Genomic DNA, 56,714 nt, shown 5'->3' on the forward strand with positions numbered 1-56,714 from the left:
CGCGCACGACCAGGAAGAGCCGCGGTTCGACGCGTTCGTCCACGCCGTCCGGTCCGAGGGCCGTACGGCCGACCAGCGGATCGAGGTGTCGATCGTCGAACCGCCCGAGGACGTGGCGACCCGCCTCGCCCTCGCCGACGGCGCCCTGGCCGTGGTGCGCCGCCGTCTGCGGTTCGTCGACGCCCAGCCGTTCAACACGCTGGACTCGTACTTCCCCCTGGAGATCGTGGGGGGCTCCGAGATCGCCCGGCCGGGGGACATCACCCGCGGAGCCAACAGGGTGCTGGAGGAGCTCGGGCACCTGCAGACCCGCGTGGTCGACGACCTCTCGGCCCGCATGCCCACCTCCGACGAGTCGGCGCGGCTCCAGCTGGAGCCCGGCACCCCGGTCGTCGTCCACACCCGGGTCGGCTACGACGCCGACGACACCCCGGTCCGCGTCGCCGTGTCCGTGCTGCCCGCGGACAAACATCTGATCCGATACGAGCTGGAACGTCATTGACGAGGCCCCGGCGCCCGCTCCCCTGAGCGGGCGTCCCAGGCCGAGCCCTCCTCCGGGGGGCGCTCACCTCCTGTGCGCCGGCCCGTCCGGCCGCCGTGCCGATCACTACCGTGCCGGTTCCCGCCCCGATCGCTGTTCCGATCACCGTTCCGATCACCGTGCCGTCTCCCGGGGGCGCTCCCGCCGCTGGCCTCGCCGCACCCGCGCGCCCTAGCGAGGCCTCGCCGTCCCCGCGACGGACGCTGTACGGCGTCTCGCCGTCACTCTGAGTGATCAGATCATCCCCCTCGGCACGAAAGGAATCAGGCATGCCTGCGAACACCCTGGATCTTGTTACGGAACTCACGCTGCGTCGCGCCACCCCCGCCGACCTTCCGGGGGTCCTCGTCCTGCTGGCCCGCACCGCCGGCTGGCTGAACGGTCTCGGCGTACGGCAGTGGCCCGCCGCGGGCTTCCCCGCCGAGCGCATCGCCCCGCTGATCGGCGAGGGGGTCATGTACCTGCTCGACGCCGGAGAGGACGCGGAGACCGTCGAGGGCGCCGCCCGCGTGCCCGCCGCCACGATCGCGGTGGACGGTCACGCCGATGCGGAGTTCTGGACGCCGCGGGACCGGCCCGGCGACGCGCTGTACGTCCACAAACTGGCCGTGCACAGGTCCTTCTCGGGCCAGGGCCTGGGGGAGACGCTGCTCGACTGGGCCGGTCTGCGGGCCGCCGTCCAGGGCCGGCCGTACCTGCGCCTCGACTGCGCGAAGGACAACGCCCGGCTGCAGGCGTACTACCGCGGGGCGGGCTTCCGGCACGTCCGCACCGTCGACCTGCCGCACCGCGCCTCGGGGGCGCTGTTCGAGCGGGACGCCTGCGCCGTGCTCTCCGGCTGGGACCGTTCCGAGCACGCCGAACCGGCACGGCCGGGGCAGCGGCGGCGGCCGGAGCGCCGCGTTCCGCTGGTGCCGGCCCCGCGCGGGGGCCACGGGACGCAGCAGTTGCGCGTTCTTGACATCACGGCACACAACGAGTTGATCGAGTGCTGAACAGGGCGGATGCCGTGAGGCGCCGCAAAGGGACCCGATACTGTTCACATCATGACGGGATCCCTCCTTGAAGTGATCGCGCTCGATCTGCGTGACGCCGTGGCCGCCGAGGAGGGTGGGGCGGACCGCCTGGAGGTCGTGTCCGACATGGGCTCGGGCGGGCTCACCCCCTCGGCGGACCTCGTCGCGGCCATCGCCCGCGAGTGCGGACTGCCGCAGATGATCATGCTCCGCCGCGACGCCGGGTTCACGGTGAGCCCGGAGGAACTCGACCGGCTGCGCCGCGACGTGAAGGAACTGACCGAGGCCGGCGCGGCGGGGTTCGTCTTCGGATTCCTCTCCGAGGACGGGTCCGTGGACGTGGAGGCGACCCAGGCGCTCATCCACGCCGTCTCGCCGCTGCCCTGGACCTTCCACCGCGCGGTGGACCACGCCGCCGACGTGCGGGCCGCGTGGCGCGCCGTACGGCTGCTGCCGAACCTGGCGACCGTCCTCACGTCGGGGTCGCCCGAGGGAGTCGGCAGCGGCCTGCACGTCCTGCGGACCCGGGCGGAGGCGGGGGACGCCTCGCTCGTGCTCGCCGGCGGCGGCCTGCGCGAGGCGCACGTCCCGGCGCTGCTCGACTACGGCATCCGCGCCTTCCACGTGGGAGGCGCGGTGCGGGGCTCCTGGCAGGAGCCCGTCGACCCCAGCCGGGTCAGGCACTGGCGCCGCCTCGTGGACCGGCTCTGAACCCCGGCGCCGTCAGGCGCGGCGGCGCGCGACCAGGACGGCGTCCCGAATCGTGATCTCGTGCCCCTCCGGGTCCTTCGCCGTGCGCGGCCGCGCCTCGGCGGCCGTCACCTCCCAGGCGGCCGGGTCGAGCGAGGCCGCGATCTCCTCGGCGGTGAACATCGCCTGCGGGAAGTGCGGCCGGTGGGGCACGGTCAGCAGGTCGAGCGGGTGGTGCCCGACGATCAGCAGGGTGCCTCCCGGCGCAACGGCGGCGGCCAGCCGGGCGTACAGCGCCCGCCGGGTCTCGCCCGGCAGGTGCATGTAGTGCGCCGACACCAGGTCGTACGCCCCCTCGGGGAGCGGGTGGTCGCGCAGGTCCGCGTGGAGCCACTCGATCCGGGCCGCGACCTCGGGACCGGCGTCGGCGGCGTGGGCGGCGGCCCGCTTCAGCGCGGTGGCCGAGATGTCCGTCCCGGTCACCCGCCAGCCGCGTTCGGCGAGCCACACGGAGTCGGCGCCCTCACCGCTGCCGACGTCGAGGGCCCGCCCCGGGGGCAGATCGGCCGCCTCGGCGACGAGCTGCGGGTTCGGGCGGCCGCTCCAGACGGCCGGCCGGGACCGGTAGCGCTCCTCCCAGGCGGCCTCCTCGAACATCGTGCCCATCTGATGCCGGTAGGCGTCGACCTCCTCCGCGGTCTCCTCGGCGACGAGGTCCATGTTGATCGCCGCGCCGGCGGTCAGGCCCGCCGCGGCGGCCATGATCACCTGTGCCATCACGTCGGCCGTGTTGCCCGCCACCCAGACGCCGGGCACGGCGGTGGCCCCGGTAGGCTCCGCGGGGATCCGGCTGCCGACCACCTGACCGCGGACCTCCACCTCCACCGGCGTGAGCCCGAGTGACCGCGCCACCTCGGCGCGGGCGGTGAACAGCGGCGCGACGACGACCGCGTCGAGCGCGATCACGTCGCCCGAGGCCAGGCGCACTCCGCTGATCGCGTCGCCGGTGACCTCCACCGCCGTGACCGGCCCGTCCGCGACGGCGATCCGGCGCGCCGCGAGCCGCTCGGCGTCCTCCTCCGTCAGCGGCACGGCGTGATGGTTCAGGAAGACCACGTCGTCGGTCCACTGCCGCCACAGGCAGGCCTGATGGACGGCGTGCGGCCCGGTGGCCAGCACCCCGATCCGCCGGTCGCGGACCTCCCAGCCGTGGCAGTAGGGGCAGTGCAGCACGTCGCGGCCCCACCGTCCGGCCAGACCGGGCACGTCCGGAAGCTCGTCCGCGAGCCCCGTCGCGAGCAGCAGCCGTCGCGCCCGGAGCGCACGCCCGTCGTCGAGCGTCACGAGGAAACGGCCGTCGTCCTCCCGCGCCGCCCTCGCCACGCGGCCGTCGGTGACCTCACCGCCGTACGCCTCGACCTCCGCGCGCCCGGCCGCCAGCAACTCGCCGGGCGGCGTGCCCTCCCTGCCGAGGTAGTTGTGCACATGTGAGGCCGGCGCGTTGCGCGGCCGCCCGTCGTCGACCACCAGCACCGGCCGTCTCGCCCGCGCCAGCGCCAGGGCGCCGCTGAGCCCGGCCGCGCCGCCGCCGATCACGATCACGTCATATGTCCCGTCCACCCGAATCTCCTCTCGCATCGCTCCGGTCACGATGCGACATGATCGGCGGGACCGCCAAACAACGTTGCCGATATGGCAAAGACGGGCGCGGCTCAGCCGAGGGCCTGGTCGGCCCGGGCCAGCGCGGCGGCCAGCGTCCGGACGGTGGCGGGCTCGTCCAGCACCCCGCCCGCCGCGGCCCGCCGCTCCTCCCACGCGTGCACCCGGTCGGCGTACTTCTCGTAGCAGGCGAGATGGAACGCGTAGACGGTAGTGAAGCGGCTGACGAGATGGGAGGGATGCATGTCCCAGCCCTGGTGGAAGCCGTGGGACAGCGAGTGCGCCACCAGCGCCGAGTGCCTGCGGAGCAGGGCGTGCACGTCGGCGGCCGAGTCCGAGGCCGGCGCCGCGGCGAGGGAGCCGTCCGACAGCTCGACGCCCGTGCCGGCGAGCGCGGTCCGCATGACGTGCCTGGCGTGATCGCACGCGGGATGGTCGAGCCGCTGCTCGTCCGGGGGCAACCCGACCGCCGCGGTGTAGTCGAACACCCCGAAGTGCGCGGCCGCCAGCCGCCCGCCGAGCGACGGCACCAGGCCGGCCGACCGCTGCAGGAACAGCACGGTCTGCGGGGCCTCCACCTGCATCTCGAAGCGCAGCGTCCCGGAGGGCAGCGCCAGCGCGCGCTCCAGCGCCTCCAGGCAGCGGGCGAACTGCCGGAGGTAGTCCTCCATGAGGACCTTGGGGAACGTCACCGTGAACCCGTCCGGAAGCCGCCCGGCCCGCCGTACGACCTCGGTGAGGAAGCCGTCGAGCGTACGGACCGAGCGGTGCGGGTCGCCGTCGGCGAACGACTTCACCCGCAGTCCCCACCGGCGCGGCAGCGTGCCCGCGCGGTGCATCTCGGCCACCGCCGCGGCGGCGGACTCGGCGTGCCGGTCCTCCTCCTCCGGCGCGCGCACGCCGTACCCGTCCTCGAAGTCGATCCGCAGGTCCTCGATGGGCTCGTTGTGGAGCTTGCGGCGGACCCGCTCGTGCACCGGCCGGGCCAGTTCGAGGTCCAGCCCGAACAGCGCGGCCAGCTCGCCCGGCGTGAACAGCAGCCGGTTGAGCAGGTCGGCGGCGGCGTGCCGCCATTCGTGGACGACCTCCGCCGTGACCCGGTCCGCCGGCACGTACACGGTGTGCACCGGCTGCCACGCCGGCTCCTGCCCCGCGGGGTAACGGGCGAGCTGGTCGCGGTAGACGCGGTCGAAGCCGTCGAGCAGCCCGTCCAGGCCGGTCAGCGTCGTCTCCATGCGGACGATCCTCGCAGAGTCCCGGCACGGGCGACTTCATCACGCAACGTCGTCACGTGGCGACGGAGAGTTGGGTATCCTCTTACTCGAACAAGCGAGCGAAAAAAGAAACGGCCCCCTGCCGGGGGCCGTAGAGCCCGGGGACGTAGCCCCGGGCGCGGTGACTCCATGTTAGGGCGTGATGGCGATGCGCGACAACCCCGTTTCGCAACCCGTGCGTGTCGGTCTCTACGTCGACGGGTTCAACCTCTACTACGGGCTGCGTTCCCTCCGCGGCCGGCGCTACCTCTGGCTCGATCTGCACGCGCTGGCGAGCCGGTTGCTGAAGCCCGGCCAGACGCTCACCGCCATCCGTTATTTCACCGCTCCCGTACGGGGCGAGCCACGAGCGCTCGCCCGGCAGCAGACCTATCAGGCGGCCCTGGAGACCCTGGGGGTCGAGGTGGTGCTGGGACGGTTCCAGGAGCAGCGGGCCTCCTGCCGCATCTGCGGAGCCTCCTGGCGGACGTACGAGGAGAAGCAGTCCGACGCCGCCCTCGCCGCCGCGATCGTCGGCGACGTCGCGCTCGATCTCGTCGACGTCGTGCTGCTGCTGTCGGCCGACAGCGACCTGTGCGCGGCGATCGAGGCCGTGCGGTCGGTGGACGCCCGGCGGGGCGGCAAGACCCGGGTGGTCGCCGTGTTCCCGCCCGGACGCCGTTCTGACGGCCTGCGCCTGGCGAGCGACGCATGGTTCCCCCTCGGGGAAGCGATCATCCGTCGGTCGCAGCTGCCCGACCTCGTGCCCGGGCGCGACGGCGCCCGCTACCACCGGCCGGGGTACTGGAACTGACCTCGTCGGATCCACGCCGCCCGACGGGCGCTCAGGAGGGCGTTCCCCCGCGCGCGAGACGGCCGCAGGCGCCCAGCATGGCGTCCCTGCCCACCAGCTTCACCCGCTCGCCCCGCTTGAGGTTCTCCGCCAGCGCCGCCTCCGCGGCCTCGATCCCCAGCCAGTCCTCGTACGTCACCGGGCGCACGCCGCGCGCGGCGAGCAGGTCGTCCAGCCGGACCGTGGCGGTCCCCGGCGTCACCTCGGCGAGCAGGGTCCGCACGGTCTCCGCGGCGTCGGACTTGTTGGTCCCGATCACCCCGGTCGGTCCCCGCTTCAGCCAGCCCGCGACGTACTGCCGGTCGGTCACCTTCCCGGCGACGTTGGGCACCGTCATCGCTCGCGCGTCGAAGGGCACCCCGGGCAGCGCGACGCTCCGGTAGCCGACCGAGCGCATCACCATGTCCGCCGGGATCGTCTCGAACTCGCCGGTCCCGACGACCCGCCCGTCCTCCAGGCGGGTCCGCTCCAGCCGTACGCCCTCGACCCGGGAGACCCCGAGGATCTCCACCGGGCGCAGCCAGAAGCGCACCTCCAGACGGCGCGGCCGGTCGGCCGGCTCGCGCTCCGACCACGACCGCAGCACGTCCACGTTGCCCTTGACCTGCCGGGACAGGTCGGTCAGGTCGGCGGTCCCGATCTCGTGGGGGAAGGTCAGGACGTCGGCGTTCAGCAACTCGCCGAGCTCGCGCAGCTCCTTGAGGGTGAACTTGGCGTGCTCCGGGCCGCGCCGGCCGACCATGTGGATGCGCCTGACCCGCGAGGCGGCCAGCCGGTCGAGCACCTCCTCGGGCACGTCGGTGCCACGCAGTTCGTCGGCGGTCTTGGCCATGATCCGGACCACGTCCACGGCGACGTTGCCGACGCCGATGACGACGACGTCCTCGGTGTCCAGGGAGAAGGTGTCCGGCGGGACGTCGGGGTGGCCGCAGTACCAGTTGACGAAGTCGGTCGCGGCGACGCTGCCCGGCAGGTCCTCGCCCGGGATGCCGAGCTGCCTGTCGACCATCGCGCCGGTGCAGTAGACGACGGCGTCATAGCAGGACAGCAGGTCGTCGGCCGAGACGTCCGCGCCGAGTTCCACACCGCCGAGGAAGCGCACCCCGGGCGTCTCCAGGACGCGCCGGAGGTACCCGGCGATCGACTTGATCGACGTGTGGTCGGGCGCGACGCCGTACCGCACGAGCCCGTAGGGCGTCGGCAGGCGTTCGAGCACGTCCACCTCGACGGGGTCGTGCGACTGTTTGACCAGTGCCTCGGCCGTGTAGATCCCGGCCGGGCCCGACCCGACGATCGCGACGCGCAGTGTCACCATGGCCTCCCGGCAGCGGCGGCGTCTCTGTCTTTGATTCTTTATCATCGGCGGCGGCCGTGTCACCGGAACGCCATGCCGAGGCACCCGACTGTGATCCGTGTTGTGATGATTCGTGGGGTTGCGGCGACCCGGCGGCCGCGATCAGAGTGATGCCCGTGGGCTCTGGGGCTAAAAGACGGGGAAACCCGCGGACGAGACGGCCGGGCGGTGGGACCCTCCCTGACATGAGGGGACTGCGCGGGGGGCAGGACGAGCCCGGGGCCTCGCCGGCCACGGTCCGGGGGCCGCGGAACGATCCAGGCGACGGCCGCCGCTACGAGGCGCTGGGCCGGGTCATGGCCGCGCTGTCCGGCGAGGCGGAGACACTGGAGGCGTGCCGCGACCTCACCTGGTGGCGGACCACCGACCACTCCTGGCAGGTCGAGTGGCGCGACGGCCCGCAGGCGGCGGAGGTGGCGGCGCTGCTGGTCGAGCGGATCGGCGAGCCGGGCCCCGACGCCGCGCCGACCGCCCCGGCCGGTCCCGCGACCGCGTCGACCGCCGTGATCGACGTGATGGGGGTGACCTTCGTGCTGCGGGCGATCGACCCGTTCGGGATGGAACGGCTGCGGTCCAGGCCGGGCCTGTGGCGGCTGTCGGCGGTGCTGGACGGCCCGGCGGGCGCCGGGGAGCGGTCGCGCCAGCACTGGGAGGAACTTCTCGGCGGCTGAGCGGGGGCGCGCGTGGAGGGGAGGCGGCGGGTGCCCCGAGTCGATAGCCTTGGAGCACATCGTCTTCGTCTCCCACGCCGTCGCCGGGGGTCCGCGAGGAGATCCGCGCCGGGGTCTCCGGCCGCGGCGATCCGGAGGAGGCGTGGCGGGAGACCTCTCACGAGCAAGGAGTAGCCGTGCTGCTGCGTATGTCGACCCTGTTCCTGCGCACCCTGCGTGAGGATCCGGCGGACGCGGAAGTGCCGAGCCACAAGCTGCTCGTCCGCGCCGGCTACGTCCGCCGGGTCGCGCCCGGCATCTACTCCTGGCTGCCCCTCGGCAAGATCGTGCTGGAGAACGTCGCCCGGGTGGTCCGCGAGGAGATGGACCGGATGGGCGCGCAGGAGGTGCTGTTCCCCGCGCTGCTGCCCCGCGACTACTACGAGCCCACGGGCCGCTGGACCGAGTACGGCGACACGCTGTTCCGCCTGAAGGACCGCAAGGGCGCCGACTACCTCCTCGGGCCGACCCACGAGGAGATGTTCACCGACATGGTCAAGGGGGAGTACTCCTCCTACAAGGACTATCCGGTGACGCTGTACCAGATCCAGACCAAGTACCGCGACGAGGCGCGTCCCCGGGCCGGCATCCTGCGGGGCCGGGAGTTCGTGATGAAGGACTCCTACTCCTTCGACCTCGACGACGACGGCCTGAAGCGGTCCTACGAGATGCACCGCGACGCCTACATCCGCATCTTCGACCGCCTCGGCATCGACTACCGGATCTGCTTCGCCATGTCGGGCGCGATGGGCGGATCGGCCTCGGAGGAGTTCCTCGCGCCCTGCGCCACCGGTGAGGACACCTTCGTGGCCTGCCACAACTGCGGGTACGCGGCCAACGCCGAAGCCGTCGTCACGCCCGCACCGCCCGCGGTGACGGCCGAGCAGCCGGCCATGGAGGTCCTCGACACGCCCGGCACGCCGACGATCGAGTCGCTGGTGACGTACGTCAACGAGCGGTACGGCCTGGGCGTCACCGCTGCGGACACGCTGAAGAACCTCGTCGTCAAGGTCCGCACACCGGGCTCGGACGAGGTCAGGACCGTGGTCGTCGGCGTCCCCGGCGACCGCGAGGTGGACTTCAAGCGCCTGGAGGCCGCGCTCGCGCCCGGCGTGCCGGAGATCTTCGAGGCCGAGGACTTCGCCCGCCACCCGGGCCTGGTGCGCGGCTACATCGGCCCGCAGGTGCTCGCGGACCTCGGGATCACCTACCTGGTCGACCCCCGCGTCGTCGCCGGCTCGGCCTGGGTGACCGGCGCCAACGAGCCGGGCAAGCACGCCGCGCACGTGGTCGTGGGCCGTGACTTCCAGCCCGACGGCACGATCGAGGCCGCCGAGGTGCGTGCGGGCGACTCCTGCCCCCGCTGCGCGCACCCGCTGTCCATCGACCGCGGCATCGAGATCGGCCACATCTTCCAGCTCGGCCGCAAGTACGCCGACGCGGCCCACCTCGACGCGCTCGGGCCGGACGGCAAGCCCATCCGCATCACCATGGGCTCGTACGGCGTCGGCGTGTCCCGGGCGGTGGCGGTGCTGGCCGAGCAGCGGCACGACGAGCTGGGCCTGGTGTGGCCCAGGGAGGTGGCCCCCGCCGACGTGCACATCGTGGGCACCGGCAAGGAGAACCAGATCGAGGTGGCCAGCGAGCTCGCCGAGAGCCTGGAGGCGCGGGGACTGCGCGTGCTGGTGGACGACCGTCAGGGCGTGTCGCCGGGCGTCAAGTTCAAGGACTCCGAGCTGCTGGGCGTGCCCACCGTCCTGATCGTCGGCCGTGGGCTGGCCCAGGGTGTGGTGGAGCTGCGCGACCGGGTCGCCGGGACCAAGGAGGAGATCCCGCTGGACCAGGCCGTCGACCGCGTCCTCGCCGCCTGCCTCCCCGCCTCTCCCGCGTGATCTTCCGGTAGCCGGTAGGGCCGGGCCCCGGCCCTACCGGCGATCACGACCCGGAGGGAGTGGCGTCGGGGAGTTCTGCGTCGGGTTGTGCGGTGCCGCTTTGGGTGGTGTCGGTTTGGGTGGCGCCGGTCGGTTCGCTGTCGGGTGGCCCGGCTTGAGTGGGACCGGCGTCGCGGCCGGGCATGCCGGGGAAGGCGCCGATCTCCGGCTGCCAGCCGTACGCGCGCGTCGCGCTCTCCTGCGCCGCCAGCGCGGCGAGCCGCCGCAGGGCGGGATCGCGGTCGGCGGCGAGCTCCAGATAGGCGGTGACGACCCGCTGCTCCACGAGCACCGCCAGGCGCACCGCGTCGGACGGCGTGCGCACCTCGAACGGGAGGCCGTAGGAGGGTCCCGGCTCGGTGGGCGTGCCGCCGCGCTGGGTGATGAGGGTGCGCAACTGGTCGCGCCGCGCCCGATGGGCGTCGAAGGCCGCCGTCGCCCGGGCGCGCAGCCCGCCCTTCGTCCGCCCGCCGACGACTCCGTAGGCGTACACGGCGGCGTACTCGGCGGACAGGGCCCGGCCGAGGGCGGCGACGGAGGGCTCCGCGGCCGGGCTCACGACGGGCGGGGTCGCGGGTTCAGCCACGCAGCCTCCCCAGGGCGACGACATGGACGGCCTCGCAGGCGCCGATGCTGGCCAGAAGCTGGGCGAGGGCGGGCGAGGCCGTGGCGGTCTGCCCGGGACGCGCCGCCGCCGCGGTCCGTTCGGCGTCCCTCAGCGCTTCTACGGAGACCTCGGGCGAGCCGTCGGAGGGCGACCCGGACGGCGCCGCGGCCGGCGATCCGGAGGACGACGGGGCCGGGGTCGTCGGAGCGTTCCCGGCGGGCAGCAGCGCGCGCAGCGCCCGCGCGTGAGCCGCGTGCCGCTGCCGGAACGGCTCCAGCGCGGCGGCCCGGCCGGGCAGGGCGGCGACCGCGCGCCCGTACAGCGACACCAGCCGCTCCTTGTCCGCGATCAGCTCGCCGATCAGCACGGTCTGCGGGTCCGGAGGGGGTGGCGCGGCGGGCTTGCCCGGGCCGCTCGAACAGCCTCCCGCGGCGGCCAGGCCCGCCGCGGCGGCGACGCCCAGCAACGCGCGTCTGGTCACCCGTGCCCCGCCGCCGTCCTCCACGAGACAGCATCGTACGGCGCGCCGCCCACTGGTCCCCGCCCGTGACCGTGATGATCGTGTGCGTGTCGGATCGTCGCCCGGGTGTGGCGCAGTTTCCACCTCCCGGTGTCGATAGGCTGTTGGCACATCGGGCGAGTTACACGGTCATAGGGAGGTCGGCATGGGCAGCGATGCTCGACGCGGCCGCCTGGTCGAACTGCTCGGCCCGGTGGTCGCCGCCGAAGGGTTCGACCTGGAGGACGTGACGGTCACGCCGGCGGGCCGCCGGCGTCTGGTGCGCGTGGTGGTGGACCGGGACGGCGGCGTGAGCCTGGACGACGTGGCCGACGTGAGCCAGTCCGTCTCCAAGCGGCTCGACGAGGTTGATGTGCTCGGCGGCAGCGCGTACGTCCTGGAGGTCACCTCCCCCGGCGTGGACCGGCCGCTCACCGAGCCGCGCCACTGGCGCCGGGCGCAGGGGCGGCTGGTGCGGGCGGAGCTGCGTGACGGCACCTCGGTGGAGGGCCGCGTGACCGGCGCGGACGAGTCCGGTGTGGAGCTGGACGGCGCGCGCGACATCGCCTACGGCGAGCTGGTGCGCGGCCGTGTGCAGGTCGAGTTCAACCGGCGCGACGCCGGTCTCGAAGACGAACTCGACGACGAACTTGATGACGAACGTGACGAGGACCTCGATGTCGACGAGGACATCGCCGACGCCGCCGGCACCGGCGACGAGGGCTAGGGGGGAGCCTTGTGGACATTGACATGAGCGTCCTGCGCAGCCTGGAGCGGGAGAAGGACATCTCCTTCGACCTGGTCGTCAAGGCGATCGAGGACGCGCTGCTGATCGCGTACTTCAGGACCGAGGGCGCGGCGCAGAAGGCGCGCGCCGAGCTGGACCGCGACACGGGCCACGTGGTGATCTGGGCGGCCGAGCTGGGCGAGAACGGCGACGTCGTGCGCGAGTACGACGACACCCCGTCCAACTTCAGCCGGATCGCCGCCACCACGGCCAAGCAGGTGATCCTGCAGCAGCTCAGGGACGCCGAGGACGAGATCAACTTCGGTGAGTTCGCGAGCCGCGAGGGCGAGCTGGTGGCGGGCGTCATTCAGCAGGGCAAGGATCCGCGGGTGGTGCTGGTCGACCTCGGCAAGATCGAGGCGATCCTCCCGCACAACGAGCAGGTCCCCGGTGAGGAGTACGCGCACGGCGAGCGCATCCGCTGCTACGTCGTCCAGGTGAAGAAGGGCCCGAAGGGCCCGTCGGTCACCCTTTCGCGCACCCACCCCAACCTGGTGAAGAAGCTCTTCGCGCTGGAGGTCCCGGAGATCGCCGACGGCACGGTGGAGATCGCGGCCATCGCCCGGGAGGCGGGCCACCGCACCAAGATCGCCGTACGGTCGCGCAAGCCGGGCGTCAACGCCAAGGGCGCGTGCATCGGCCCGATGGGGTCGCGGGTGCGCAACGTGATGACGGAGCTGCACGGCGAGAAGATCGACATCATCGACTGGTCCGAGGATCCGGCCGAGTTCGTCGGGAATGCCCTGTCTCCCGCGCGTGTTTCCCGTGTCGAGGTGGTCGACGCCGATGGCCGCATGGCGCGCGTCATCGTGCCCGACTACCAGTTGTCCCTGGCCATCGGCAAGGAAGGGCAGAACGCCCGCCTCGCCAACCGGCTGACCGGCTGGCGGATCGACATCCGGCCGGACACCGAGCAGGCCCCTGCTGATCCCGCCGATGCGTCGGCGAGGTAAGCTGGAATACGGTTGCCGGGCAGTCCCGCTGAGAACGTGTGTGGGCTGCCGGGTTCGCACGGTAAAGTCCGAGTTGCTCCGCCTGGTCGTGGTCGAGGACGTCATCGTCCCCGACGTGCGAGGACGGCTCCCGGGACGTGGTGCCTCGATGCACCCGTCCCCACGCTGTCTGGAGCTCGCCGAGCGTCGGCGGGTGTTCCCTCGCGCGTTTCGCGCGCAGGGGCCGCTTGACACGTCGCTCTTGCGGGATCACCTGGAGGGGTTGACGCCGGGGCGGTCCGGGTGAATGGTTACCGCTGGTCCCCGGTATCGGCTCCGGGAATCAGGGCACGACGTAATTGTCATGTAGGACGCCGAGTTGATGGGCGGAGTCAGATTGCTATGAGCGCCTGATGAGCACGCGGCGATGAGTACGTACAGGTAGCGACGGTCCGGCGGCACTGCTAGCCTCCCGGGCCGAGTTAGGGAGTGCAGTGGCGAAGGTCCGGGTATACGAGCTCGCCAAGGAGTTCGGGGTAGAGAGCAAGGTCGTCATGGCCAAGCTCACCGAAATGGGCGAGTTCGTGAGGTCGGCGTCCTCGACGATAGAGGCGCCGGTCGTCCGCAAACTGACCGAGGCGTTCAAGGGTGACGCCTCCAGGGGCGGGGGTAGGCCCGCCCGTCCGGCGCAGCCGAAGCCTGCGCCCAGGCCGGCTTCAGAGAGCCAGGTCAACGGGGGCGCCCCGCAGGCGCCCGTTTCCCAGTCCGGCGACACGGTCGCGAGGCCGGGCCCGAAGCCGGGTCCGCGACCCGCTCCGCGTCCGGTTCCGATGCCGCACCCGCCGGTTTCCCAGCCGGAGGCGGCGCGCCCCGAGACGCGCCCCGAGGCGGCCCGTCCGCAGGGGCCCCGTCCGGACGTCTCGCGTCCCGCGGCCTCAGGCCCGGCCTCAGGTCAGAGGCCGGGTGGCGCCGGAGCGCCCAAGCCGGGCCCGAGGCCCGCGCCGGCGCCGCGCCCGGGTGGCGCGCCCGCCGGTTCCGGTGCGCCGAGCGGCGGCGCCCCGCGTCCGGGTGGGCCCAAGCCTGGCCCGCGCGGCCCGCGTCCGGGCAACAACCCGTTCTCCTCGACCGCCAGCGGCATGGGCCAGCGTCCCGCGCGGCCCGGCGGCCGCGACGGCGGACGTCCCGACCGAGGCGACCGTCCCGACCGTGGGGACGGCGCTCCTCGTGAGCCGCGCCGTGACGGCGGCCGTGACGGCGCCATGCCGCGTCCGCCCGCCGCGCGTTCCGGCGCTCCGGGCGCGGGTGGTCCGCGTCCCGGCCCCGGGGGTCCGCGTCCCGGTCCGGGCATGGGCGGTCCTCGCCCGGGTCCCGGCGCCGGCGGTCCGCGTCCCGGTGGTCCGCGTCCGAACCCGATGATGATGCCCCAGGGCCGTCCGGCCGGGCCGGGCGGCGGAGGCCCGCGTCCCGGTGGCGGCGGCGGTCGTCCCGGTCCCGGTGGCGGCGGTGGCCGTCCGGGTGGCGGCGGCGGTCGTCCGGGTGGCGGCGGCTTCGGCGGCCCGCGTCCCGGTGCCACGACCGGTCGTCCCGGCGGGCCGGGCGGTGGTCCCGGTGGCGGCGGTGGCGGCGGCGGCTTCGCCGGTCGTCCCGGCGGCGGCGGCGGCCGTGGCCGCGGCGGTGGCACGGCGGGCGCGTTCGGGCGTCCGGGAGGCCGTCCGACCCGTGGCCGCAAGTCCAAGCGCCAGAGGCGCCAGGAGTTCGACAACATGCAGGCCCCGGCGATCGGCGGCGTGCAGGTCACACGTGGCGGCGGGCAGACGATCCGCCTGCCGAGAGGTGCGTCCCTGGCGGACTTCGCCGACCGGATCGGTGCGAACCCGGCCTCGCTCGTGCAGATCATGCTGCACCTCGGCGAGATGGTGACCGCGACCCAGTCGGTCAGCGAGGAGACGCTCCAGCTTCTGGGCGCCGAGCTGGACTACGACGTCCAGGTCGTCAGCCCGGAGGAGGAGGACCGCGAGCTCCTCGAGTCCTTCAAGATCGAGTTCGGTGAGGACGAGGGTGACGAGGGCGACCTCGCGCCGCGCCCGCCGGTCGTGACCGTCATGGGTCATGTCGACCACGGTAAGACGAAGCTGCTCGACGCGATCCGCCACACCAACGTGGTGGCCCGCGAGGCCGGCGGCATCACGCAGCACATCGGCGCCTACCAGGTGGGTACCACCCACGAGGGCGAGCCGCGGAAGATCACCTTCATCGACACCCCGGGTCACGAGGCGTTCACCGCCATGCGTGCCCGTGGTGCGCAGGCCACCGACATCGCGGTGCTGGTGGTCGCGGCCGACGACGGTGTGAAGCCGCAGACGATCGAGGCGCTGAACCACGCCCAGGCGGCGGACGTGCCGATCGTGGTGGCGGTCAACAAGATCGACAAGGAGGGCGCGGACCCGACCAAGGTGCGGGCCCAGCTCACCGAGTACGGCCTGGTGGCCGAGGAGTTCGGTGGTTCCACGCTCTTCGTGGACATCTCCGCCAAGCAGGGCATCGGCATCGACGGCCTGCTGGAGGCCATCCTGCTGACCGCGGACGCCGAGCTCGACCTGCGGGCGAACCCGGACATGGACGCCCAGGGCCTGGCCATCGAGGCGCACCTCGACAAGGGCCGCGGCCCCGTGGCGACCGTGCTCGTGCAGCGCGGCACGCTGCGGGTGGGCGACTCGATCGTCTGTGGCGAGGCGTTCGGCCGCGTCCGGGCGATGCTGGACGACAACGGGGAGACGGTCGACGAGGCCGACCCCTCGCGTCCGGTCCTGGTCCTCGGTCTGACCGCCGTCCCGCGCGCGGGCGACAACTTCATCGTCGTCGGCGACGACCGGATGGCCCGTCAGATCGCCCAGCAGCGGGCGGCCCGGCAGCGCATCGCCGACATGGCCAGGTCCGGCCGCCGGCGTACTCTCGAGGAACTGTTCAAGGACCTCGAGAAGGGCCAGGTCGACGAGCTCAAGCTCATCATCAAGGGTGACGTCTCCGGTTCCGTCGAGGCCCTGGAGGACGCGCTGCTCAAGATCGACGTGGGCGAGGAGGTCAAGCTCCGCGTGCTGCACCGCGCCGTCGGTGCCATCACGGAGTACGACGTCAACCTCGCGATCGCCGACGACAACGCGGTAATCATCGGCTTCAACGTGCGGCCCGAGGTCCGGGCGCGCGACCTCGCCGAGCGCGAGGGCGTCGACATCCGGTACTACTCGGTCATCTACCAGGCGATCGAGGAGATCGAGGCGGCCCTCAAGGGCATGCTCAAGCCGGAGTTCGAAGAGGTCAGGACCGGCACGGCCGAGGTCCGCGAGGTCTTCAAGGTTCCGAAGATCGGCAACGTCGCCGGTTCGATCGTCCGTACGGGCGTGATCACCCGCAACAGCAAGGCACGGCTCATCCGCGACGGCGTCGTGGTGGCCGACAACCTCACCGTCTCGTCGCTGCGCCGCTTCAAGGACGACGCGACCGAGGTCCGCGAGGGCTTCGAGTGCGGTATCGGTGTCGGTTACAACGACATCAAGGTCGAGGACGTCATCGAGACGTTCGAGATGCAGGAGAAGCCGCGCGTCTGACGCACCGGGCCGCCGCCCCCGCACACGTGCGGGGGCGGCGGTCGGTCGTCTTCACCGTGGTGAGACACACATGTTCATCGGTGCACTTACTCTTGACGTCCTGCTCGGCGACGTCCGCTCGCTGAAGCAGAAGCGCTCCGTGGTCCGGCCGATCATCGCCGAGATCCGGCGGCGTTACCCCGCCGTCGCCGTGGCCGAGGCGGGGCATCTCGACCTGCACCGGCGCGCCGAGATCGGCGTGGCCGTGGTGTCGGAGTCGGCGGCCAACTGCGACGAGGTGCTGGACGCCTGTGAGCGGGTAGTCGCCTACCACCCCGAGATCGAGCTGCTGTCCGCGCGGCGGCGGCTCTTCAACGACCACGAGGAATAGACGGCCGGGCCCCCGCGTCAGCCGTACAGATACGAGGGAGCGTGAGCATGGACGCAGCGCGTGCCAGAAAGCTGGCCGACCGCATCCAGCAGGTGGTGGCGGAGATGCTGGAGCGGCGGATCAAGGATCCGCGGCTGGGTTTCGTGACGGTGACCGACACCCGGGTCACCGCGGACCTGAGCGACGCGACCGTCTTCTACACCGTCTTCGGTTCTGAGGCGGAGCGGGCCGATTCGGCCGCCGCGCTGGAGAGCGCCAAGGGCATCATCCGCTCCGAGGTCGGCCGGCAGACCGGGCTGCGGCACACCCCCACCCTCTCGTTCGTGCACGACCCGCTCCCCGACAACGCCCGCCACATGGACGACCTGTTCGCGCTGGCCAGGGCCAAGGACGCCGAGGTCGCCAAGCAGGCCGAGAGCGCGGAGTTCGCCGGGGAGGCCGACCCCTACCGCTTCGAGGACGACCTCGACGCCGAGCCGGACGAGGCGGTCGAGGAGGGCGAGGAGGAGCCCAGCGACCGCGCGGGACGCCCCGCCCGGTGACCGCGACCGAGCCCGCGATCGGCGAGCCGGACTGGCGGCGGGCGGCCGACCTCGTCGAAGGCGCCGGCACACTGGCGCTGGCCTGCCACGTCTCCCCGGACGGGGACGCCCTGGGCTCGATGCTGGGCCTCGGGCTGGCGCTGGCGCGGTCGGGGAAGAAGGTCGTGGCGTCCTTCGGCGACCGGGTGTTCGAGGTGCCCCGGCTGCTGCGGTTCCTGCCCGGCCAGGACCTGCTCGTGGAGCCCGCGGCCTACCCCGCCGAGCCGGAGCTGATGATCACTTTCGACGCGTCCACGATGGAGCGGCTGGGCCTGCTCGCGCCGCACGCGGGCAAGGCCGGGGAGCTGCTCGTGATCGACCACCACGTGTCGAACACCAGGTTCGGGACGGTCCACCTGGTGGATCCTTCGGCCGCCTCCACCACGATGGTGGCCGAGGAACTGATCCACCGGCTCGGGCTGCCGGTGGACCGATCCGTCGCCACCTGCCTGTACGCGGGACTGGTGACCGACACCGGCTCGTTCCGGCACTCCGTCACCACGCCGGCCGCCCACGCCATGGCGGGCCGGCTGCTGGAGACCGGGCTCCGCCCGGAGGAGCTCGCCAGGGAGCTGTGGGACCGGTCGCCGTACGCGTACCTGCCGGTGCTGGGCGCGGCGCTCGGACGGGCCACGCTGGAGCCGGATGCCGCGGGCGGCCACGGGCTGGTGTGGACCTACGTGACCCGCGCCGACCGCGCCGCCCAGGGCCTGCCGTACGACGAGGTGGAGGGCGTGATCGACGTCGTGCGCCGGGTCGACGAGGCGGAGGTCGCGGTCGTGCTCAAGGAGGACGACGCCGGCGGCTGGAACGTCTCGACGCGGTCCAAGGGCGTGGTCGACGTGGCCCGTGCCTGTGCCGCCCTCGGCGGCGGCGGGCACGCGCGGGCCGCGGGGTTCTCCTCGGCGCTGGCCGTGGCGGACACGATGGCCGCGCTGCGCCCCCTCCTCACCCCGCCCCCTCCTCACCCGCCCCCTCCTCACCCGCACAGGACCGAGCCGTGACAAGAAGGACCCCGCCGCCGAGCGGGCTGATCATCGTGGACAAGCCCGCGGACTGGACGTCCCACGACGTCGTGGGCAAGATGCGCGGCATCGCCGGCACCCGCAAGGTCGGCCACGCCGGCACGCTCGACCCGATGGCGACCGGCGTGCTGGTCATCGGCGTGGAGAAGGCGACCCGCCTCCTCGGGCACCTCGCGCTGACCGAGAAGGTGTACGAGGCGACGATCCGCCTCGGGGCCTCGACCAACACCGACGACGCCGAGGGCGAGGTGACCGCCACCACTCCCGCCGGCCATGTCACCGACGAGGACATCCGTGCGGGCGTCGCCGCGCTCACCGGCGAGATCATGCAGGTGCCGCCGCAGGTGAGCGCCATCAAGGTGGACGGGGAGCGGGCCTACAAGCGGGCCCGGGCGGGGGAGGAGGTCGCCCTGGCCGCCCGGCCGGTCACGGTGCGCGCCTTCGAGATCGGGGAGATCAGGCGGACCCCGGAGACGGTGGACCTGGACGCGGTCGTCACGTGTTCCAGCGGCACCTACATCCGGGCGCTGGCCCGCGACCTCGGCGCGTCGCTCGGCGTCGGCGGCCATCTCACCCGGCTGCGCCGCACCCGGGTCGGCCCGTACGGCATCGAGTCGGCCCGCACGATCGAGGACCTGGCCCGCGAGTGCGTGATCATGCCGATGGCCGACGCGGTGGCGGCGGCCTTCCCCCGGCGGGACGTGGCGGAGGAGGAGGCGCGGCTGGTCGCGCACGGCGGGCGGCTGCGCGCGGCGGGTCTCGGGCCGGGCCCGGTCGGCGTGTTCGGGCCGGACGGCGCGCTGCTGGCGCTGGCCGAGGAGCGTGACGGGGCGGCCCGGCCCCTGGTGGTCTTCGTCTCCTGATACCGGGGCTGGTTCCCGCGCGGCCGCCCGGGCATGGCAGGCTGTCTACTGCGCGCGAGGGCGTCCGGGAGGGCGATCCGGGCCGCCTCGCCGGAGGCGGGGCACATGGATGCGAAGCGAGGTCGAGGTGCAGAGCTGGCACGGGCTGGACGAGGTCCCGCAGGACTGGGGCAGGTCCGTCGTCACCATCGGCGTGTTCGACGGTGTCCATCTCGGTCACCAGCGCATGGTGACGCGAACGGTCGGCATGGCCGGTGAGCTCGGGCTGCCGGCGGTGGCCGTGACCTTCGACCCGCATCCGGAGGAGGTCGTCCGGCCGGGTCACCAGCCGCCGCGCCTCACCACCACCCCCCGCCGGGTCGACCTGCTCTTCTCGCTCGGCGTCGACGCGGTGTGCGTGCTGCCGTTCACGCTGGAGTTCTCCCGCATGACGCCGGACGAGTTCGTGCAGACCGCCCTGGTCGACCGCCTGCACGCGGCCGGTGTCGTGGTGGGAGAGAACTTCCGCTTCGGTCACAAGGCGGCGGGCGACCTGGAGACGCTGCGCACGCTGGGGGAGAAGTACGACTTCACGGCCGAGGGGGTGCCGCTCGTCAGCGACGGCGAGGCCATCTCCTCCACCCGGATCCGCGAGCGGCTCTCCACCGGGGACGTCGCGGGCGCGGCGGCCCTGCTCGGCCGCCCCCACCGGGTGGAGGGCGTGGTGGTCCGCGGCCACCAGCGGGGCCGCGCGCTCGGCTTCCCGACCGCCAACGTCGAGTCGCCGCAGCAGACCGCCGTCCCCGCCGAGGGCGTCTACGCCGGGTGGCTGGAGTGCTTCCAGTCCCCCTCGCCGTACGAGGGGGAGCGCTGGCCCGCCGCGATCTCGATCGGGACCAATCCCACCTTCGACGGGGTGGAGCGCACGGTCGAGGCGTACGCGCTGGACCGCGACGACCTCGACCTGTACGGCGCGCACGTGGCGGTGGACTTCGGCGAGCGGCTGCGCGACACGCTCAGGTTCGACTCGATCGAGGCGCTGATCGAGCAGATGCACCAGGACACGGCACGGGCCCGCGCGTTCACGTCGTGACGCACCGCGACGGAGTGCCGCCGGCACCTGGTAGGGTTGTATGTCAGCCATGTTCGGGTGGTGTTCTCCACCCCGGCTGTCTGTCACGGCGACTGTAGGCACGCACGGTCGTTCGCGGGCTTGAAGTTGTCGCGCGTGCCATCTCACCAGAACGGAGAAGCAGTGTCGCTCGACGCCGCTACCACCAAGACCATCATCAGCGAGTACGGCACCACCGAGGGTGACACCGGGTCCCCGGAGGTTCAGATCGCGCTTCTCAGCAGGCGGATCAGCGACCTGACCGAGCACCTGAAGACCCACAAGCACGACCACCACAGCCGTCGTGGTCTGCTCCTGCTGGTCGGCCGGCGCCGCCGGCTGCTGAAGTACCTGCAGGCCAAGGACATCACCCGCTACCGCTCCCTGATTGAGCGGCTGGGCCTTCGCCGATAAGGTGAGGAAGGAGCGGCGATTCATCGCCGCTCCTTTTCCATAACCAGGCCACAATGGCCTGACAAGACAACTGAAGAGCCGAGACACAGTGCCCCGCGTCCGCAAGCAAGCCGCAGCGCGATCCCGCGGCGTGAGAGGGCCGGTCCTCGGTAGTGGCCCCCGGTCGGCACGGCGACAGCCGTGCGGACGGACCGGGCGCTTCGATCGAAGACCGGCACTGCACCTGAACGGGGAGCCCGGCAACCGAGACGCGGGAGACCGATCCGAAGAAGGAGGTCCCCCGTGGAGGGTGTCCACAGCACGGAGGCCGTTATCGACAACGGCCCCTTCGGCACGCGTACGATCAGGTTCGAGACCGGCCGGCTGGCCCGGCAGGCCGCCGGCAGCGCGGTCGCGTACCTGGACGACGAGACCATGATCCTGTCCGCGACCACCGCGTCCAAGCATCCCAAGGAGAACCTGGACTTCTTCCCGCTGACGGTCGACGTCGAGGAGCGGATGTACGCGGCGGGCCGCATCCCCGGCTCGTTCTTCCGCCGGGAGGGCAGGCCGTCGGAGGACGCGATCCTCACCTGCCGCCTCATCGACCGGCCGCTGCGCCCGTCGTTCGTCAAGGGCCTGCGCAACGAGATCCAGGTCGTCGCGACGATCATGGCTCTGCACCCCGACCACCTGTACGACGTGGTCGCGATCAACGCGGCGAGCATGTCGACGCAGCTCGCCGGGCTGCCGTTCTCGGGCCCGATCGGCGGCGTGCGGGTCGCGCTCATCGACGGCCAGTGGGTGGCGTTCCCGACCCACGTCGAGCTTGAGCGCGCCACGTTCGACATGGTCGTCGCGGGCCGCACGCTCGCCGACGGCGACGTGGCGATCATGATGGTCGAGGCCGAGTCGACCCGCGACACGCTGAAGCTGGTCGCCGAGGGCGCGGTCGCCCCGACCGAGGAGGTCGTGGCCCAGGGCCTGGAGGCCGCCAAGCCGTTCATCAAGGTGCTCTGCGACGCGCAGTCCAAGCTGGCCGAGGTCGCCGCCAAGGAGACCGCCGAGTATCCGATCTTCCTCGACTACCAGGACGACGCCCTGGAGGCTGTGACCGCCGCCGTGCGGAGCGAGCTGGCCTCGGCGCTGACGATCGCCGGCAAGCAGGAGCGCGAGCTGGAGATCGACCGCGTCAAGCAGCTCGCGGCCGAGAAGCTGCTGCCCGACTTCGAGGGCCGCGAGAAGGAGATCGGCGCGGCGTTCCGGTCGCTGACCAAGAAGCTCATGCGCGAGCGGGTCATCAGCGAGGGCGTCCGCATCGACGGCCGCGGGCCCAAGGACATCCGGCAGCTCAACGCCGAGGTCCACGTCGTGCCGCGGGTGCACGGCTCGGCCCTGTTCGAGCGCGGCGAGACCCAGATCCTGGGCATCACCACGCTGAACATGCTGCGCATGGAGCAGATGATCGACACGCTCAATCCCGAGCGGACCAAGCGCTACATGCACAACTACAACTTCCCGCCGTACTCCACGGGTGAGACGGGCCGCGTCGGCTCGCCGAAGCGCCGGGAGATCGGCCACGGCGCGCTGGCCGAGCGGGCGCTGATCCCCGTGCTGCCCACGCGCGAGGAGTTCCCGTACGCGATCCGGCAGGTGTCGGAGGCGGTCGGGTCGAACGGCTCGACCTCGATGGGGTCGGTCTGCGCCTCCACGATGGCGCTGCTCGACGCGGGCGTCCCGCTCAAGGAGATGGTCGCGGGCATCGCGATGGGTCTCATCGGCGAGGGCGAGAACTTCGTCACGCTGACCGACATCCTCGGCGCCGAGGACGCGATGGGCGACATGGACTTCAAGGTCGCCGGCACCAAGGACCTGATCACCGCGCTCCAGCTCGACACGAAGCTGGACGGTATCCCGGCCCACGTGCTCGCCGCCGCGCTGAAGCAGGCGAGGGGCGCCCGGCTGGCGATCCTCGATGTGATGCAGGAGGCCATCGACGCCCCGGCGGAGATGAACCCGACCGCGCCGCGGATCATCACGATCAAGGTCCCGGTCGACAAGATCGGCGAGGTCATCGGCCCCAAGGGCAAGATGATCAACCAGATCCAGGACGACACGGGCGCCGAGATCACCATCGAGGACGACGGCACGATCTACATCGGCGCCACCGACGGCCCGTCCGCCGAGGCCGCCCGCACGCTGATCAACGGCATCGCGAACCCGCACATGCCGGAGGTCGGCGAGCGCTACCTGGGCACGGTCGTCAAGATCGCCGCGTTCGGCGCGTTCGTCTCGCTGCTCCCGGGCAAGGACGGCCTGCTGCACGTCTCGCAGATCCGCAAGTTGCACGGCGGCCGGCGGATCGAGAACGTCGAGGACGTGATGAACGTCGGCGAGAAGATCCAGGTCGAGATCGCCGAGATCGACTCGCGCGGCAAGCTCTCGCTGGTTCCGGTCGAGGTGGTCGAGAAGGAGGCGGCCGAGAAGGCCGCCCGTGCCGAGAACGGCGCCGCGGAGGACGGCGGCGCCGAGGACACCGGTGCCCCGGCCGCCGAGGCCGCCGCCGCGCCGCAGGAGGAGGAGCAGCCGCGGACGCCGCGCCGCAGCCGCAGCCGCACCCGCGGCGGGCGGGACGAGCGCAACTCGTGACGACCGAGACGCTGTTTCCGGGCAAGGAGGGTGCGGGGGTCGTCCGCCGCACCGTCCTGCCCGGCGGCCTTCGGGTCGTGACGGAGACGATGCCGACCGTGCGCAGTGTCGCGGTCGGCATGTGGGTGGGCATCGGCTCGCGTGACGAGGCCCCCGAGCACATGGGGGCCACCCACTTCCTGGAGCACCTGCTCTTCAAGGGCACGCCCACCCGGGACGCCATGGAGATCTCGGCGTCCATCGAGGGCATCGGCGGTGAGATCAACGCGTTCACCGCCAAGGAGTACACCTGCTACTACGCCCGGGTGCTCGACGAGGACCTGCCGCTGGCGATCGACGTGCTCGCCGACGTGGTGACCTCCTCGCTGGTCACCGAGGAGGACGTGGAGTCGGAGCGCGGCGTGATCCTGGAGGAGATCGCCATGCACGACGACGATCCCTCCGACGTGGTGCACGAGCAGTTCTCCACCGAGTTGTACGGCGACACGCCGATCGGCCGTCCGATCCTCGGCAACGAGGACTCGATCAACGCGCTCACCCGTGACCGCATCCGCGAGTACTACCAGCGGTTCTACGTCCCGCCCCGCACCGTGGTGTCGGTGGCGGGCAACGTCGACCACGACCGGGTGGTCGCGCTGGTCGCGGCGGCCTACGAGCGGGCGGGCGCGCTGGGCGGCTCCGCGGCGCCGGCGCAGCCGCGCATCGGCGGGCCCGGCGTGGACGTCCGGAGCGGCGTCCGGGTGCTCGACCGGCCCACCGAGCAGGCCAACCTGGTCCTCGGCATGACCGCCGTCTCCCGCAACGACGACCGGCGCTTCGCCCTCGGCGTCCTGAACGCGGCGCTCGGCGGCGGCATGTCGTCGCGCCTGTTCCAGGAGATCCGGGAGAAGCGCGGCCTGGCCTACAGCGCCTACAGCTACACCTCCCAGTACGCCGACACCGGCCAGTTCGGGATCTACGTGGGCTGCCTGCCCTCGAAGATCGACGATGTGCTGAAGATCTGCCGCGACGAGCTGGGCCGGGTCCTGACCGAGGGCATCTCGCCCGAGGAGATCGCCCGCGGCAAGGGCCAGATGCGCGGCGGGCTGGTGCTCGGCCTCGAGGACACCGGGTCGCGCATGTCCAGGATCGGCAAGAGCGAGCTCGTCTACGAGCGGCTCATGACGGTGGACGAGGTGCTGGGGCACATCGAGGCGGTCACCCCCGAGGAGATCGCCGCGGTCGCCCAGGACGTCCTCAACCGGCCGCTGACGCTCGCCGTCATCGGGCCGTACGCGGACAAGGACTTCGGCTCCGCCATCGCCTGAGCGCGTCGTGAGGCCGTCGTAAGCCTGTCGCGAGCCCGCGTCGCGGGCTGTGGAGGCCGCGTGTGGTGCAGCTCGCACCGCACGCGGCCTTTTGCGTTTCCCGTGCGCACTTCCCCTGGTCGCGCTTCCCCATCCACGCTCCCCGCCCGTGCCTCCCGCCCGTGCCTCCCGCCCGTGCCTCCCGTCTGTGCCTCCCCTCCGCCGTCACGGCCGCCGGGCGCTATAGCCTTGGCGCGTGATTAAGGTCGGTGTTCTGGGCGCCCGAGGGCGCGTGGGTGTGGAAGTGTGCAAGGCCGTGACCGCGGCCGACGACCTGGAGCTCGTGGCGGAGGTCGACAAGGACGACAAGCTCGACGCGCTGAGCGGCGCGGAGGTGGTGGTGGACTTCACCCACCCCGGCGTCGTCATGGACAACCTCGAATGGTGCATCTCCCACGGCATCCACACGGTCGTCGGCACGACCGGGTTCGACGAGGGGCGGCTGGAGACCGTGCGCGGCTGGCTGGCCGCCAATCCGGGGACGAACTCGCTCATCGCCCCCAACTTCGGTATCGCCGCCGTGCTGATGATGCACTTCGCCGCGCAGGCGGCCAAGCACTTCGAGTCGGTCGAGATCGTCGAGCTGCACCACCCGCACAAGGCCGACGCGCCCTCCGGCACCGCCCGCCGTACGGCCGAACTGGTGGCGCGGGCGCGGCGTGAGGCGGGCCTCGCTCCCTCTCCCGACGCGACCTCCACCGCGCTGGAGGGCGCCCGGGGCGCGACCGTGGACGACGTCCACGTGCACGCGGTGCGGCTCGCGGGACTCATCGCGCACCAGGAGATCATCTTCGGCGGCGAGGGGGAGACCCTCACGATCCGTCACGACTCGATGAGCCGAGCCTCGTTCACGCCCGGCGTCCTGCTGGGCGTACGGCGGGTGGGGGGCCTCGACGGCCTCACCGTGGGGCTGGAGCACCTCCTCGACCTGTAGCTGCGCCGTACCCGGCGGGCAGGGTGGTCCCCTGCCCGCCGCGGGCGGTCAGAACAGGGCCAGGCCGAGGGCGAACAGCGCGCCGAAGACGAGTTGCAGGCGGCCGGTCTGCTGCAGGGTCGCGATGAGTGCGGGGCCCGTCGCGCCCGAGCGGACGGTCCTGACGGGGGTCACCACGAGGGGGAGCGCGAGCACGGTCAGCGCGGCGAAGGGCCGCACCGGCACCAGGGCGAGCGCGCACACGAACGGCAGCACCAGGGCCGCCGCGTAGGCCAGCCGGGTCCGGGTGTCGCCCAGCACCACCGCCAGCGTGCGCTTGCCGGACGGCCCGTCGGTCACGATGTCGCGCAGGTTGTTGACCACGAGGAGCGCGCAGGCGAGCAGCCCCACGGGCACCGCCGCGGCCAGCGACAGCCAGGTCAGGTGCTCCACCTGCACGTACGTCGTGCCGGCCACGGCCACGAGGCCGAAGAACACGAAGACCGAGAGCTCGCCGAGCGCGCGGTAGCCGTACGGGCGGGATCCACCCGTGTAGAACCAGGCGGCCAGGATGGACGCGAGGCCGACCAGCAGCAGCCACCAGGCGCGGGTGACGACCACCAGCACCAGCCCCGCGACGGCGGCGGCGAGGAAACAGGCCAGGGCGGCGGCGAGCACCCGCTTCGGCGCCGCGACGCCCGAGCCGACCAGCCGCAGCGGTCCCACCCGGTCCTTGTCGGTGCCCTTGACGCCGTCGCTGTAGTCGTTCGCGTAGTTGACGCCGACCTGCAGCGCCAGCGCGACGAACAGGGCGAGCAGGGCCCGCCACCAGACCGCGCCGTCGTGCGCGACTGCGACGCCGGTGCCGACGGCGACCGGGACGACGGCGGCGGGCAGCGTGCGGGGGCGTGCGCCCGCTAACCATTGAGCTGGGGTGGCCACGTGACTCCCTTTTCCTACCTCTGCGTAGCCGGTGAAGGCGTCACCAGTCTGGCCAATCCCCTGCGGAGTGCCGACAGCGGGGTTGGCGGACGGGACGGGCGGCGGCGGGAGGCGGGCGAAGTTGACGCGAGTGATCAGCTGATGTCGGTGGTCAGGCGGATCATCCGGATCGGGCGGCCCATGTCGAGCACGCGCTCGGCCTCGTCCTCGCCCCAGCCGGCCGACTCCAGGAAGCCGAGCATCTGGTGGTTGTCGGCGAAGACCCAGGTCACGACCGTGCTGTACCCGTCCTCGCGGAGGTGGTCCACGGTGGCGTTGAGGAGTCTGCTGCCGTGCCCGCGCCTGATGTGGTTGGGGTCGACGAGCAGCGTCATCAACTCGGCCGTCGTGGCCGGATGGAGGTCGGGATCCTCGGCGGGTCCGTGCGAAGCCAGCCCCACGACCCGGTCGGAGGCACGCTGCGCCGCGGTCGCCAGAATCCCGCCGGGCCCGAGCGCGGTGAACGCGTCGGTGTCGGGCACCACCCGCTCGACGGCGACGAGCAGGCGGTGACGCGGCGTGGGCGGCGAGAGGATCGCCTCCTCCCACTGGCGGCGCCACATCTTCTCCGCCGCCGGACCCGTCATGTGCTCCAGCGGGACCGGTGGCAGGAAGTCGCGGTAGACCGCTCTCCACGCCCGGATCTGGGTGCTGGTCACCGCGTCGACGTCCTCGAGGCGGGCAGCTCTCACACCCATTCGGCGGGCTCCTTTCTTAGCGTGTAACACCGTACTGGTCAGGAGGGCCTCGCCGTGCCGTCCGCCTGGCGTCGTGCCCGATATGCCCGGGTTTTTGTGCGGTTTCCGCAGACGCGCATGGAGCACCAGGAGCGAGACCGGTTCTTCGAGGAGTCGATGAACGCCCACTGGCACGTGCTCTCGGCGCAGACCTTGAGCCGTGACCAGGTGCCGTCGGCGTGGGCCGCCGGGATCTGCGCGGCGAGCCGCGCCAGGCCGCCCGCGACTCCGGACGCCACCGGCTCCAGCGTGGGTGCGCCCCCCGAGAGCGTCACGCGCACCGGAAGACCGGTCAGCGCCGCCTCCAGGCCCTCCGGCCCGTCGTACGGACCTCCGTCGTGGTTGCTGCGCAACGCGGCGCGCAGTCCTTCGCGCAGGTGGGCGGCGACCGCGAGGTCCTCGTCGGAGGCCCGGTCGCCGTCGCCGGTCAGCCCGCGTTCGCGCAGCCAGACGGACAGGTCGGCCGGCGATGCCAGCTCGTCGGCGTCTCCCTCGACGTCGTAGGTGTTAACGAAGTCGCGGAGCAGCTCCGCCGGGCCCGTCATGATCGATCACCCCTCGTGACCACTGTACGACAGTCGGAGGTCGCGAAATACCAACACCTCCATAAGCGTTACACTGGTGTCTGCAATTCCGGTCGAGGAGGATCCCATGCGCATCAGTTACCTGGCCTACCTGGCGCTGCGGAACAAGGAGCGCCGCGAGCGCCTGTCGCGTGACGCGCGCGAGCCCCGGCCGGACCGCCGGGGCCGGTGACGCCGGTGTCGCCCCTGTCACCGTGTCACCCGTGTCACTGCGGGAGGACGGCGGCGAGGCGGCGCACGCCCTCGTCGAGTTCGGCCGGGCTGGCGGGGGCGGTGTGGGTCAGCCGCAGCCGCGGGCCGGGCGGCTCGGCGGGGTAGTAGATCCGTCCCGGGCTCACCAGCACGCCGTTCGCCTGCGCCGCCTCGGTCGTCGCGGCCTCGTCCGTGCCGGGTGGGAGCCGTACCCACACGTGCAGGCCGCCGGGGGGCGCCAGATGCACCTCGGCGGCGGGCGCGTGCCGGGCGAGCCCGGCGAGCAGCGCGGCCTGCCGTACGCCGATCTCCTGGTGGACCGCGCCGAGGTGGCGGCGCCAGGCGGGGGAGGCGAGGAACTCCAGCGCCGTCTCCTGCAGCGGCCGGGCGACGAAGAACGACTCCACCACCTGCGAGGCCCGCAGCCGGTGCGCGGCGGGTCCCCGCGCGACCAGCGCCGCCACCCGCAGGCTCGGTGAGGTGATCTTGCTCAGCGACAGGACGTGCACCACCGTCCCATGCGTGTCCATGGCCGCCATGGGCGGCGGGACGGGACCGGTCGCCAGATAACGCGCGTAGTCGTCCTCGACGACGAAGGCGCCCGCGGCCCGGGCCACGGCCAGAACCTGTTCCCTGCGCTCGTGGCCGAGGGTCGCGCCGGTGGGGTTGTGCAGCGACGGCTGGCAGTAGAACACCCGCGCCCCGGTCATGGCGAAGGCCTCCGCCAGCAGGTCGGGCCGTACTCCCTCGCCGTCGAGCGGCACGGCCGTGGCCCGCAGCCCGGCCGCCCGCGCCGCCGCGAGCGCGCCCGGGTAGGTGGGGGTCTCCACCAGGACCGGCGAGCCCGGCGCGGCGAGCGCCCGGAACGCGTGCGTGAGCGCCGACTGGCCGCCGCTGACGACGAGCACGTCGTTCGGGGTGACCGTGCCGCCGACCTCGGCGGCGAACCACCGGCGCAGTTCCGGCAGGCCGTTCACGGGCGGCATCGCCCACGTCTCCGGACGGCGTACGGCTCTCGCCGCGGCGGCGGCCAGGGCCCGCGCCGGGCGCAGCCCGGGGTTCAGGTAGCCGCCGGTGAGCGGCACGACGCCCTCGGCCGGCTGGGCCAGCAGGCCGGCCACCGCCGAGTCGTCGACGACCCGGTCGCCGAGCGCCACCGTCTGCCAGGACGAGTCGGGCGCCTCCGCGACGGGGTGCCGGGCCGGGGCGACGAACACCCCCGCCCCGGGCCGGGTGACCACCCGCCCCTCCGCCGCGAGCTGGGCGATGGCCCGGGAGACGGTCACCGGGCCGACGCCGTGGCGGCGCATGATCTCCCTGCTCGGTGGCAGCCGCTCGCCCGGCCGCGACCGCTCCGTCTCCGTACGGAGGATCGCGGCGAGACGGACGATACTGCTATCGTCATTCATGAAATACGACGATAGCGCTATCGATGTCCGGCCGATAGCGGCCAGCCGGCAGGGAGCTCGGCAGGGAGACTGGCGGGGCAGTCTGCTCGCGGGGTTGGGTGTCCTGTCGTTCTCGGGGTCGTTGCCGGCGACCGTGTTCGCGATGCGGGGGTTCGACCCGTACCTCGTCGCGGTCGGGCGGGCCGTGGTCGCGGCGGTCGCCGCGGTGATCTGCCTCAAGGCGGCCGGTGCGCCTCTTCTGCCGCCCCGCGCGCACCTGCGGCCGTACGCGCTGATCGTGCTGGGCGTCGTGCTGGGCTTCCCGCTGTTCAGCGGCCTGGCGCTGAACAGCGGGGCGAGCACGGCCCACTCGGCGGTGGTCATCGGCCTGCTCCCGGCGGCCACGGCCGTGTTCGCGGTGCTGCGGGCCGGGGAGCGGCCGAGGCCGCTCTTCTGGGCCGCCTGTGCGGCCGGCGCGCTGTCCATCACCGTGTTCACCCTGACGCGGGGGACCGGCCGCCTCGCCGGGGCCGACGTGCTGCTCGTGCTCGCCCTGCTGTCGGCCGCCGTCGGCTACACCGAGGGCGGCAGGCTGGCGCGGGAGACGCCCGGCTGGCGGGTCATCTCGTACGCCCTGGTGCTCGCGGCCCCGGTCACCGTCCCCGTGACGGTCGTGCTGGCGGTGACCACGCCGGCGGCGCCCTCGGCCGAGTCGCTGGCCGGGTTCGCGTATGTCGCGCTGGTGTCGATGTTCCTCGGGTTCATCCCCTGGTACGCCGGGCTCGCGAGGGGCGGGATCGCCCGCGCCGGGCAGATCCAGCTCGCGCAGCCGCTGCTCAACCTGGTGTGGGCCTGGCTGCTGCTGAACGAGGAGATCGGTGCCGCGACCGTCACGGCGGCCCTGGCCGTGCTCGTGTGCGTCGCCGCCACACAGGCCGGCCGCCGCGCCTCGTGAGCCGGGCTCTGGCGCGGTGTTCACGGTGCTGTGTTCAGGGCGCGGTGTTCACGGTGCTGTGTTCAGGGCGCTGTGTTCACGGCACGAGGACGACCTTGCCCACGGCGGTCCTCGCCTCGATGCGCCGGTGAGCCTCGGCCGCGTCGGCCAGCGGCAGCACCGAGTCGACCTGGGGGCGCAGCCCGCCCCGGGCCGCCAGGTCCAGCACCTCCGCGCGGGCGGCCAGCACGCGGGGGAGCCACCCCTCCGGTCCGCCGCAGCCGACGAGGGTCAGGCCGCGCTGCAGCAGGTCCATCGGTGTGAAGGCCGGCGGGCCGCCGAGGAGTCCGTACAGCAACATGCGCCCGGTGCCCGGGGTCATCGCGTCGAGTACCCGCCCGGCGGACGCGCCGCCGAGCGACTCGAAGACGACGTCGACCGTGCCGCCCGCCTCCCGCAGCCGCTCGGTCCAGCCGGAGTCGGTGTGGTCGAAGACGTCGTCGGCGCCGAGCTCCCTGGCACGCTCACCTTTGGCCGGGCCGCCCGCGGTGGCCAGGACGCGGGCGGCGCCCATGGGCCGGGCAAGCTGCGTGAGGTAGCCGCCGACACCCCCGCCCGCCACCTCGGCCAGGACGGTCTCCGTTCCGGTGAGGCCGGCCGTACGCAGGAGGGTCGTCGCCAGGGCGCCCTGGACGGCGACAGCCACCGCGTCCGCCGAGCTCAGGGAGTCCGGCACGGGAACGAGGGCGTCGGCGGCGGCCGTGACGTACTCCGCGTACGTGCCTTCGCCGGTCGCATTCATGATCGCGACCCGGCGGCCGACGAGGCCGCCGTCCACCCCTGCGCCGGCCTCGGCGACGACGCCCGCCGCTTCGAAGCCGAAGGTCGAGGGGAGCGGCCGGGGCATGGGGAAGAGCCCCGAACGCATGGCGGTCTCGTAGTAGGTCACGCCCACCGCCTCCGTGCGGACGAGCACCTGTCCCGGACCCGGCGCCGGAGTGGGCACCTCCTCCAGCGTGAGGACCTCGGGGCCCCCGGTCTTGTGCATCACGATCGCGCGCATGAGCGCTCCTAACTGGACCAGCGGTCAAGTTCTGTCGCCGCTACTATACGGACCACAGGTCCAGTTGTCACCAGGGGGTTCCGGATGGGCGAGCAGCGCGCGGAACGCGCCGACGCGGCGCGGAACCGGCGTGCGATCCTCAGAGCCGCGGAGGAACTGCTGCGCCGTCATGCTCCGGACGAGGTGTCGATCGAGCGGATCGCCGCCGCGGCGGGCGTCGGCAAGGGCACCGTCTTCCACCGCTTCGGCAGCAGGGTCGGCCTGATGCGCGCGTTGATGGAGGAGCGGGTGCGAACCTTCGGGGAGGCCGTCGCCGGAGGTCCTCCTCCACTGGGTCCCGGTGCTCCGTCCCGCGACCGTCTGGTCGCCTTCCTCGACGCGGTGGTCGTGCTCGCCGCCCGCAACGGGAGGCTGATCACGGCCCACGACCACGCGCTGGCGACCCGGCGGCACGCCGAGGGTCGCCTCACGGAGAACCCCGTCTACCTGTCCTGGCACGCGCACGTCATGTCGCTGGTCGCGGAGGCCCGGCCCGATCTCGACGCCGATCTCGTGGCCCACGTCCTCGTCGGCTCGCTGCACAACGAGGGGGTCGCGCGACTGCTCCTGGCCGGGGAGGCCGAGCGGGTCGCCGCCGGGATGCGGGCGATGGCGGAGTCCCTCCTGCGGTGACGCCGCCCTCCTGGATCGCTTGGAGATAATCCCGAACCGGACGAATTGGTAGCCTGGGCGCATGACCGCACTGGCGCCCTCTCGGACCGAACCCGATCTGTCCTTCCTGCTCGACCACACGGGCCACGTGCTGAGGACGCGGATGGCGGCGGCGCTGGCGGAGATCGGGCTGACCGCGCGCATGCACTGCGTGCTCGTCCACGCGTTGCAGGAGGAGCGCACGCAGATCCAGCTCGCCGAGATCGGCGATATGGACAAGACCACGATGGTGGTCACCATCGACGCCCTGGAGAAGGCCGGCCTCGCCGAACGCCGCCCTTCGAGCGCGGACCGGCGGGCCAGGATCGTCGCGGTCACGGACAAGGGTGCGCAGGTGGCGAAGCGGAGTCAGGAGATCGTCGACGAAGTGCACCGGGCCGCCATCGAGTCGTTGCCGAAGGAGGAGGCTGAGGTGCTCGTCCGGGCGTTGAACCACCTGGCCACGGGGCACCTGGCCACTCCGGCGGAGGCGCCCCAGGCCGTGCGCCGAGCGCGCCAGCGAGGATGATCGGTCTCCGATAGATAGTCTGCAACAAAACTATCTGCTACGGTCCTTTCTGTTCCCAATGAACAGGAGGCGACCGATGTCGCGCATATCCCCCTCTCGCCGACTGGCGCTCGGTGTGCTGTCCACCGCGATGCTGATGACGATCCTCGACGGCAGCATCGTCACCGTGGCCCTGCCCGCGATCCAGCGCGATCTCGGTTTCGCGCCCGCCGAGCTGAGCTGGACGGTCAACGCCTACCTCATCGCGTACGGCGGGCTGCTCCTGCTGGCCGGACGCCTGGGCGACCTCCTCGGCCGCAGGGCCGTGTTCCTGGCCGGCAACGTGGTCTTCACCGTCGCATCCCTGCTCGCCGGGGTGGCGGTGAACCCGGCGACGCTGATCGGCGCCCGGTTCCTGCAGGGCGTCGGCAGCGCCATGGCCACCGCGGTCGTGCTCGGCATTCTGGTGACGACCTTCACGGACCCGGGGGAGCGGGCCAAGGCCTTCGGGGTGTTCGGCTTCACCGGCGCCGTCGGAGCGTCACTGGGCGCGGTGCTCGGCGGCGTCCTCACGGACGCCCTCGGCTGGCACTACATCTTCTTGATCAACATTCCGATCGGTGTGGTCACCGTCGTGCTGGCCGTCCGGGCGCTGCCGGCGGAACGGGGGCCCGGCCTGTCGGGCGGAGCCGACGCCCTCGGCGCCCTGCTGGTCACGGCCGGGCTCATGCTGGGCATCTACGCCGTGGTCCAGATCGAGCGGTACGGCGTGCGCGTCCTGTGGTTCGGCGTGGCGTCCCTCGTGTCGCTGGCCGCCTTCCTCGTCCGTCAGGCGACCGCCCGCACTCCGCTCATGCCGCTGCGGGTCCTCCGCTCTCGCGCCGTCGCCGGGGCGAACCTGGTGCAGGTCCTGGCGCTGGGCGCCATGTTCGCCTTCCAGGTCGTGGTCGCGCTGTTCATGCAGCAGGTGCTGCGGTACGGCGCGCTCGGCACCGGTCTGGCCATGCTTCCCGCGGCGGTGTCCATCGCGGTGGTGTCCCTACTCGTCTACCCCCGGCTGACCATGCGGTTCGGCGCGCGTACCGTCCTGCTGGCCGGTCTGACGCTGCTGATCGGCGCGATGGGCTGGCTCGCCCGCGTTCCCCTCGACGCCCACTACGTGACCGACCTGCTCCCGGTGATGGTGCTCATCATGGGCGGCGGCCTCGTGCTCCCGGCGCTGACCGCGCTCGGCATGTCCGGGGCCCGCACCGACGACGCGGGTCTGGTCTCGGGACTGTTCAACACGACTCAGCAGATCGGGATGGCGACCGGCGTCGCGGTGCTTTCCACGCTGGCCGCGTCGCGGACGGAGGGGCTGCTGGCCGACGGGGCGAGCGGGGCGGTGGCGCTGACCGGGGGTTACCGGCTGGCCTTCACCGTGTCCTTCGGCCTGCTGATCGCCGCCTTCGCGGTCGGGCTCCTCGTCCTGCGGCGGCCTCGGGCGGACGTCGGGCACGAGGCGGCGCTCCAGCCCGAGCGGGCGTAACCGCCCTTTCGACCGGCTGATCCGGGAACGTCTTGTCAGGTGACTCCTGACGGCGTAGTCTCGCGATCACTCGTCAGGGGCTGCCTGACAATGAATGCTGGGAGGACGACATGCCTGCACCTTCTATGTCGGAACAGGACATTCGCTGCTCGTTCTGCTCGAAGTCGAAGACCGAGGTGAACAAGATGGTCGCCGGTCCGGGCGTGTATATCTGCGACGAGTGTGTGGGACTCTGCGGCGAGATCATCGCGGCCGAGTCCGCCAAGTCAGCTCAGTCAGCTCAGTCAGCTCAGTCCGCCGAGTCGGCTGAGGCGGCCCCGGAGATCCCGTACGCCGAGAGCATGACCGACGAGCAGATCCTGGAGTTCCTCCCGCGTATCGCGGCCGTGGGCGCGCAGGTGGAGGACAACCTGCGGGTCTGGGTCCAGCGACTGCGCGACCGGGGCGTCACCTGGGCCAGGATCGGCGCCGCCCTCGGCATGACCCGCCAGTCCGCCTGGGAGAGGTTCTCCGGGGAGGAATGACACGCCGCCGGACCGAATGTCGCCCTCGTGCCGGTTGTCTTCACGAGGAATCGCGCCGAATAATGCGCTTTGCTTCGTAAAGGGGCCCGACCCGCAATCGTCGCGTTTCGTCATTTCAGCCCTGATTCGATCGCATTCTCGGCAGTCGAGGCATTCGCCGGATTTCGGGGGCACGCCCGGCATGCCGCAGTTGGTCCATGACAGTCGGTAGGTGCGCGGCAGGGGGAACCGCAGCGGTGGTCCCGCCAGAACGCAGGGCCTCCGCTCCTCGGCCGAGCACCATCAACCCTTGGAGGCCTCGACATTTCTGCATGCCTGTGACGCCAACAAATCGTTATGCGGGAGTGTTCACGGCGCGCTGGTATGGAAGAATTCATACAGGCTTTCGAATCGTTTGGGAGGTGCGATGGATCTGTTTGATGATGATCCTGCGCACCTTCCTCGTTCGAACGATACTGGCGATGGCGACTGGTGGGAGCGGCTCATTTCCGGCTCGTCCCTCTGGTCCACCCAGGATTCACTGGGCCGCGAATATGTGCCGATTGTCGATCCCGATGCGCGAAAGCACGATGCTCCTCCGGGTGGTGCGTCGGACAGTGCCTCTGGCGCTGACCGGGGTGATGCGGACCGCGATCGAGATGCCGACGGTGCGCCTGGTGGTGTGTCGGACGATGCCTTCGGCGATGTCTTTGGTGGTGCTTGTGGCGGCGGTGCATCGTCGTGGGTGGCGGTGGCGGTGGCGGCGGTTGGTGAGGCGGCGCGGGCGGTGGCGCTGGTGCCGGTGCCTGAGTCGGCGGAGGTGTGCCTGGCTGAGGCCGAGGAGTTGCTGTCGGCCCGGGACCGGATCACTTCGGCGTTGGCCGCCCGGGTGGGCCGGGTGCATCGGGCCGGGGAGGCGAGGAACCATGGGCACGCCTCCACCAAATTGTGGCTGCGCTCGGTCGGCGGGATGACGATCCTCGGAGCTGGTCGGTTGGTGACGATGGGCGTGGAGTTGGGTCGCCTGTCGCGGGTGCGTGAGCGGTTCGCCGAGGGCAGCCTGGCCGAAGGCATTGTGGAGGCGATCTGCACCGCCACCTCCGGGTTGACCGATGAGCAGGCGACCACCGCTGAGGGGATTTTGCTGGAGTTGGCGGGTTCGGCGGGTGCGGCGGAGGTGGCCAAGGCGGGGCGGTATCTGCGGGCGGTGCTGGACCCCGACGGCCACGAAAGCGATGAGCAGGCCGATTTCGACCGCCGGTTCTTCCGGGTGCGGCGGCGCCGGAACGGCGGGCTGGAGGGAGAGTTCTACCTCCCGGTCGAGGCGGCCGCGCGGTTGCAGCACCTGCTGGACGTCTACGCCAAGCCGAAGGCCGAGGGCGACGACCGGACCCCGAGCGTGCGGAACGCGGATGCGGTCATCGCGTTCCTGGAGAACAAGATCGCGACTGAGCTTCTGGTGCTGGTCACCGCCGAATCCCTCCCCGACGACCCCCCAGCCGACAACCCCGGAGCCGACGACCCCGCAGGCACCACCCCCCCAGGTGGTCCCACAGCCGACCCCTCAGCTGACCCCTCTGCCGACCACCCAACCAGCGACCCGGTAGACACCGACCCGAGCGACGGCCCTGGTCCCGACTCCTCCGGCACCGACCCTGACCCCGGCCCTGGTCCCGACTCTTCGAGTATCGGCCCCGCCCGTGCGACGTGTGCCGACGAGACCTGTGCTGGCGCGGCCAATGCCACCGGCGAGCCCTCCGCCGCCGACTCCGCCTCTGATCCGCCGCCCGAGCACGGCGATCCTCCTGGTAGCCACACTGGGGAAAGCCCAGGCGGGGACTGTCCTGGGGACTGCAATGCTCACGGCTGCCCCAGTGGGGACTGCCCTGTCGGCGACTGCCCGGCGGGGGACTGCTGGCATGCCTTCGCGCCGGGTGAAGCGCCGCATGCGATGCCGGGGGCGGGTTCCGACGCGCCGTCGGGTGCGGAAGGGAGCACCTGGCCGCGAGCGGGCTCCGGTGCGCCGTCCGGGTCGGGAGACCGGGCGTGGGCGGAAGGCGGCGCCCGGCGGGGAGGTGGCGTCTGGGCGGGGGTGGGGGTGGGGGTGAACAGTCCGCCGGGGGTGTGGTTGCGGGGGTTGCCGGGGTTGATCCTGGCGACCGGGCATCTGCTGCCTGTTGCCAGTGTGCATCGGCTGGCTCGCACCAGCGCTTTGGTGCGGATCGTGGTGGACGCCGGTGGGCAGGTGCTGGACATGGGCCGCAAGGTGCGGTTGGCGACTCCGGCTCAGCGGCGGGCGGTCTTCGCGCGGTATGCGACCTGCTGGGTGGACGGCTGCCCGCTGCCGGCCACGATGTGCCAGATCGACCACGCCGAGGACTGGTGCAGCGGCGGACTGACCGACCTCAAACTGCTGGGACCGGCCTGCCAGTTCCACAACCGCGACCGCTACCGCCACCCCACCCGCTACACCCGCCGCAAGATCGGAGCCGACCGCTGGGCCTTCACCTACCGCAACCCCCCGCACCACCCGGAGACGCCTATGACGTCGGACCTCATCAACGCTGACATGCGGCAACGGGAGAGCCGCTCGCCGACCGCGCCCGCGATCGCGCGCAGTTCCGGGTGGTGAACCTCCAGACCGTCGGCGGCATCAAATGACCAAGGGATGGGGGATGCGCGTATGGCGTTGGCGGCGCCGCTGCTGCCGGAGGATCCGGAGCGGCTGGGCGGATACTGGCTGGCGGGCCGGCTCGGGGCGGGCGGCCAGGGGGTGGTGTACGAGGCGTACGACTCCGGGGGAAGCCGCGTCGCGGTGAAGGTGCTGCACGGCGAGGCAGCCCGCGACCAGGAGTTACGCGGCCGCTTCGGGCGGGAGGCGACGGCGGCCCGGAGGGTGGCGTCCTTCTGCACCGCCCGGGTGCTCGACGCGCAGCTGGACGGTGGTCAGCCGTACATCGTGAGCGAGTACGTGGAGGGGCCGAGCCTGCGCCGGGCCGTGCGTCAGGAGGGCCGCCGGTTCGCCGGGGACGACCTGCACCGGCTGGCCACCGGAGTGGCCACCGCCCTGGCCGCGATCCACGACGCGGGTGTGATCCACCGCGATCTGAAACCCGACAACGTGCTCCTCGGGCCGGACGGGCCGCGAGTGATCGACTTCGGCGTGGCCCGGACGCTGGAGATGTCGCTGACAGCGAGCGGCCTGGTGGCCGGAACGCCTACTTACATGGCGCCGGAGGTGTTCACGGGACGGCGGGCCGGCACTCCCGCCGACGTGTTCGCCTGGGGCGGCGTCGTCGTGTTCGCCGCCACCGGGGCCGACCCGTTCGAGGCGGAGAGCCTCGGCGGTGTCATGCACCGCGTCCTGTCCGTCGACCCCGATCTGACCCTGCTCCCCGAGCCGCTGCGCCCGCTGGTGGCCGCCGCGCTGCGCAAGGACCCGGCAGAGCGCCCGACGGCCCGCGACCTGCTGATCGCCCTGGTCAGCGGGTTCCGCGGCTTCCAGGGCGACCTGCTTGCCCTGGGCAGCGCCGAGGCGGGGCTGCTGGGCCGGGACGGCGATCGCGAGCCCGGCCTGGGCGTGCTCGCCGAGGAGGTGTACGCCGGGCTTGGGCCGGCCGCACAGGCCATCGTCCCGGACATGCTGCTGCGGATGATCGCCGTGGACGAGCACGGAGACGAGAGCACACGCCGGGTGAACCGTGCGGAACTGCTGGAGGGCCGTCCGGCGGAGGAGAGGGCCGCCGTCGAACAGGTGCTCGCGGCCCTGGCCCAGGCCGGGCTGCTGGCCGGGGCGGGCGGCTTGGTCACGCTGGCCAGCCCGGCACTGCCGAAGGCCTGGCCCCGCCTGCGCGCATGGGTCGACGAGGAACGCGACGGCCTGCGCGGCCACGTGGAACTCGCCGCGGCGGCCCATCGCTGGCGCGGGGACGGCCGGAAGGACGCCGACCTGCTCCAGGGCGCCCGGCTCGACGCGGCCCTCGCCTGGGCGGCGGGCGGGCGCCGCCTCCTCGTCCTGAACGCTCTGGAGCGCGAGTATCTCGCCGCCGGGTCGGCCCTGGTCAGGAGGCGTGCCAACCAGCGCAGGCTGCTCACGCTGGTCCTGGCCGTGCTGCTCGTGCTGTCGGTCGCGGGCGGCGGGCTGTCGGTGTACCAGGGCCGCCGGATCGCCGGGCAGCGCGATCAGGCGACCGGTCGGCAGGTCGCCTCCCTGGCGGGGACGCTGCGCACGACCGATCCGGGCATCGCGATGCTGCTGACGGTCGCCGGCTGGCGCCTGGCCCCCGGCGCCGACACCCGCTCGGCCCTGACGACGTCCCTCTACCAGCCCGAGACCGCCGTCTTCCAGGACCCTCAGGCGACCGGCACCACGCTCCGCGCACTCAGCGGCGACGGCCGCGTCCTGGCGAGCGTCAGCGCCGACGGCGTGCGCCTCTACGACGTACGCACCGGCCGGAGGACCGGCGGCTTGGCTGACACCGGCATAGGCGCCGGTGAGCTGTTGCAGAGTGTCGCGCTGAGCCCGACCGGCCGTTATCTCGCAGCGGCGCTCGGCGCGAAGGTGGTCGTGTGGGACGTCCGCACCGGAAAGCGGATACGCGAGTACGACCCGCAGGCCGGCGACCCCGCCAAGCCTGAGGACCGCCGGTCGATCGTGGACTTCCTTCTGGAGTTCGGCGACGACGACGCGACCCTCGTCGTGCACGAGGGCCAGGGCCTGTTCCTCTGGAACATCGGCAGCGGCCGCGTCCTTCCCCACTGGGAACTCGGGCACGCGGCCGTCGCGTCCTCGGGGCGGCTCGCGGCGTACGCCGTGGAGGGGGGCGAGCCCGGCATCCACCTCCGGCGGCTGCCCGCCGGGACCGAGGACGCCCGGTTCCGCGCGGCCTGCCCCGGCGCCCCGGTCTCTCTGGCCTTCAGCCCGGACGGCCGCATGCTGGCCTGCCAGAGCGGCAGGTCGATCACCCTCGTCGACACGGCGACGGCGCGGCGCCTGCCCGGGGAGCTGACGGCGGCAGGACCGGTGAACCTGGACCTCGTGAGCATGCCCGTGCTGCGGTACGGCCCCGACGGCCGGCTGCTGGCCTCGTTCGCCGACAACCGGATCCAGGTGTGGCGGGTCGCCGACCGCCACCTGCTGCTGGACTACCGGCTCGACGGAGCGGCCCTGGACGTCCGGTTCGACTCCGACGGGCGTTCGCTCAGGTATCTGGTCGACCAGTCGGTCGTCACCGTGGACCTCGGGCAGCGCCTGGCGGGCGGCGGGCTTCCCGGGAAGCCGGACGCCGCGACGCTCAGCCCGGACGGGCGCCTGCTGGCCGTCCGGATGAGCGAGACCGGTCCGGTGCGACTGTGGGACGTCCGCGGGCGGCGTTTTCTCGGGGCACCCTTCCGGGAGCCGGAGCCCGGCCTCGACCCCGCCGGCTCCGATCCGCCGCGGTTCAGCCGCGACGCCCGTCTCCTGCTCACCGGCGACGGCACGCGGGCATACACGGTGTGGGACGTCGCCGCCCGTAGGGTGCTGCGCACCATCACGGCGACGAAGGACCTGCGACTGGAGTCGGCGGCGCTGAGCCCGGACGGCCGCACGCTCGTGGCCGAGATGACCCCCCGGGTGATCCGGTCGGCGAGTCAGGAGGACGAGCGCTGGATGCGGTTGTGGGACGTTCTCACCGGCGCGGTGCGCACGACCGTGCGCCTCGCCGCGCCCGCCGGGCCGTACGTCTTCTCCCCGGACGGGCGCTACATGGCGCCTACGAACCCGGGGCTCGGCCGGTTCGTCGACGCCGCCTCGGCCAGGCCGTTCGGCGGGAACTACGATCTGTCCTCCCAGGGCGGCTCCACCTTCGGCGAGCTCGCGTTCGCGCCCGATGGGCGGCTGATGGCGCTGGGCGACGGTATGGGCAGGATCGCGCTGTGGAGCACCCGGGGCCCGGCGCCGCGGCCGCCGGTGCTGCACGGCGTTCTGGAGCCGGTCGGCGCGATGGCCTTCGCGCCGGACGGGCGGGTCCTCGCCACCGGCGGCGAGGAGGGCACCGTGCAGCTCTGGGATGTCGCCGCCGGGCGCCGTCTCGGCCCCGCGGTCGATCTGTACGGGAGCGAGATTCTGAGCCTCGCGTTCAGCCCCGACGGCACCACCCTGTACGCCGCCGACCGATCCGGGGGCGTGCACGACTATCCGGTGGCCCCGGAGCGGATCGCCGCTCGGGTGTGCGCCCGGGTGGGGCACACCCTCCCGGAGCGGGACTGGCGGACGTATCTTCCCGACGTGCCCTACCGCGACGTCTGCCGAGCAGCCTCACAGTTCGAGGACGAGGCGGGGTGAGCGGGCCCGCGACACGCAGATGAACATGACGTCGCCGGCCGCGCGCTCCTCCTCGGTGAGGAGGCTGTCACGATGGTCCGGCACGCCGTCCAGCACCACCGTCTCGCAGGTGCCGCAGGTCCCCTCACGGCAGGAGGACAGCACGGCGACGCCCGCCTCCTCGACCACCTCCAGGATCGAGCGGTCCTCCGGCACGGTCAGCGTCGTGCCGGACAGGGCCAGTTCGACCTCGAACGCCGTGGCTTCGCCGCCGTCCGTGGTCGCGGGGGTGAACCGCTCGACGCGCAACGCGCCCTTCGGCCAGGACGCGCAGCGCTCCTCCGCCGCCCTCAGCAGTGGTTCCGGCCCGCAGCAGTAGACCAGGGCGCCGGGAAGGGGGACGCCGAGCAGCCCGTCCAGGTCGAGCAGGCCCGTCTCGTCCTGCGGGCACAGTTCGACCCGGCCCGGATGGTCCCGTACGAGCCGGTCGGCGAAGGCCATCGAGGCCCGGGTGCGCCCGCCGTACACCAGCCGCCAGTCCGTACGGCGACGCGTGGCCTCGGCGATCATCGGGAGGAGCGGGGTGATGCCGATCCCGCCGGCCACGAACAGGTAGCGGGGTGACTCGGCGAGGCCGAAGTGGTTGCGCGGGCCGCGCACCCGGACCGTGTCGCCCTCGGCGAGCCGGTCGTGCACATGGGCGGAGCCGCCGCGCCCGACCGGCTCCCGCAGCACCGCCACCTCGAAGGCGCGGTCGTCACCGGGGTCGCCGCACAGCGAGTACTGCCTGACCAGGCCCGGAGCGAGCAGCAGGTCAACGTGCGCGCCCGGCGTCCAGGAGGGCAGCGGGCCGCCGTCGGGCCGGGCGAGGCGCAGGAGGACGACCCCCTCGGCGACGGGCGTCTTGCCCGTCACCTTCAGGTCGAGCTCCGGTTCCGTCAGGGGCATGGCGCGCGGGTCCTCCTATGGATGAACGCGGTGTGCGAGTGGGCGCGAGGTGGACGCACGCGGAGGGCGGCCCCCGAAGGCGCCCTCCGCGGTGAGCCCGGACATGCGGTCAGACGAGTGCGGCGGCCGGGGCGGGGGAGTTCTCCGCTCCGGCCGGCCGGGCCCGGTGTCCTTCCGGGTGGCCGAGCAGCCAGTCCCACAGGACCACGGGATCGTCGAACTCCCGTTCCGCGCCGCAGAAGCAGGTGGCCTGCAGCCGGTCGGTCCCCGGCACCCAGCGGATGCGGTGGACGGTGCGGCCGGTACTGCCGGTGCGGCCCGTCCGCGCGCCGGGTTCGCCCGGGCTCATCGGGCGGCGGCCCGCGAGGAGGCGGAGCCGGCCATCCGGGCGAGCAGGCGCCGGGCGGCCAGGCCGCCGGTGTCGATGTTCACCGACAGCTCCTGGTAGCGGTCCGGCTCGGCGGCGATGACCTGCTCCAGCGTGTTCAGCGCGGTCACGTCCTGCAGGACCACCGTCCGGTTGCTCTCTCGGAGGAAGTCCGAGACCTTCTCGTCGTCGAGGGCGAAGTCCCGCGCGACGGCCCAGAAGTCGTAGGTGCTGCCGTCCGTCGACGGGGTGATCGCGTAGACGACCTCGACGTGGAAGGCGTGCGGGTCCGTGCCGTCGGCGGCGGGCGGCGGCGACCCGACGGGGGCGACCCGGCTGTGCAGGAGGTAGAGGCACGGCGGGTGATACTCGATGTCCTGCCACCGGGTGATCCGGCCCTTGATGCCGGTCGACTCGGCGTAGAACGGCGGGCAGGCCGCGTCGTCCATGTGCCGGCTGACGTAGACGACCCCCTCGTCCTCGTCGACCTCGGTCGTGATCGGGGTCTCGGCCACCTCGGGCGTGCCGATGTACCCGCCGTGCAGATAGGTCTCGTGGGACAGGTCCAGGAGGTTGTCCACGAGCAGGCCGTACCGCGCGTTCAGCGGCTCCATGCCGCACACCGTGGCGTACTGGGGCGAGACCAGCCAGGGCGCCCGCGGCGGCAGGGTGTCGCCCGGCTCGCGGTCGCCGATCCACACCCAGACGAACGAGTCCTGCTCCACCACGGGGTAGGTGCGAAGCCGGGCCGTACGCGGGATGCGCTGCTGCGCGGGCACGGCGACGCAGACGCCGTCAGGGCCGTAGGTGAAGCCGTGGTAGCCGCAGACCACCCGGTCGCCGACGAGGTGACTGGGCGCCTCGGACAGCGGGAACCTGCGGTGCACGCAGCGGTCGGCCATCGCCACCGCCCGCCCGTCCTCGGTGCGCCAGAGCAGGATCGGCTCGTTCAGGATGGTACGGCCGAGCTGCCGCCTGCCCACCTCGTGGCCGTAGGCGGCGACGTACCACTGGTCGCGCGCGAATTCCGTGACGATCACTGGTCACTCCTCTGTGCCTGCCTCGGTGCCGGCGGCGAGGGGCCGCCCGCGCAGGTCGGGTTTGCGGATCTTTCCGGAGCCGGTCTTCGGCAGGGCGCCGACGATGTCGAAGTAGACGGGGATCTTGTACTTGGCGAGCCGGGAGAGGAGGAACTCCCGCAGGTCGCCGGGGGTGACGGCGGCCCCGGCGCGGGGGACGACGAAGGCCCGGCCGACCTCCCCCCACCGCTGGTCGGGCACGCCGACCACGGCGGCCTCCGCCACGGCGGGATGCTCGAACAGCACGTTCTCGACCTCGGCCGGGTAGACGTTCTCCCCGCCGGAGATGTACATGTCCTTCACGCGGTCGACGATGTGGAGGTGCCCCTCGTCGTCCAGGACGCCGATGTCGCCCGAGTGGAACCAGCCGCCCTCGGTGAGCGCGGCGGCGGTCGCCTCCGGGTTCCGCCAGTAGCCCGGGGTGACGTTCGGCCCCTGCACGAGCACCTCGCCCGGCTCGCCCACCGCCGCGGGTGTCAGGTCGGGCCGCACCACCCGCACGTTGGCGAAGAACACCGGCACCCCGGCGGAGCCCACCTTGCGCTCGCTCTCGCCCGCCTCCAGGAAGGTCGCGCCCGGTGCGGTCTCGGTCAGCCCGTAGCCCTGGCAGAAGGTCAGGCCCCGCTCCTGGTACGCGCGGATCAGCGCGACCGGGATCGCCGCTCCGCCGGACATCAGCGTACGCAGCGAGGACAGGTCGGCGTGGGCCCACCGTGGCGACCTGGCGAACGCGGCGAACATCGCGGTGACGCCGAACATCCAGGTGACGCGGTGCTTCTCGATGAGGTCGTAGCACTGGTCGACGTCCCACGACGGCATGATCACCGAGGTGCCGCCCTTGAGGAAGGTCGGCAGCAGCGTCTGGTTCAGCGCCGCCACGTGGAAGAGCGGCGCGCTGACCAGGGTCACCTCGGTGCTCGCCACGTCGACGCCGATCATCATGTGGAAGCAGTTCCACACGAGGTTGGCGTGGCTGAGCATGGCGCCCTTGGGCCGTCCTGTGGTGCCGGAGGTGTAGAGGATCAGGGCGACGTCGTCGAGCGCCACCGGGATGTCGATCGGGGTGGGGTCGCCCTGCGACAGCCAGCTTTCGAACTCCGTCTCGCCGGGCGCGGGCGACCCCAGCGCCACGACCGTACGGAGGGCCGGAAGGGCGGGCAGGGCGCGGACGACCGCCGAGCACTCCGGGGCGTAGACGAGGAGGGAGGCGCCCGAGTCGGTCAGCATGTAGGCGATCTCGGGCGCCGTCAGGCGGAAGTTCAGCGGGACGAAGATCCCGCCGAGCAGGTGCGTCGCGAACAGGGTCTCGGCGAAGGCGACGTGGTTGTGGCCGAGGTAGGCGACCCGGTCCCCGGCCCGCACCCCGGCGTCGCGCAGCCGGGACGCGAGCCGCGTCGTCCGTTCGTGCACCTCCGAGTAGCTGACCGACCGGTCCGCGAAGACGAACGCGGTGCGGTTCGGGCTCATCTGGGCCCGGCGGGCGGGCCAGCCTCCCAGTCCGGCGTTCCGCATCGGTGACAACCCCTTCGCGTCTCGGGGACGGTGTAGGAGGGACGGCGTCAGGCCGAGGACGGCTTGGCCGCGCCGGGCATGTCGCCGGAGGCGGGCGCGACCACCGCGACCGAGGTCAGGTCCTGACCCCTGGTCTCGCGCAGGGCCAGTACGCAGAGCACGGTCAGCAGGCAGGACGCGGCGATGATCGTGGAGGTGGTCGTGGTCCCGCCGCCGCCGGACGACGCGTCGAGCTGGGCGAACAGCAACGGAGCCAGCCCGGCGCCGAGCCCGGCGATCTGGTAGCCGAGGGAGGCTCCGGTGTAGCGGCTCCTGGTGGCGAACAGCTCCGTGTACAGGGCCGCGAGCGGGCCGAACATCAGCGGGTGCAGGATCGACTGGCCCAGCACGAGCGCGAGGGTGAGCACGGCCGTGCTGCCGCTGTTCACCATCGGGAAGAGGACGAATCCGAACACCGCCATCAGCAGCGCTCCAGTCAGCACGACGGGACGGCGCCCGACGCGGTCCGACAGCGCCGCGCATCCCACGATACCCACGACGGCCAGCGCGGACGAGAGCGTGAGGCCGTTGAGCACGGCCTGCCGGGGGAAGCCGGCCCGCACGCCGTACGCGATGAGATAGGTGGTGAGCGTGCCCTGGGCCACGAAGGCGGACAGCCCGACGCCCACCGCGAGCAGCAGCGTCTTCGGGTGGTTGCGGAGCACGTCGAACAGCGGCGTCTTCCGGAACCACGCGAACTTCCAGGCGAAAGGACTCCAGGCGGCCGCCCTCCCGCCGGCCTCGTTTCCGGCGGCTGCTTTTCTGGCGGCTTCGAAGACCGGGGGCTCGGTGACCCGCAGCCGGACGAACAGGCCGACCGCCAGCAGGACGATGCTGAGCAGGAACGGCACCCGCCAGCCCCAGCTCAGGAACGCCTGCTCGCTCATGATCGCGCCGGTGCCGGTGAGCACGGCGGTGGACAGCACCATGCCGGACGGGGCGCCGGCGTTCGTGAAGCTCGCCCACAGGCCGCGGCGGCTGGTCGCGTGCTCGGCGGATATGAGCACCGCGCCGCCCCATTCGCCGCCGACGGCGATGCCCTGCAGGATCCGCAGCAGGACGAGGGTGATGGGCGCGAGGGAGCCGATCTGGTCGTAGGTCGGCAGCAGGCCGATCAGGAAGCTGGCGACACCCATGAGCGTCATGGTCAGCACCAGCATGCGCTTGCGGCCGAGGCGGTCGCCGAAGTGGCCGAAGAGCACGCCGCCGAGCGGCCTGGCGAGGTAGCCCGTGGCGAACGTGCCGAAGCTGGCGACCGTCGCGGCGAGCGAGTCGAGGGAGGAGAAGAAGACCTTGTTGAAGATCACTGCCGAGGCCGTGGCGTACAGCAGGAAGTCGTAGTACTCGATGACGCTCCCGATGAAGCTGGAGCTCACCGCGCGTCGGAGTTGGGTCTGGCTGGGCTGGGTCTGGCTGGGGGGTGTCTCTGGCATGACCGAGCTCCTCGTCCGGGGAGCGAGCTGTGTCGCTTTCTTGTCCGGAGGTTAGGCAGATCGATAACGGAGGTCAATACTTTGCCAAATATTGGCCAGGGGGCCGGGGAGGGGTGTCTCTCCGGCCTGCCGGAACGCCCGCTGCGCCTTCCCGCGGCTGTCTTTCGGCACGCCGAAACACGCCGTACGGCACGCGGGGTCAGGCGGCGGGATCAGGCAGGGAGATCAGGCAGGGAGATCAGGCGTAGTGCCGGTAGACGGCGCGGGCGACGCAGGCGGGCTTGGCCGATCCCTCCACCTCCACGGTGAAGTCGAGCAGCATCTGGACGCCGTTGCCGGGGACCTCCTCCACCGACACCACGGTGGCGGCGAGGCGGATCCTGGCGCCCACCCTGACCGGGCTGGGGAAGCGGACCTTCTCCAGGCCGTAGTTGACGCTCATCGTCACGCCCTGGATGTCGAGCAGTTCGTTGAACAGCGGGATGACCAGCGACAGGGTCAGATACCCGTGCGCGATCGGGGCACCGAACGGGCCCTTGGCGGCCCGCTCGGGATCGACGTGGATCCACTGGTGGTCGCCGGTGGCGTCGGCGAAGGTGTTCACCCGGTCCTGGGTCATCTCCATCCACCCGCTGTGGCCGAGGTCCTTGCCGGCGAGCGCGGTGATCTCGTCGAGCCCGTGGGCCGTTGTCGTCATGGCTGTCGTGTCCCTTTCTGCCCGCCGAGCCCGAGCAGGCGTGCGGCGTTGTCCTTGAGGATCTTCGGGCGGACCTCCGGCTTGATCTCCAGCTTGTCGAAGTCGGCGAGCCAGCGGTCCGGGGTGATCACCGGGAAGTCGGACCCGAACAGCACCTTGTCCTTGAGCAGCGTGTTCGCGTACCGCACGAGCTGCGGCGGGAAATACTTGGGCGACCATCCGGACAGGTCGATGTGGACGTACGGCTTGTGCGTGGCGACCGCGAGCGCCTCGTCCTGCCAGGGGAAGGACGGGTGGGCGAGGATGATCCGCAGCTCGGGGAAGTCCACGGCGACGTCGTCCACCAGCATGGGGTTGGAGTGCTTCAGCCGGATGCCGCCCCCGCCCGGGACGCCCGCGCCGATGCCGGTCTGCCCGGTGTGGAACAGCGCGATCGCGCCGAGCTCCTCGATCGCCTCGTAGAGGGGATAGGCCATGCGGTCGTCGGGGGAGAAGCCCTGGATGCTCGGATGGAACTTGAACCCGCGCACGCCGTACTCCTCCACGAGACGGCGCGCCTCGCGGACGCCGGCCCGGCCCTTCCACGGATCCACACTGGCGAAGGGGATCAGCACGTCGGGGTGCGCGGCGCAGCTCTCGGCGACCTCCTCGTTGGAGATGCGCGGGTGCCCGGTCGCGTGCTCGGCGTCGACGGTGAACACCACCGCCGCCATCTTCCGCTCGCGGTAGTAGGCGGCCATCTCCGGGATCGTCGGCCGCGGATGTTCCTTGAAGTATTTCTCGGACGCGCCGAACAGCTCCGCGCTCAGCGAGGCGTGCCCGCCGGCCGACACCTCGGCGTGCGTGTGCACGTCGATCGCGACCAGCTCCTCGACGTTCACGAGCCTCCCTTCGGCGTGTCCGATGCCTGGGGTGCGTCCGGCACGTTCGGCGCGGGAATGCCGTACGTCTCGGGTTCGGCGCCGACGCCCTCCGGCCACGCGGCGGCGATGGCGTCGGCCGACCAGCCGCCGTAGGTGTACGCCACGGACTTCTCACCCGGGTGCGACCAGAGCGCGAGCCGGTCGCCGCCGATGCCGATGGCCTGGCCCGTCACGTCTGCGGAGGCGTCCGAGGCGAGGAAGACGACCAGCGGGGCGACGTCCTCGACCGTGCCCATGCCCTCGCCCTGGCGCAGCCATGCGGGGAACGGCCGGCCGGTCCGCTCCGCCTCCTCGATGATCGGGGCGAACGCCGGGATCGTCCGGGTCATCTCGGTGGCCGCGACCGGCACGATCGCGTTGACGGTGATGTTCGCCCTGGCCAGCTCCATCGCCCAGGTGCGGGCCATGGCGACGATGCCGGCCTTGGCCGCGGCGTAGTTCGTCTGGCCGAAGTTGCCCCGCTGGCCCGCGGGGGAGGAGACGAGGATGAGGCGGCCGCCGGTCCCCTGCTCCCGCATCCGGACCGCCGCCGCGCGGGCGCAGGTGAACGTGCCGCGCAGGTGTACGCCGATCACCGCGTCGAAGTCGTCGTCCGTCATCTTCCACAGCACCCGGTCGCGCAGGATGCCGGCGTTGGTGACCATCACGTCGAGCCGGCCGAACTCCTTGACGGCCGTGTCGACCAGCCGGTCGGCGACCTCCGCGGAGCCGACCGGGGCGGCGACCAGGGCCGCCCTGCCTCCCTTCGCGGTGATCTCGTCCACGACGCGTGCCGCGGAGTCGCCGTCCACGTCGTTCACGACGACCGCCGCGCCGGCCGCCGCCAGCGCCTCGGCGTACGCGCGCCCGAGGCCCCGGCCCGCGCCGGTGACGACGGCCACCTTGCCCGACAGATCCATGTGCTCCACCTCTCGATTGGGGGCAGCGTGACGCCGTCTCGAATCTATGGCAGTTATGTGACCATCGTCAAAGATTTGCCTTCTATGGGGAACCGTCTACGCTTTCTGCTGTGAGCACCGGCGACCACGACCAGACGGCGGGTTCCATGCGCCCCCAGTCGTTGATGTTCAGCTTTCTCGGGATCTACGCGCTCGACCGCCGCACCGCCATCTACTCGGGCAGCGTCATCGACGTGTTCGCCCGTCTCGGCGTCTCCGAGGAGGCCGTACGGTCGACACTCGCGCGCATGGTGAAGCGGAACCTGCTGGAACGGCACCGGCGGGGACGCAAGATGTACTTCGCGCTCACCCCGCACGCCGCGGAGGTGCTGGAGGACGGGCGCAGACGCGTGTGGGAGACCGGGGCGGTGAACCGCGACTGGGACGGCACCTGGACCGTGGTCGGGTTCTCGCTGCCGGACAGCCGGCGCAGCACCCGGCACGACCTGCGGTCCCGGCTCGTCTGGGGTGGGTTCGGCCTGCTGCAGAGCGGGCTGTGGATTGCGCCGGGCGCCAAGGACGTCACCGAGCTCCTCGCCTCCCTGGACCACGCCTCCCCTGACAACGCCTCCCTCGACCTGGCCGACCACGTCACCGTGCTGACCGCCCGGGCCTTCAAGCCGACCGAGGCGGCCGACCTGGTCCGGAAGGCCTTCGACATCGAGCAGATCGCCGCCCGCTACCGGGCGTTCCTCACCCGGTGGGACGCCTCCCCGCCCCTGCCGGAGGAGCCGGACGACCTCGCCCGGCAGTTGCTGCTGCACACCGACTGGCTGCAGCTCGTCCGGCAGGATCCGCACCTGCCGGCCGAGCACCTGCCCGGGGACTGGCCCGCGATCCGGGCCGAGCAGGTCTTCCAGACGCTCGCCCGCGACTACCAGCAGCGGGCCGCCGAGACGGCCGCCGCCGTGCTGGACACCCTCGCCCTCTGACGTCAGAGCTGACGTACGGGAGACGTGACGACGGGTGGTGCGTGCCCGGGACGGGCACGCACCTGGGGTCCGATCGTCATCCGTTGGCGCAGGCCGTGCCGTTGAGCGTGAAGCGGGCCGGCGCGGTGTTGGTCCCGCTGTAGGTGCCCTGGAAGCCGAAGCTGGTGCTGCCTCCGGCGGGGATCGCGGCGTTGTAGGAGACGTTGCGCGCGGTCACCTGCGTGCCGGACTGGGTCACCGTGGCGTTCCAGGCGTTGGTGACCTGCTGGTTGCCCGGCCAGCTCCAGGTGACCGTCCAGCCGTTGATCGCGGCGCCTGTGTTGGTGACCGTGACGTCCGCGGTGAACCCGTTGTTCCAGGTGTTGGGCCGGTAGCTGACCCGGCACGCGCCGGTCTGCGGGTCCGACGGCGTCACGGAGGGGGTGACAGACGGCGTTACGGACGGGGTCGAGCTCGGGGTCGAGCTGGGAGACCTGCTCGGGCTCTGGCTCGGGCTCTGACTGGGGCTCTGGCTCGGGCTCTGGCTGGTGCCCGTGAGGCCGAAGAACTGGATGGCGACGGCGGCCATCCCGGTCGACGGAAGGCTGTGACCCGCGCCCTGGATGGTGTAGGCCTCGACCTTCACCGTGCCGGAGGAGTCGGCGTAGCGGCGGCGGCTCCAGCCCGACTGCGGGGTGTCCGTGCTGGTCGGCGTCTGGCTAAGGCCGTTGACGTTGGTCCACTGCTTGATCTCCTCCTCCAGCTCCGAGTAGGCGACGACGGTGTCGTTGGTGCCGTGCCAGAGCTGCATCCGCGGCCACGGCCCCCGGTAGCTCGGGTTCGCGTTGCGCACGGCGTCGCCCCACTGCTGCGCGGTCTTGCCGACGCACGGCGCGGAGTTGCCGCCCGGGCTGTACGCCGCCTCGTTGGGGAAGCAGGTGAACGGCACGCCCATGAAGGCCGCGCCCGCCTTGAAGACCTCCGGGTAGAGGCCGAGCATGGCGTTGGTCATCATGGCGCCCGAGGAGCTGCCGGTCGCGAACACCCGGTTCGGGTCGCCGTGATACTGGTTCTCGACGTAGGTGATCATCGACATGAGCGACACCGGGTCGGTCTGGCCGCCGCGCACCTTCGACGCGTCGGACCAGTTGTCGAAGCAGTTGCTCTTCTTCGAGGCCGACGGGTAGATGACGATGTAGCCGTACCGGTCGGCCAGCGACGCGAACTCGCTCGACGAGTAGAAGCCCGGCCCGGAGCCGCCGCACGGATGCATGGCCAGCACGATCGCCGGGTTCGACTGCACCGTGTTCGGCACGTACACGTGCATCCGCAGGTTGCCCGGGTTGGCGCCGAAGTTGGTCACCTCGGTCAGCGTGGCCGCGGCGGCCGACTGCGCGGACACCAGGGTCACGGCGGCGTACAGCACCGCGGCACAGACACCGGCGAGTACCGCGAGTAATCGCTTCATTCGCTCCTCCTCTGCTGGACGTGCGGAGGTCCCGCTTTCCGGCGCGCCTTTTCCGGAAGCGCCGTGCGTCGGCAAGAACATGACGTCAGCCGGTATATGAGGAGGTCCGGCCGATGGTCAAGACGTGGCCGGAACGGCCATGATCGCTTTTTCCCGGGGAAAGCCGGTTTGCGCTGCATATCAAGCACTTTGCTATCAAGTCACTTGATATAGGGACGCGAAACTTACATCCGGAAGGCCGCGAGGTATCGTCGTCCGGTGATCGCCTCCCGCATCCCTCCGGCCGCCCCGCAGAGCGCTCCGGCGCCCCGTCTGAGCTACCTGGTGTTCCGACTGGAGCGTCGCATCCGGGCCCACCTGGACGACTCGCTCGCCCGGCACGGCGTCACCACGACGGAGTACATGGCGCTCAGCGAGCTTCGTACGCGTGACGGACTGTCGTCGGCGGAGCTGGCCCGCATCGCCTTCGTCACGCCGCAGGCGATGAACCTGGTCATCCGCGACCTCGAACGGCGCGGGCTGATCCGCCGCGACCCGCACCCGGCCGGCGGACGGGTGCTGTGCGCCCGCCTCACCTCCGAGGGCGTGTCGGTGCTGCAGCGGTGCGACGGATCGCTCGACGAGATCGAGACGGTCATGCTCGCCAAGGTCGACAGCACGATGCGCGGCACTCTCAGGGAGGGCCTGACCCTGTGCGCCCGGGCGCTGCGCCCCGACGCCCACCTGGACGCCCACCTGGACGCCCACCTCGACAATCACTGAGACCTACCGGCTTCCGCCCGGTGCCGGGAGCGGGCCGGCCCGATGGCGTAATGTGCAATATCCGTGTCGTTGACGCCATGACGCCCTGCCCGGAAGCATCGAAGGCATGCAGCGACAAGCGGTCCGGCGCGTGGTCCGACGTGTGGTCACAGTGGTCTTCGACGGCTTCCAGATGTTCGATCTGGCCGGGCCGGCGGACGTCTTCGCGACCGCGAACCTGCTCGCCCGCGAGGGGGGTTACCGCGTCGAGGTGACGGCCGTGCGCGCCGGGGCCGTACCGGCCCAGAACGGGATCGTGACGCTCGCGGAGACCGCGATCAGCGAGGTCGCGGGCCCGATCGACACGCTGCTCGTCGTCGGCGGGCTGTCGGTGCCGGAGCACCTGGACGACCGGGAGCTGATCGGCGGCGTCGCCCGGCTGGCCGCCGGGGCCCGCCGGGTCGCCTCCGTCTGCAACGGGAGCTTCCTCCTCGCGGAGGCCGGGCTGCTGGGCGGCAGGCGCGCGACCACCCACTGGCTGGTGGCCGGCGAACTGGCCGACCGCTATCCGGACGTCGACGTGGACGCCGACCCGATCTACATACGCGACGGGCACGTGTGGACCTCGGCCGGGGTCAGCTCGGGCGTCGACCTCGCCCTCGCGCTCGTCGCCGACGACCACGGCCACAGGCTCGCCCGGAACGTGGCCCGGGGGCTCGTCGTCTACCTGCACCGGCCGGGCGGGCAGAGCCAGTTCAGCGCCCCCATGCGGGCCGCCGTCCCACGCGCCGAGCCGCTGCGCGAGATCCAGGCGTTCATCGACGCCCACCCCGCCGAGGACCTCAGCGTGCCCGCGCTCGCCCGGCGGGCGGGGATGAGCGAACGTCACTTCTCCCGCGTCTTCACCGAGCAGACCGGGGTCTCGCCCGGCAGGTACGTCGAACGCAGCAGGGCCGACGCGGCCCGGCGGCTGCTGGAGACGACCGCCCACCCCCTGGACAGGGTCGCCAGGGAGACGGGACTCGGCGCTCCGGAGACCCTCTACCGCGTCTTCCGCCGCCACTGGCGCGTCTCACCCGGCGACTACCGCCGCCGGTTCCGATCGAAGGAGACCAGCAGATCATGAACATCGCGATCCCCCTCTACCCGAGGTTCACCGCGCTCGACGCCGTCGGGCCGTACACGGTGCTGGCCTTCGCGCCCGGCTGCACGGTCACGTTCGTCGCGGCCGAGCCGGGGCCGGTGCTCGACGACCGGGGGAGCCTGAGCCTCGCGGCCACCGCGTCGTACGCCGGCCTGCCCACGCCGGACGTGATCGTCGTGCCGGGAGGACCCGGGACGATCGAGGCGCTGTCCGACTCCGCGCTGCTGGGCTGGATCGCGCGGGCGCACGAGCGGACGCGGTGGACCACCTCGGTGTGCAGCGGCTCGTTCCTGCTGGGCGCGGCCGGACTGCTGACAGGCCGGAAGGCCACCTCCCACTGGGGGTGGCTCGACCAGCTCGCCGGGTTCGGCGCCGAGCCGGTCAGCGAGCGCGTGGTGACCGACGGGAAGATCGTGACGGCCGCCGGCGTCTCGTCGGGCATCGACATGGCCCTCACCCTGCTGGCCGCGATGCGCGGCGAGGAGACGGCGCAGTCCGTGCAGCTCGCCATCGAGTACGACCCGCGGCCCCCGTTCGCCGCGGGCAGCCCGAAGACCGCCCCGGCCGGCCTGGCCGAGAAGGCCATGGCCCTCATCTGACGTCATCCGCCGGTTCGACGGGGAAGTTCGCGCGGAACACGTTGTCCGGGTCGTAGGCGCGTTTGACCTGCCGCAGCCGGGCGAGGCCGGCCTCGCCGAACGCGTCGAGCAGCCGTTCGGGCCGGGTGTCGGTGTCGAAGGACAGGTAGAGGCCGTCGGTGTACGGCGCGACCTCGGCGTCCCACGCCGCGTCAAGGGCCGGCTGCGCGGCGCCCATGGCGGTGAGCAGGAAGTTCTGGTGCCGGTGCGGGTAGGCGGTGGCGTCGGGGGCCAGGTCGTGCGCGGCCCCACCGGTGGCGCGTATCTGCAGGAAGTAGGACGACCGGGAGCTCGCGATCCGCTCGAAGGCACGGCTCACGCCACCGTCGAGGTGGGTGACCAGGCCGGAGCGTACGGCGGGGTCCCCGCCGCCCGTGTGGTGCCTGCCGGCCGGCTGCACCACCCCGGAGTAGGGCAGCAGGTAACCCTGGTGCCCCAGCAGCGGGCCGGCCTCGGCGAGCCGCTCGAGTTCGCGCACCGCGGCCGTGGTGTCCGCGCCGGCGTAGACGGTCATGAGCTGGGCGACGGCGTCCTGGCCGCGGCGCGCCGGTGAGAGGACGAGGAAGCTCGTCAGCTCACGCGGCGCCTTCTCCATCGCCGCGCCCCAGCGTTCGAGGAGCCCCACCGTGTCGCGGGCGTCCAGGGTCATCTGGGAGAAGACGACGTCGCCGAGCTCCATCGCCTCGATCTCGACCCAGGTGACCACGCCGAGGTTGCCCCCGGCGCCGCGCAGGCCCCAGAACAGGTCGGGGTTCTCCTCCCGCGAGGCGTGCAGCACCCGCCCGTCGGCGGTCACGACCTCCGCGGCGACGACGTGGTCGATGGTCAGGCCGAAGCGGCGCCCGAGCAGGCCGATGCCGCCCGTGGTGGCGAGGCCGCCCACGCCGACGCCGCCGAAGTCGCCCGAGCTGATCGCCCATCCGTGCGGAACCAGGGCCTCGGCCACCTCGCCCCAGGTGGCGCCCGCGCCCAGCCGCACCCGGCGCGTGGCCGGGTCGACGACCTCGACGGTGTCGAGCGCGCCGAGGTCGAGCACGATGCCGCCGTCGTTCGTGGAACGGCCGCTGATCCCGTGCCCGCCGGAGCGTACGCCGAGCGGCACGTCCTGGGACCTGGTGTACGCGAGCCCCTCGACGACCTGGCCGGTCGTCCGGGGACGCAGCACCAGGCCGGGTGACCCCGCGCGCAGGTAGTTGTGCCGCACCGACTCGTAGGCGCGGTCGCCGGGCTCCACGGCGTCGGCCGCGAGGCTCGACGGGACCTTGTCGTAGTCGATCCCGTCGCGGCGCAGTGCGATCGCGGCGGCTCCGCGGCGGGCGGCCGCGGGGACCATGCCGGTGGCGGCTCGCTCGCGCGCCACCGCGTCCCGTACGGCGGGGGCGATCTCCTGGCCGTAGACCTGGATGAGCCGAGGGTCGTCGGAGCCGAGGACGAACGTGCCGATGCCGTCCTCAAGCGCCAGAGCGGTCAGCTCCTCCACCCACTGCTCGACCGGTCCCTGCAGGAAGCCCTGCCGGGTCTCGGTGACCTCGCCGCCGATGTTCAGCAGGCGGCGCACCCGTGCCGGGTCGCGCCCGGCCTCTTCGGCGGCCTCGTCGATGATCTCGTTGCCGCGCCGCAGGTCGCCGTCCTTGAGGTAGGCGAGCGAGGGCAGCCATCCGTCGGCCTTCCGCGCGACCAGGCGCAGCATCCGCGGCTTGTAGGCGCCGACCCAGATCGGGATGTCGTGTGCGGGCGCCGGGCCGCGCTTGGCCCCGGCGACACGGTGGTGTTCGCCGTCGACGCGCAGGATGCGGCGCTCGCGTACGTCCCAGATGCCGCGGATGATCTCGATGCCCTCCTCCAGCGCGGTCACGGACTCGGCGGGCGTCAGGCGGGTGCCGCCCATCGACTCGATCGCGTCCCAGAAGCCGCCCGCGCCGATGCCGAGTGCGAACCGGCCGCCGGAGAGCAGGTCGAGCGACGCCGCGGCGCGGGCCAGCACCGCCGGCGGCCGCAGCGGCAGGTTGAGCACGTTGCCCGAGACCGTGATCCGCTCGGTCCGCGCGGCCACCCAGGACAGCAGCGTCCAGGTGTCCAGGAACCCCGGCTGGTACGGGTGGTCCTGGAACGTCACGAGATCCAGCCCGGCGGCCTCGGAGATCTGTGCCAGCCGGACCGGCCCCTGCGGGTCGTGGTTCTGCGGGGTGAGAAACGCGCCGAAGGCCGGCTCGTGGCCGTAGTCCGTCATCGCCGGGACCTCTCTGTGTCGCAAATAATCTGTAGAACAGACGATATGCGACGCAACTTAACGACACGGCGGCGTATTCCAGGTCGGGGTGGGCCTCACCGTGCCACATGGTCCAGGCGGGCTTCGGGTACGCGAGTACGCCGCCTGATGACGGCTTCGACCACGACGAGGTTGACGATCCAGCCCAGGGTCTGCCCGATGGGGATCATCGAGGTCGCGAGTTCTCCCACCGCCCCGGCCCCGCGGTAGGGGATCTGGACCACCAGGAGCAGGGGAACGAGGACGCGCGACGTCACCGCGAGGAACGTCAGCGCGTAGTTGCGCATCATCCAGTTCCGATGGCTCACGAAGTCGCGCCGGCGGGCCGCCCGGTACGCGAGGCCGCCGGTGACCAGCCACAGGGCGGCCGCGGTGGTGAGGCCGATCTGCGTCACGACGCGGCCCGACCACAGCGCGACCGGGATCGTGGCCGCCGCGGACGGCAGCACCCCGGCGAGGAGATAGACCCGGCCGATCGTCCGGTGGATCCGCCGGCGGGCCCGCACCTGCGGCATGAACTGCAGGGGG

51 protein-coding genes (2 of these 51 only partly in view) are annotated in these 56,714 nt (G+C 72.3%); 30 read left to right on the forward strand and 21 right to left on the reverse strand.

Annotated elements, in window-relative coordinates; genetic code table 11:
- The 3 genes from HHX37_RS19310 to HHX37_RS19320 form a co-directional block, all read left to right on the forward strand.
- A protein-coding gene (locus HHX37_RS19310; RefSeq protein WP_182886302.1) for a GntR family transcriptional regulator crosses the window boundary here: on the forward strand, positions 1 to 502 show its 3' portion. The gene continues 251 nt to the left of window position 1, outside the view; only the last 502 of its 753 coding nucleotides appear in the window; its start codon lies beyond the left edge, outside the window; the stop codon is at positions 500 to 502.
- Positions 503 to 810: 308 nt separating this feature from the next.
- Complete coding sequence (locus HHX37_RS19315) at positions 811 to 1,536, forward strand: GNAT family N-acetyltransferase (protein WP_182879419.1); 726 nt, start codon at positions 811 to 813, stop codon at positions 1,534 to 1,536.
- 51 nt (positions 1,537 to 1,587) lie between these two features.
- A complete protein-coding gene (locus HHX37_RS19320) occupies positions 1,588 to 2,268 on the forward strand; it encodes a copper homeostasis protein CutC (protein ID WP_117410490.1) in 681 nt (226 codons plus the stop codon).
- Between the two features lie 12 nt (positions 2,269 to 2,280).
- Here the strand turns inward: HHX37_RS19320 and HHX37_RS19325 are convergent, their stop codons facing one another.
- Positions 2,281 to 3,867 carry an SAM-dependent methyltransferase gene (locus HHX37_RS19325; protein WP_182886303.1) on the reverse strand — a complete coding sequence of 529 codons (1,587 nt, stop codon included), beginning with the start codon at positions 3,865 to 3,867 and terminating at the stop codon, positions 2,281 to 2,283.
- Between the two features lie 92 nt (positions 3,868 to 3,959).
- The gene (locus HHX37_RS19330; protein ID WP_182874861.1) at positions 3,960 to 5,141 is read right to left on the reverse strand and encodes a DUF6986 family protein; all 1,182 of its coding nucleotides are present in this window, start codon (positions 5,139 to 5,141) and stop codon (positions 3,960 to 3,962) included.
- Positions 5,142 to 5,322: 181 nt separating this feature from the next.
- Between HHX37_RS19330 and HHX37_RS19335 the strand changes: the two genes are divergently transcribed.
- The gene (locus HHX37_RS19335; RefSeq protein WP_182886304.1) at positions 5,323 to 5,973 is read left to right on the forward strand and encodes an NYN domain-containing protein; all 651 of its coding nucleotides are present in this window, start codon (positions 5,323 to 5,325) and stop codon (positions 5,971 to 5,973) included.
- A gap of 31 nt (positions 5,974 to 6,004) precedes the next feature.
- On the opposite strand, the gene HHX37_RS19340 is transcribed toward HHX37_RS19335, so the two are convergent.
- Positions 6,005 to 7,327: an FAD-dependent oxidoreductase gene (locus tag HHX37_RS19340; protein WP_182886305.1), complete on the reverse strand. Its 1,323-nt coding sequence runs from the start codon at positions 7,325 to 7,327 to the stop codon at positions 6,005 to 6,007.
- Between the two features lie 224 nt (positions 7,328 to 7,551).
- Between HHX37_RS19340 and HHX37_RS19345 the strand changes: the two genes are divergently transcribed.
- A complete protein-coding gene (locus tag HHX37_RS19345) occupies positions 7,552 to 8,037 on the forward strand; it encodes a hypothetical protein (protein ID WP_259402406.1) in 486 nt (161 codons plus the stop codon).
- Positions 8,038 to 8,213: 176 nt separating this feature from the next.
- Positions 8,214 to 9,968, forward strand: coding sequence for a proline--tRNA ligase (locus tag HHX37_RS19350; RefSeq protein WP_182886306.1), 1,755 nt, complete (start codon positions 8,214 to 8,216; stop codon positions 9,966 to 9,968).
- 43 nt (positions 9,969 to 10,011) lie between these two features.
- On the opposite strand, the gene HHX37_RS19355 is transcribed toward HHX37_RS19350, so the two are convergent.
- Both HHX37_RS19355 and HHX37_RS19360 read right to left on the reverse strand, forming a co-directional pair.
- On the reverse strand, positions 10,012 to 10,593 hold the full coding sequence (locus tag HHX37_RS19355; RefSeq protein WP_310740448.1) for a ferritin-like domain-containing protein: 582 nt from the start codon (positions 10,591 to 10,593) through the stop codon (positions 10,012 to 10,014).
- Entirely contained in the window at positions 10,586 to 11,119 is a 534-nt protein-coding gene (locus tag HHX37_RS19360; RefSeq protein WP_182886308.1) for a hypothetical protein, read from the reverse strand. The genes HHX37_RS19355 and HHX37_RS19360 overlap by 8 nt, the downstream gene beginning before the upstream one ends.
- A 160-nt stretch (positions 11,120 to 11,279) precedes the next feature.
- Here HHX37_RS19360 and rimP point away from each other — a divergent pair, with 160 nt between their 5' ends.
- The 13 genes from rimP (at position 11,280) to dapB (ending at position 25,688) form a co-directional block, all read left to right on the forward strand.
- A complete protein-coding gene (gene rimP, locus HHX37_RS19365) occupies positions 11,280 to 11,840 on the forward strand; it encodes a ribosome maturation factor RimP (RefSeq protein WP_182874855.1) in 561 nt (186 codons plus the stop codon).
- A 23-nt stretch (positions 11,841 to 11,863) separates the two neighbouring features.
- Complete coding sequence (nusA, locus tag HHX37_RS19370; protein ID WP_204287092.1) at positions 11,864 to 12,853, forward strand: transcription termination factor NusA; 990 nt, start codon at positions 11,864 to 11,866, stop codon at positions 12,851 to 12,853.
- Positions 12,837 to 13,139: a YlxR family protein gene (locus HHX37_RS19375; RefSeq protein WP_182886309.1), complete on the forward strand. Its 303-nt coding sequence runs from the start codon at positions 12,837 to 12,839 to the stop codon at positions 13,137 to 13,139. The genes nusA and HHX37_RS19375 overlap by 17 nt, the downstream gene beginning before the upstream one ends.
- Positions 13,140 to 13,326: 187 nt before the next feature.
- On the forward strand, positions 13,327 to 16,437 hold the full coding sequence (gene infB, locus HHX37_RS19380; RefSeq protein WP_182886310.1) for a translation initiation factor IF-2: 3,111 nt from the start codon (positions 13,327 to 13,329) through the stop codon (positions 16,435 to 16,437).
- Between the two features lie 70 nt (positions 16,438 to 16,507).
- On the forward strand, positions 16,508 to 16,807 hold the full coding sequence (locus HHX37_RS19385) for a DUF503 domain-containing protein (RefSeq protein WP_165900587.1): 300 nt from the start codon (positions 16,508 to 16,510) through the stop codon (positions 16,805 to 16,807).
- A gap of 47 nt (positions 16,808 to 16,854) precedes the next feature.
- Entirely contained in the window at positions 16,855 to 17,349 is a 495-nt protein-coding gene (rbfA, locus tag HHX37_RS19390) for a 30S ribosome-binding factor RbfA (protein ID WP_138461450.1), read from the forward strand.
- Positions 17,346 to 18,392, forward strand: coding sequence for a DHH family phosphoesterase (locus HHX37_RS19395; protein ID WP_182886311.1), 1,047 nt, complete (start codon positions 17,346 to 17,348; stop codon positions 18,390 to 18,392). Before rbfA ends, HHX37_RS19395 begins: the two co-directional genes overlap by 4 nt.
- The gene (gene truB, locus HHX37_RS19400; RefSeq protein WP_111699760.1) at positions 18,389 to 19,276 is read left to right on the forward strand and encodes a tRNA pseudouridine(55) synthase TruB; all 888 of its coding nucleotides are present in this window, start codon (positions 18,389 to 18,391) and stop codon (positions 19,274 to 19,276) included. The genes HHX37_RS19395 and truB overlap by 4 nt, the downstream gene beginning before the upstream one ends.
- A gap of 127 nt (positions 19,277 to 19,403) precedes the next feature.
- Entirely contained in the window at positions 19,404 to 20,348 is a 945-nt protein-coding gene (locus HHX37_RS19405) for a bifunctional riboflavin kinase/FAD synthetase (RefSeq protein ID WP_182874918.1), read from the forward strand.
- Between the two features lie 162 nt (positions 20,349 to 20,510).
- Positions 20,511 to 20,780, forward strand: coding sequence for a 30S ribosomal protein S15 (gene rpsO / locus HHX37_RS19410; protein WP_111699759.1), 270 nt, complete (start codon positions 20,511 to 20,513; stop codon positions 20,778 to 20,780).
- Between the two features lie 282 nt (positions 20,781 to 21,062).
- Complete coding sequence (locus tag HHX37_RS19415; protein WP_182886312.1) at positions 21,063 to 23,408, forward strand: polyribonucleotide nucleotidyltransferase; 2,346 nt, start codon at positions 21,063 to 21,065, stop codon at positions 23,406 to 23,408.
- Entirely contained in the window at positions 23,405 to 24,715 is a 1,311-nt protein-coding gene (locus HHX37_RS19420; protein ID WP_182879407.1) for a M16 family metallopeptidase, read from the forward strand. Before HHX37_RS19415 ends, HHX37_RS19420 begins: the two co-directional genes overlap by 4 nt.
- Before the next feature lie 235 nt (positions 24,716 to 24,950).
- Positions 24,951 to 25,688, forward strand: a complete 738-nt coding sequence (dapB, locus tag HHX37_RS19425) for a 4-hydroxy-tetrahydrodipicolinate reductase (RefSeq protein WP_111699757.1) — start codon at positions 24,951 to 24,953, stop codon at positions 25,686 to 25,688.
- 48 nt (positions 25,689 to 25,736) lie between these two features.
- Here the strand turns inward: dapB and HHX37_RS19430 are convergent, their stop codons facing one another.
- The 4 genes from HHX37_RS19430 to HHX37_RS19445 all read right to left on the reverse strand — a co-directional run bounded on the left by HHX37_RS19430 (position 25,737) and on the right by HHX37_RS19445 (position 29,570).
- Positions 25,737 to 26,609 (reverse strand): 1,4-dihydroxy-2-naphthoate polyprenyltransferase, encoded by an 873-nt coding sequence (locus HHX37_RS19430; RefSeq protein ID WP_182886313.1) that lies wholly within the window; start codon positions 26,607 to 26,609, stop codon positions 25,737 to 25,739.
- A 134-nt stretch (positions 26,610 to 26,743) separates the two neighbouring features.
- Positions 26,744 to 27,346, reverse strand: coding sequence for a GNAT family N-acetyltransferase (locus tag HHX37_RS19435; RefSeq protein WP_111699755.1), 603 nt, complete (start codon positions 27,344 to 27,346; stop codon positions 26,744 to 26,746).
- 38 nt (positions 27,347 to 27,384) lie between these two features.
- Positions 27,385 to 27,930, reverse strand: coding sequence for a CGNR zinc finger domain-containing protein (locus tag HHX37_RS19440; protein WP_182886314.1), 546 nt, complete (start codon positions 27,928 to 27,930; stop codon positions 27,385 to 27,387).
- Between the two features lie 245 nt (positions 27,931 to 28,175).
- Positions 28,176 to 29,570: a PLP-dependent aminotransferase family protein gene (locus HHX37_RS19445; RefSeq protein WP_182886315.1), complete on the reverse strand. Its 1,395-nt coding sequence runs from the start codon at positions 29,568 to 29,570 to the stop codon at positions 28,176 to 28,178.
- On the opposite strand from HHX37_RS19445, the gene HHX37_RS19450 reads away from it, so the two are divergent.
- Complete coding sequence (locus HHX37_RS19450; protein ID WP_182886316.1) at positions 29,569 to 30,504, forward strand: DMT family transporter; 936 nt, start codon at positions 29,569 to 29,571, stop codon at positions 30,502 to 30,504. The two genes, HHX37_RS19445 and HHX37_RS19450, sit on opposite strands and share 2 nt — an antisense overlap.
- 76 nt (positions 30,505 to 30,580) lie before the next feature.
- On the opposite strand, the gene HHX37_RS19455 is transcribed toward HHX37_RS19450, so the two are convergent.
- Complete coding sequence (locus tag HHX37_RS19455) at positions 30,581 to 31,546, reverse strand: quinone oxidoreductase family protein (protein ID WP_182886317.1); 966 nt, start codon at positions 31,544 to 31,546, stop codon at positions 30,581 to 30,583.
- An 84-nt stretch (positions 31,547 to 31,630) separates the two neighbouring features.
- Here HHX37_RS19455 and HHX37_RS19460 point away from each other — a divergent pair, with 84 nt between their 5' ends.
- The 6 genes from HHX37_RS19460 (at position 31,631) to HHX37_RS19485 (ending at position 41,100) form a co-directional block, all read left to right on the forward strand.
- On the forward strand, positions 31,631 to 32,218 hold the full coding sequence (locus tag HHX37_RS19460; RefSeq protein WP_111699750.1) for a TetR/AcrR family transcriptional regulator: 588 nt from the start codon (positions 31,631 to 31,633) through the stop codon (positions 32,216 to 32,218).
- Between the two features lie 61 nt (positions 32,219 to 32,279).
- Positions 32,280 to 32,765, forward strand: coding sequence for a MarR family winged helix-turn-helix transcriptional regulator (locus tag HHX37_RS19465; protein ID WP_111699749.1), 486 nt, complete (start codon positions 32,280 to 32,282; stop codon positions 32,763 to 32,765).
- A gap of 76 nt (positions 32,766 to 32,841) precedes the next feature.
- A complete protein-coding gene (locus HHX37_RS19470; RefSeq protein ID WP_182886318.1) occupies positions 32,842 to 34,272 on the forward strand; it encodes an MFS transporter in 1,431 nt (476 codons plus the stop codon).
- Positions 34,273 to 34,382: 110 nt separating this feature from the next.
- Positions 34,383 to 34,796, forward strand: a complete 414-nt coding sequence (locus HHX37_RS38240) for a ClpX C4-type zinc finger protein (RefSeq protein ID WP_182886319.1) — start codon at positions 34,383 to 34,385, stop codon at positions 34,794 to 34,796.
- Positions 34,797 to 35,532: 736 nt separating this feature from the next.
- Entirely contained in the window at positions 35,533 to 37,407 is a 1,875-nt protein-coding gene (locus HHX37_RS19480) for a DUF222 domain-containing protein (protein ID WP_182886320.1), read from the forward strand.
- A 51-nt stretch (positions 37,408 to 37,458) separates the two neighbouring features.
- Positions 37,459 to 41,100, forward strand: coding sequence for a serine/threonine-protein kinase (locus HHX37_RS19485; RefSeq protein WP_182886321.1), 3,642 nt, complete (start codon positions 37,459 to 37,461; stop codon positions 41,098 to 41,100).
- On the opposite strand, the gene HHX37_RS19490 is transcribed toward HHX37_RS19485, so the two are convergent.
- The 8 genes from HHX37_RS19490 to HHX37_RS19525 all read right to left on the reverse strand — a co-directional run bounded on the left by HHX37_RS19490 (position 41,074) and on the right by HHX37_RS19525 (position 48,976).
- A complete protein-coding gene (locus tag HHX37_RS19490) occupies positions 41,074 to 42,027 on the reverse strand; it encodes a PDR/VanB family oxidoreductase (protein ID WP_182886322.1) in 954 nt (317 codons plus the stop codon). The genes HHX37_RS19485 and HHX37_RS19490 overlap by 27 nt on opposite strands.
- 109 nt (positions 42,028 to 42,136) lie before the next feature.
- Entirely contained in the window at positions 42,137 to 42,376 is a 240-nt protein-coding gene (locus HHX37_RS19495) for a hypothetical protein (protein WP_111699743.1), read from the reverse strand.
- Positions 42,373 to 43,434 carry an aromatic ring-hydroxylating dioxygenase subunit alpha gene (locus HHX37_RS37790; RefSeq protein WP_220502981.1) on the reverse strand — a complete coding sequence of 354 codons (1,062 nt, stop codon included), beginning with the start codon at positions 43,432 to 43,434 and terminating at the stop codon, positions 42,373 to 42,375. The genes HHX37_RS19495 and HHX37_RS37790 overlap by 4 nt, the downstream gene beginning before the upstream one ends.
- 3 nt (positions 43,435 to 43,437) lie before the next feature.
- Positions 43,438 to 44,985 (reverse strand): acyl-CoA synthetase, encoded by a 1,548-nt coding sequence (locus tag HHX37_RS19505; protein ID WP_182879397.1) that lies wholly within the window; start codon positions 44,983 to 44,985, stop codon positions 43,438 to 43,440.
- 47 nt (positions 44,986 to 45,032) lie between these two features.
- Complete coding sequence (locus HHX37_RS19510; protein ID WP_182886323.1) at positions 45,033 to 46,457, reverse strand: MFS transporter; 1,425 nt, start codon at positions 46,455 to 46,457, stop codon at positions 45,033 to 45,035.
- Between the two features lie 238 nt (positions 46,458 to 46,695).
- Positions 46,696 to 47,154, reverse strand: coding sequence for a MaoC family dehydratase (locus HHX37_RS19515; RefSeq protein ID WP_182886324.1), 459 nt, complete (start codon positions 47,152 to 47,154; stop codon positions 46,696 to 46,698).
- A complete protein-coding gene (locus HHX37_RS19520) occupies positions 47,151 to 48,035 on the reverse strand; it encodes an amidohydrolase family protein (protein ID WP_182879394.1) in 885 nt (294 codons plus the stop codon). Before HHX37_RS19520 ends, HHX37_RS19515 begins: the two co-directional genes overlap by 4 nt.
- Complete coding sequence (locus tag HHX37_RS19525) at positions 48,032 to 48,976, reverse strand: SDR family oxidoreductase (protein WP_182879393.1); 945 nt, start codon at positions 48,974 to 48,976, stop codon at positions 48,032 to 48,034. Before HHX37_RS19525 ends, HHX37_RS19520 begins: the two co-directional genes overlap by 4 nt.
- Positions 48,977 to 49,086: 110 nt before the next feature.
- On the opposite strand from HHX37_RS19525, the gene HHX37_RS19530 reads away from it, so the two are divergent.
- A complete protein-coding gene (locus HHX37_RS19530; RefSeq protein ID WP_310737932.1) occupies positions 49,087 to 49,947 on the forward strand; it encodes a PaaX family transcriptional regulator C-terminal domain-containing protein in 861 nt (286 codons plus the stop codon).
- Between the two features lie 76 nt (positions 49,948 to 50,023).
- Here HHX37_RS19530 and HHX37_RS37795 read toward each other — a convergent pair whose 3' ends face one another.
- On the reverse strand, positions 50,024 to 51,394 hold the full coding sequence (locus HHX37_RS37795) for a PHB depolymerase family esterase (protein ID WP_182886325.1): 1,371 nt from the start codon (positions 51,392 to 51,394) through the stop codon (positions 50,024 to 50,026).
- A gap of 258 nt (positions 51,395 to 51,652) precedes the next feature.
- On the opposite strand from HHX37_RS37795, the gene HHX37_RS19540 reads away from it, so the two are divergent.
- The 3 genes from HHX37_RS19540 to HHX37_RS19550 all read left to right on the forward strand — a co-directional run bounded on the left by HHX37_RS19540 (position 51,653) and on the right by HHX37_RS19550 (position 53,878).
- On the forward strand, positions 51,653 to 52,156 hold the full coding sequence (locus HHX37_RS19540; RefSeq protein WP_310737931.1) for a MarR family winged helix-turn-helix transcriptional regulator: 504 nt from the start codon (positions 51,653 to 51,655) through the stop codon (positions 52,154 to 52,156).
- A 106-nt stretch (positions 52,157 to 52,262) separates the two neighbouring features.
- Positions 52,263 to 53,261: a GlxA family transcriptional regulator gene (locus HHX37_RS19545; RefSeq protein ID WP_182886326.1), complete on the forward strand. Its 999-nt coding sequence runs from the start codon at positions 52,263 to 52,265 to the stop codon at positions 53,259 to 53,261.
- Complete coding sequence (locus HHX37_RS19550; protein WP_182879390.1) at positions 53,258 to 53,878, forward strand: DJ-1/PfpI family protein; 621 nt, start codon at positions 53,258 to 53,260, stop codon at positions 53,876 to 53,878. The genes HHX37_RS19545 and HHX37_RS19550 overlap by 4 nt, the downstream gene beginning before the upstream one ends.
- On the opposite strand, the gene HHX37_RS19555 is transcribed toward HHX37_RS19550, so the two are convergent.
- Together HHX37_RS19555 and HHX37_RS19560 are read right to left on the reverse strand one after the other, a co-directional pair.
- Positions 53,871 to 56,147: an LLM class flavin-dependent oxidoreductase gene (locus HHX37_RS19555; protein WP_182886327.1), complete on the reverse strand. Its 2,277-nt coding sequence runs from the start codon at positions 56,145 to 56,147 to the stop codon at positions 53,871 to 53,873. The two genes, HHX37_RS19550 and HHX37_RS19555, sit on opposite strands and share 8 nt — an antisense overlap.
- A 95-nt stretch (positions 56,148 to 56,242) precedes the next feature.
- Positions 56,243 to 56,714, reverse strand: partial view of a DUF2306 domain-containing protein gene (locus HHX37_RS19560; protein ID WP_182886328.1) — the 3' portion only. The gene runs 176 nt beyond the window's last position; the window shows 472 of its 648 coding nt (coding positions 177–648); its start codon lies beyond the right edge, outside the window; it ends in the stop codon at positions 56,243 to 56,245.

This window comes from Microbispora sp. H10885 (assembly GCF_014161415.1).
Classification (GTDB): Bacteria; Actinomycetota; Actinomycetes; order Streptosporangiales; family Streptosporangiaceae; genus Microbispora; species Microbispora triticiradicis.

What these genes read in the sequence shown, in the direction of transcription:
- HHX37_RS19315 (WP_182879419.1), top strand. Translation starts at nt 811, where the DNA reads ATGCCTGCGAACACCCTGGATCTTGTTACGGAACTCACGCTGCGTCGC.
- HHX37_RS19335 (WP_182886304.1), top strand. Translation starts at nt 5,323, where the DNA reads ATGGCGATGCGCGACAACCCCGTTTCGCAACCCGTGCGTGTCGGTCTC.
- HHX37_RS19385 (WP_165900587.1), top strand. Translation starts at nt 16,508, where the DNA reads ATGTTCATCGGTGCACTTACTCTTGACGTCCTGCTCGGCGACGTCCGC.
- HHX37_RS19460 (WP_111699750.1), top strand. Translation starts at nt 31,631, where the DNA reads ATGGGCGAGCAGCGCGCGGAACGCGCCGACGCGGCGCGGAACCGGCGT.
- HHX37_RS19470 (WP_182886318.1), top strand. Translation starts at nt 32,842, where the DNA reads ATGTCGCGCATATCCCCCTCTCGCCGACTGGCGCTCGGTGTGCTGTCC.
- HHX37_RS19455 (WP_182886317.1), bottom strand. Translation starts at nt 31,546, where the DNA reads ATGCGCGCGATCGTGATGCACAAGACCGGGGGCCCCGAGGTCCTCACG.
- HHX37_RS19435 (WP_111699755.1), bottom strand. Translation starts at nt 27,346, where the DNA reads ATGGGTGTGAGAGCTGCCCGCCTCGAGGACGTCGACGCGGTGACCAGC.
- HHX37_RS19330 (WP_182874861.1), bottom strand. Translation starts at nt 5,141, where the DNA reads ATGGAGACGACGCTGACCGGCCTGGACGGGCTGCTCGACGGCTTCGAC.
- HHX37_RS19375 (WP_182886309.1), top strand. Translation starts at nt 12,837, where the DNA reads ATGCGTCGGCGAGGTAAGCTGGAATACGGTTGCCGGGCAGTCCCGCTG.
- HHX37_RS19445 (WP_182886315.1), bottom strand. Translation starts at nt 29,570, where the DNA reads ATGAATGACGATAGCAGTATCGTCCGTCTCGCCGCGATCCTCCGTACG.
- HHX37_RS38240 (WP_182886319.1), top strand. Translation starts at nt 34,383, where the DNA reads ATGCCTGCACCTTCTATGTCGGAACAGGACATTCGCTGCTCGTTCTGC.
- HHX37_RS19345 (WP_259402406.1), top strand. Translation starts at nt 7,552, where the DNA reads ATGAGGGGACTGCGCGGGGGGCAGGACGAGCCCGGGGCCTCGCCGGCC.
- HHX37_RS19555 (WP_182886327.1), bottom strand. Translation starts at nt 56,147, where the DNA reads ATGACGGACTACGGCCACGAGCCGGCCTTCGGCGCGTTTCTCACCCCG.
- HHX37_RS19525 (WP_182879393.1), bottom strand. Translation starts at nt 48,976, where the DNA reads ATGGATCTGTCGGGCAAGGTGGCCGTCGTCACCGGCGCGGGCCGGGGC.
- HHX37_RS19515 (WP_182886324.1), bottom strand. Translation starts at nt 47,154, where the DNA reads ATGACGACAACGGCCCACGGGCTCGACGAGATCACCGCGCTCGCCGGC.
- HHX37_RS19550 (WP_182879390.1), top strand. Translation starts at nt 53,258, where the DNA reads ATGAACATCGCGATCCCCCTCTACCCGAGGTTCACCGCGCTCGACGCC.
- HHX37_RS19495 (WP_111699743.1), bottom strand. Translation starts at nt 42,376, where the DNA reads ATGAGCCCGGGCGAACCCGGCGCGCGGACGGGCCGCACCGGCAGTACC.
- rbfA (WP_138461450.1), top strand. Translation starts at nt 16,855, where the DNA reads ATGGACGCAGCGCGTGCCAGAAAGCTGGCCGACCGCATCCAGCAGGTG.
- HHX37_RS19490 (WP_182886322.1), bottom strand. Translation starts at nt 42,027, where the DNA reads ATGCCCCTGACGGAACCGGAGCTCGACCTGAAGGTGACGGGCAAGACG.
- nusA (WP_204287092.1), top strand. Translation starts at nt 11,864, where the DNA reads ATGAGCGTCCTGCGCAGCCTGGAGCGGGAGAAGGACATCTCCTTCGAC.
- HHX37_RS19440 (WP_182886314.1), bottom strand. Translation starts at nt 27,930, where the DNA reads ATGACGGGCCCGGCGGAGCTGCTCCGCGACTTCGTTAACACCTACGAC.
- HHX37_RS19320 (WP_117410490.1), top strand. Translation starts at nt 1,588, where the DNA reads ATGACGGGATCCCTCCTTGAAGTGATCGCGCTCGATCTGCGTGACGCC.
- HHX37_RS37795 (WP_182886325.1), bottom strand. Translation starts at nt 51,394, where the DNA reads ATGAAGCGATTACTCGCGGTACTCGCCGGTGTCTGTGCCGCGGTGCTG.
- HHX37_RS19485 (WP_182886321.1), top strand. Translation starts at nt 37,459, where the DNA reads ATGGCGTTGGCGGCGCCGCTGCTGCCGGAGGATCCGGAGCGGCTGGGC.
- HHX37_RS19465 (WP_111699749.1), top strand. Translation starts at nt 32,280, where the DNA reads ATGACCGCACTGGCGCCCTCTCGGACCGAACCCGATCTGTCCTTCCTG.
- HHX37_RS19340 (WP_182886305.1), bottom strand. Translation starts at nt 7,327, where the DNA reads ATGGTGACACTGCGCGTCGCGATCGTCGGGTCGGGCCCGGCCGGGATC.
- rimP (WP_182874855.1), top strand. Translation starts at nt 11,280, where the DNA reads ATGGGCAGCGATGCTCGACGCGGCCGCCTGGTCGAACTGCTCGGCCCG.
- HHX37_RS19450 (WP_182886316.1), top strand. Translation starts at nt 29,569, where the DNA reads ATGAAATACGACGATAGCGCTATCGATGTCCGGCCGATAGCGGCCAGC.
- HHX37_RS19545 (WP_182886326.1), top strand. Translation starts at nt 52,263, where the DNA reads ATGCAGCGACAAGCGGTCCGGCGCGTGGTCCGACGTGTGGTCACAGTG.
- HHX37_RS19510 (WP_182886323.1), bottom strand. Translation starts at nt 46,457, where the DNA reads ATGCCAGAGACACCCCCCAGCCAGACCCAGCCCAGCCAGACCCAACTC.
- HHX37_RS19505 (WP_182879397.1), bottom strand. Translation starts at nt 44,985, where the DNA reads ATGCGGAACGCCGGACTGGGAGGCTGGCCCGCCCGCCGGGCCCAGATG.